55 protein-coding genes and 2 pseudogenes (2 of these 57 running past the window's edge) are annotated in these 55,303 nt (G+C 66.7%); 33 read left to right on the top strand and 24 right to left on the bottom strand.

From position 1 onward, the window contains the following. Positions 1–556 carry the start of an efflux RND transporter permease subunit gene (locus ACO6D5_RS01440; protein WP_485824432.1) on the bottom strand. 2,624 nt of this gene lie to the left of the window's left edge, so 556 of the gene's 3,180 nt are visible here — the first part of the coding sequence; it begins with the start codon at positions 554–556; its stop codon lies beyond the left edge, outside the window. A gap of 35 nt (positions 557–591) precedes the next feature. Further along, a complete protein-coding gene (locus ACO6D5_RS01435; protein WP_485824431.1) occupies positions 592–1,830 on the bottom strand; it encodes an efflux RND transporter periplasmic adaptor subunit in 1,239 nt (412 codons plus the stop codon). A gap of 552 nt (positions 1,831–2,382) precedes the next feature. Here ACO6D5_RS01435 and ACO6D5_RS01430 point away from each other — a divergent pair. Beyond that, positions 2,383–3,381, top strand: a complete 999-nt coding sequence (locus tag ACO6D5_RS01430) for a GlxA family transcriptional regulator (protein WP_485824430.1) — start codon at positions 2,383–2,385, stop codon at positions 3,379–3,381. Between the two features lie 264 nt (positions 3,382–3,645). Here ACO6D5_RS01430 and ACO6D5_RS01425 read toward each other — a convergent pair whose 3' ends face one another. Next, positions 3,646–4,392 carry a lysozyme inhibitor LprI family protein gene (locus ACO6D5_RS01425; protein WP_485824429.1) on the bottom strand — a complete coding sequence of 249 codons (747 nt, stop codon included), beginning with the start codon at positions 4,390–4,392 and terminating at the stop codon, positions 3,646–3,648. Between the two features lie 408 nt (positions 4,393–4,800). Between ACO6D5_RS01425 and ACO6D5_RS01420 the strand changes: the two genes are divergently transcribed. The 4 genes from ACO6D5_RS01420 to ACO6D5_RS01405 are packed head-to-tail and all read left to right on the top strand — an operon-like array spanning position 4,801 to position 6,616. Next, complete coding sequence (locus tag ACO6D5_RS01420; protein ID WP_485824428.1) at positions 4,801–5,427, top strand: LysE family translocator; 627 nt, start codon at positions 4,801–4,803, stop codon at positions 5,425–5,427. Between the two features lie 2 nt (positions 5,428–5,429). Further along, positions 5,430–5,672 carry a hypothetical protein gene (locus ACO6D5_RS01415; protein ID WP_315847406.1) on the top strand — a complete coding sequence of 81 codons (243 nt, stop codon included), beginning with the start codon at positions 5,430–5,432 and terminating at the stop codon, positions 5,670–5,672. Between the two features lie 23 nt (positions 5,673–5,695). Further along, a complete protein-coding gene (locus ACO6D5_RS01410; RefSeq protein ID WP_485824427.1) occupies positions 5,696–6,175 on the top strand; it encodes a hypothetical protein in 480 nt (159 codons plus the stop codon). Between the two features lie 30 nt (positions 6,176–6,205). Continuing rightward, positions 6,206–6,616, top strand: coding sequence for a hypothetical protein (locus ACO6D5_RS01405; protein ID WP_485824426.1), 411 nt, complete (start codon positions 6,206–6,208; stop codon positions 6,614–6,616). A gap of 281 nt (positions 6,617–6,897) precedes the next feature. Here ACO6D5_RS01405 and ACO6D5_RS01400 read toward each other — a convergent pair whose 3' ends face one another. The 3 genes and pseudogenes from ACO6D5_RS01400 to ACO6D5_RS01390 all read right to left on the bottom strand — a co-directional run bounded on the left by ACO6D5_RS01400 (position 6,898) and on the right by ACO6D5_RS01390 (position 9,428). Next, positions 6,898–7,203, bottom strand: coding sequence for a hypothetical protein (locus ACO6D5_RS01400; RefSeq protein ID WP_485824425.1), 306 nt, complete (start codon positions 7,201–7,203; stop codon positions 6,898–6,900). Between the two features lie 1,005 nt (positions 7,204–8,208). Then, positions 8,209–8,480 (bottom strand): annotated as a pseudogene (locus ACO6D5_RS01395) (transposase); the annotation flags it as partial. A gap of 18 nt (positions 8,481–8,498) precedes the next feature. Further along, positions 8,499–9,428, bottom strand: a complete 930-nt coding sequence (locus ACO6D5_RS01390) for a LysR family transcriptional regulator (RefSeq protein WP_485824424.1) — start codon at positions 9,426–9,428, stop codon at positions 8,499–8,501. A 143-nt stretch (positions 9,429–9,571) separates the two neighbouring features. Here ACO6D5_RS01390 and ACO6D5_RS01385 point away from each other — a divergent pair, with 143 nt between their 5' ends. Further along, positions 9,572–9,976 (top strand): RidA family protein, encoded by a 405-nt coding sequence (locus ACO6D5_RS01385; RefSeq protein WP_485824423.1) that lies wholly within the window; start codon positions 9,572–9,574, stop codon positions 9,974–9,976. Positions 9,977–9,985: 9 nt separating this feature from the next. Here ACO6D5_RS01385 and ACO6D5_RS01380 read toward each other — a convergent pair whose 3' ends face one another. Then, the gene (locus ACO6D5_RS01380) at positions 9,986–10,555 is read right to left on the bottom strand and encodes a hypothetical protein (protein WP_485824422.1); all 570 of its coding nucleotides are present in this window, start codon (positions 10,553–10,555) and stop codon (positions 9,986–9,988) included. Between the two features lie 291 nt (positions 10,556–10,846). On the opposite strand from ACO6D5_RS01380, the gene ACO6D5_RS01375 reads away from it, so the two are divergent. After that, the gene (locus ACO6D5_RS01375) at positions 10,847–11,680 is read left to right on the top strand and encodes a DUF4189 domain-containing protein (RefSeq protein ID WP_315846970.1); all 834 of its coding nucleotides are present in this window, start codon (positions 10,847–10,849) and stop codon (positions 11,678–11,680) included. Positions 11,681–11,717: 37 nt separating this feature from the next. On the opposite strand, the gene ACO6D5_RS01370 is transcribed toward ACO6D5_RS01375, so the two are convergent. The 3 genes from ACO6D5_RS01370 to ACO6D5_RS01360 all read right to left on the bottom strand — a co-directional run bounded on the left by ACO6D5_RS01370 (position 11,718) and on the right by ACO6D5_RS01360 (position 14,875). Further along, positions 11,718–12,716: a tripartite tricarboxylate transporter substrate binding protein gene (locus tag ACO6D5_RS01370; RefSeq protein WP_485824421.1), complete on the bottom strand. Its 999-nt coding sequence runs from the start codon at positions 12,714–12,716 to the stop codon at positions 11,718–11,720. Between the two features lie 87 nt (positions 12,717–12,803). Beyond that, positions 12,804–13,856 carry a hydroxyacid dehydrogenase gene (locus ACO6D5_RS01365; protein WP_485824420.1) on the bottom strand — a complete coding sequence of 351 codons (1,053 nt, stop codon included), beginning with the start codon at positions 13,854–13,856 and terminating at the stop codon, positions 12,804–12,806. A 119-nt stretch (positions 13,857–13,975) separates the two neighbouring features. Next, positions 13,976–14,875: a LysR substrate-binding domain-containing protein gene (locus ACO6D5_RS01360; RefSeq protein WP_315846967.1), complete on the bottom strand. Its 900-nt coding sequence runs from the start codon at positions 14,873–14,875 to the stop codon at positions 13,976–13,978. 176 nt (positions 14,876–15,051) lie between these two features. Here ACO6D5_RS01360 and ACO6D5_RS01355 point away from each other — a divergent pair, with 176 nt between their 5' ends. Further along, a complete protein-coding gene (locus ACO6D5_RS01355) occupies positions 15,052–16,215 on the top strand; it encodes an alpha-hydroxy acid oxidase (protein ID WP_485824419.1) in 1,164 nt (387 codons plus the stop codon). Between the two features lie 72 nt (positions 16,216–16,287). Here the strand turns inward: ACO6D5_RS01355 and ACO6D5_RS01350 are convergent, their stop codons facing one another. After that, positions 16,288–17,214 (bottom strand): LysR family transcriptional regulator, encoded by a 927-nt coding sequence (locus tag ACO6D5_RS01350; RefSeq protein ID WP_485824418.1) that lies wholly within the window; start codon positions 17,212–17,214, stop codon positions 16,288–16,290. Between the two features lie 92 nt (positions 17,215–17,306). Between ACO6D5_RS01350 and pcp the strand changes: the two genes are divergently transcribed. From pcp to ACO6D5_RS01265, 17 genes are all read left to right on the top strand, one after another. Beyond that, a complete protein-coding gene (gene pcp, locus ACO6D5_RS01345; protein ID WP_315846964.1) occupies positions 17,307–17,954 on the top strand; it encodes a pyroglutamyl-peptidase I in 648 nt (215 codons plus the stop codon). Between the two features lie 16 nt (positions 17,955–17,970). Beyond that, positions 17,971–18,870 carry an alpha/beta hydrolase gene (locus tag ACO6D5_RS01340; RefSeq protein ID WP_315846963.1) on the top strand — a complete coding sequence of 300 codons (900 nt, stop codon included), beginning with the start codon at positions 17,971–17,973 and terminating at the stop codon, positions 18,868–18,870. A 95-nt stretch (positions 18,871–18,965) separates the two neighbouring features. Then, entirely contained in the window at positions 18,966–19,895 is a 930-nt protein-coding gene (locus ACO6D5_RS01335; RefSeq protein WP_485824417.1) for a TauD/TfdA dioxygenase family protein, read from the top strand. After that, the gene (locus ACO6D5_RS01330) at positions 19,892–20,926 is read left to right on the top strand and encodes a Bug family tripartite tricarboxylate transporter substrate binding protein (RefSeq protein ID WP_485824416.1); all 1,035 of its coding nucleotides are present in this window, start codon (positions 19,892–19,894) and stop codon (positions 20,924–20,926) included. Before ACO6D5_RS01335 ends, ACO6D5_RS01330 begins: the two co-directional genes overlap by 4 nt. A 151-nt stretch (positions 20,927–21,077) precedes the next feature. Next, positions 21,078–21,914, top strand: coding sequence for a transporter substrate-binding domain-containing protein (locus ACO6D5_RS01325; protein ID WP_315846960.1), 837 nt, complete (start codon positions 21,078–21,080; stop codon positions 21,912–21,914). A gap of 46 nt (positions 21,915–21,960) precedes the next feature. Next, positions 21,961–22,833, top strand: a complete 873-nt coding sequence (locus tag ACO6D5_RS01320) for a transporter substrate-binding domain-containing protein (protein WP_315846959.1) — start codon at positions 21,961–21,963, stop codon at positions 22,831–22,833. Then, positions 22,830–24,254, top strand: a complete 1,425-nt coding sequence (locus ACO6D5_RS01315) for an FAD-binding oxidoreductase (protein ID WP_485824415.1) — start codon at positions 22,830–22,832, stop codon at positions 24,252–24,254. The genes ACO6D5_RS01320 and ACO6D5_RS01315 overlap by 4 nt, the downstream gene beginning before the upstream one ends. Beyond that, positions 24,251–25,498, top strand: coding sequence for a pyridoxal phosphate-dependent aminotransferase (locus tag ACO6D5_RS01310; protein ID WP_485824414.1), 1,248 nt, complete (start codon positions 24,251–24,253; stop codon positions 25,496–25,498). Before ACO6D5_RS01315 ends, ACO6D5_RS01310 begins: the two co-directional genes overlap by 4 nt. Then, a complete protein-coding gene (locus ACO6D5_RS01305; RefSeq protein ID WP_088588113.1) occupies positions 25,495–26,232 on the top strand; it encodes an amino acid ABC transporter permease in 738 nt (245 codons plus the stop codon). Before ACO6D5_RS01310 ends, ACO6D5_RS01305 begins: the two co-directional genes overlap by 4 nt. After that, entirely contained in the window at positions 26,222–27,040 is an 819-nt protein-coding gene (locus tag ACO6D5_RS01300; RefSeq protein ID WP_315846956.1) for an amino acid ABC transporter permease, read from the top strand. Before ACO6D5_RS01305 ends, ACO6D5_RS01300 begins: the two co-directional genes overlap by 11 nt. Continuing rightward, positions 27,027–27,857 (top strand): amino acid ABC transporter ATP-binding protein, encoded by an 831-nt coding sequence (locus ACO6D5_RS01295; protein ID WP_485824413.1) that lies wholly within the window; start codon positions 27,027–27,029, stop codon positions 27,855–27,857. Before ACO6D5_RS01300 ends, ACO6D5_RS01295 begins: the two co-directional genes overlap by 14 nt. A 19-nt stretch (positions 27,858–27,876) precedes the next feature. Then, a complete protein-coding gene (locus ACO6D5_RS01290; protein ID WP_485824412.1) occupies positions 27,877–28,503 on the top strand; it encodes a cysteine dioxygenase family protein in 627 nt (208 codons plus the stop codon). Then, a complete protein-coding gene (gene metC, locus ACO6D5_RS01285; protein ID WP_485824411.1) occupies positions 28,500–29,714 on the top strand; it encodes a cystathionine beta-lyase in 1,215 nt (404 codons plus the stop codon). The genes ACO6D5_RS01290 and metC overlap by 4 nt, the downstream gene beginning before the upstream one ends. A gap of 122 nt (positions 29,715–29,836) precedes the next feature. Next, a complete protein-coding gene (locus ACO6D5_RS01280; RefSeq protein ID WP_315846537.1) occupies positions 29,837–30,187 on the top strand; it encodes a VOC family protein in 351 nt (116 codons plus the stop codon). A gap of 9 nt (positions 30,188–30,196) precedes the next feature. After that, entirely contained in the window at positions 30,197–31,126 is a 930-nt protein-coding gene (locus tag ACO6D5_RS01275; protein WP_315846536.1) for a CysB family HTH-type transcriptional regulator, read from the top strand. 111 nt (positions 31,127–31,237) lie between these two features. Further along, positions 31,238–33,445 (top strand): rhodanese-like domain-containing protein, encoded by a 2,208-nt coding sequence (locus ACO6D5_RS01270; protein WP_485824410.1) that lies wholly within the window; start codon positions 31,238–31,240, stop codon positions 33,443–33,445. 117 nt (positions 33,446–33,562) lie between these two features. Further along, on the top strand, positions 33,563–34,450 hold the full coding sequence (locus tag ACO6D5_RS01265; RefSeq protein ID WP_485824409.1) for an aldo/keto reductase family oxidoreductase: 888 nt from the start codon (positions 33,563–33,565) through the stop codon (positions 34,448–34,450). A 24-nt stretch (positions 34,451–34,474) separates the two neighbouring features. On the opposite strand, the gene ACO6D5_RS01260 is transcribed toward ACO6D5_RS01265, so the two are convergent. Next, positions 34,475–35,848 carry a 3-deoxy-D-arabino-heptulosonate 7-phosphate synthase gene (locus tag ACO6D5_RS01260; RefSeq protein ID WP_485824408.1) on the bottom strand — a complete coding sequence of 458 codons (1,374 nt, stop codon included), beginning with the start codon at positions 35,846–35,848 and terminating at the stop codon, positions 34,475–34,477. Positions 35,849–36,024: 176 nt separating this feature from the next. Between ACO6D5_RS01260 and ACO6D5_RS01255 the strand changes: the two genes are divergently transcribed. Together ACO6D5_RS01255 and ACO6D5_RS01250 are read left to right on the top strand one after the other, a co-directional pair. Next, positions 36,025–36,951, top strand: a complete 927-nt coding sequence (locus tag ACO6D5_RS01255; protein WP_485824407.1) for a sulfurtransferase — start codon at positions 36,025–36,027, stop codon at positions 36,949–36,951. After that, complete coding sequence (locus ACO6D5_RS01250; RefSeq protein WP_485824406.1) at positions 36,952–38,127, top strand: YeeE/YedE family protein; 1,176 nt, start codon at positions 36,952–36,954, stop codon at positions 38,125–38,127. On the opposite strand, the gene ACO6D5_RS01245 is transcribed toward ACO6D5_RS01250, so the two are convergent. The 5 genes from ACO6D5_RS01245 to ACO6D5_RS01225 all read right to left on the bottom strand — a co-directional run bounded on the left by ACO6D5_RS01245 (position 38,120) and on the right by ACO6D5_RS01225 (position 42,546). Beyond that, positions 38,120–38,608, bottom strand: a complete 489-nt coding sequence (locus tag ACO6D5_RS01245) for a heme-binding protein (RefSeq protein ID WP_315846530.1) — start codon at positions 38,606–38,608, stop codon at positions 38,120–38,122. The two genes, ACO6D5_RS01250 and ACO6D5_RS01245, sit on opposite strands and share 8 nt — an antisense overlap. A 122-nt stretch (positions 38,609–38,730) precedes the next feature. Next, on the bottom strand, positions 38,731–39,360 hold the full coding sequence (locus ACO6D5_RS01240; RefSeq protein ID WP_315846529.1) for a response regulator transcription factor: 630 nt from the start codon (positions 39,358–39,360) through the stop codon (positions 38,731–38,733). Beyond that, the gene (locus ACO6D5_RS01235; protein ID WP_485824405.1) at positions 39,357–40,793 is read right to left on the bottom strand and encodes a sensor histidine kinase; all 1,437 of its coding nucleotides are present in this window, start codon (positions 40,791–40,793) and stop codon (positions 39,357–39,359) included. Before ACO6D5_RS01235 ends, ACO6D5_RS01240 begins: the two co-directional genes overlap by 4 nt. A 57-nt stretch (positions 40,794–40,850) precedes the next feature. Continuing rightward, positions 40,851–42,008, bottom strand: coding sequence for an HPP family protein (locus ACO6D5_RS01230; RefSeq protein ID WP_315846527.1), 1,158 nt, complete (start codon positions 42,006–42,008; stop codon positions 40,851–40,853). Between the two features lie 91 nt (positions 42,009–42,099). Next, complete coding sequence (locus tag ACO6D5_RS01225) at positions 42,100–42,546, bottom strand: MarR family winged helix-turn-helix transcriptional regulator (RefSeq protein WP_485824404.1); 447 nt, start codon at positions 42,544–42,546, stop codon at positions 42,100–42,102. 104 nt (positions 42,547–42,650) lie between these two features. Between ACO6D5_RS01225 and ACO6D5_RS01220 the strand changes: the two genes are divergently transcribed. Beyond that, on the top strand, positions 42,651–44,453 hold the full coding sequence (locus ACO6D5_RS01220; RefSeq protein WP_485824403.1) for a chloride channel protein: 1,803 nt from the start codon (positions 42,651–42,653) through the stop codon (positions 44,451–44,453). A 5-nt stretch (positions 44,454–44,458) separates the two neighbouring features. Here the strand turns inward: ACO6D5_RS01220 and ACO6D5_RS01215 are convergent, their stop codons facing one another. Then, positions 44,459–45,352: a LysR family transcriptional regulator gene (locus ACO6D5_RS01215; RefSeq protein WP_485824402.1), complete on the bottom strand. Its 894-nt coding sequence runs from the start codon at positions 45,350–45,352 to the stop codon at positions 44,459–44,461. Positions 45,353–45,503: 151 nt separating this feature from the next. Between ACO6D5_RS01215 and argC the strand changes: the two genes are divergently transcribed. After that, the gene (argC, locus tag ACO6D5_RS01210; protein WP_485824401.1) at positions 45,504–46,436 is read left to right on the top strand and encodes an N-acetyl-gamma-glutamyl-phosphate reductase; all 933 of its coding nucleotides are present in this window, start codon (positions 45,504–45,506) and stop codon (positions 46,434–46,436) included. Positions 46,437–46,493: 57 nt separating this feature from the next. Here argC and ACO6D5_RS01205 read toward each other — a convergent pair whose 3' ends face one another. Next, positions 46,494–47,378, bottom strand: a complete 885-nt coding sequence (locus ACO6D5_RS01205) for an MBL fold metallo-hydrolase (protein ID WP_485824400.1) — start codon at positions 47,376–47,378, stop codon at positions 46,494–46,496. A 102-nt stretch (positions 47,379–47,480) separates the two neighbouring features. Beyond that, positions 47,481–48,386 carry a LysR substrate-binding domain-containing protein gene (locus tag ACO6D5_RS01200; RefSeq protein WP_315846521.1) on the bottom strand — a complete coding sequence of 302 codons (906 nt, stop codon included), beginning with the start codon at positions 48,384–48,386 and terminating at the stop codon, positions 47,481–47,483. Between the two features lie 94 nt (positions 48,387–48,480). Here ACO6D5_RS01200 and ACO6D5_RS01195 point away from each other — a divergent pair. The 4 genes and pseudogenes from ACO6D5_RS01195 to ACO6D5_RS01180 form a co-directional block, all read left to right on the top strand. After that, positions 48,481–50,118: pseudogene (locus ACO6D5_RS01195) on the top strand (ATP-dependent acyl-CoA ligase); the annotation flags it as partial. Positions 50,119–50,170: 52 nt separating this feature from the next. Then, positions 50,171–51,484 carry an MFS transporter gene (locus ACO6D5_RS01190; protein WP_315846520.1) on the top strand — a complete coding sequence of 438 codons (1,314 nt, stop codon included), beginning with the start codon at positions 50,171–50,173 and terminating at the stop codon, positions 51,482–51,484. Then, positions 51,481–52,629, top strand: coding sequence for a thiolase family protein (locus ACO6D5_RS01185; protein WP_485824399.1), 1,149 nt, complete (start codon positions 51,481–51,483; stop codon positions 52,627–52,629). Before ACO6D5_RS01190 ends, ACO6D5_RS01185 begins: the two co-directional genes overlap by 4 nt. Beyond that, positions 52,626–52,952: a PhlB family protein gene (locus ACO6D5_RS01180; RefSeq protein WP_485824398.1), complete on the top strand. Its 327-nt coding sequence runs from the start codon at positions 52,626–52,628 to the stop codon at positions 52,950–52,952. The genes ACO6D5_RS01185 and ACO6D5_RS01180 overlap by 4 nt, the downstream gene beginning before the upstream one ends. 4 nt (positions 52,953–52,956) lie before the next feature. Here the strand turns inward: ACO6D5_RS01180 and ACO6D5_RS01175 are convergent, their stop codons facing one another. The 4 genes in view from ACO6D5_RS01175 to ACO6D5_RS01160 are tightly spaced (at most 55 nt apart) and all read right to left on the bottom strand, a layout consistent with a single transcriptional unit that may run on beyond the window. Next, entirely contained in the window at positions 52,957–53,784 is an 828-nt protein-coding gene (locus tag ACO6D5_RS01175) for a TlpA family protein disulfide reductase (protein ID WP_485824397.1), read from the bottom strand. Beyond that, positions 53,781–54,107, bottom strand: a complete 327-nt coding sequence (locus ACO6D5_RS01170; protein WP_315846516.1) for a hypothetical protein — start codon at positions 54,105–54,107, stop codon at positions 53,781–53,783. The genes ACO6D5_RS01175 and ACO6D5_RS01170 overlap by 4 nt, the downstream gene beginning before the upstream one ends. 55 nt (positions 54,108–54,162) lie before the next feature. Beyond that, positions 54,163–54,573, bottom strand: a complete 411-nt coding sequence (locus ACO6D5_RS01165; protein WP_315846515.1) for a Rid family hydrolase — start codon at positions 54,571–54,573, stop codon at positions 54,163–54,165. Positions 54,574–54,620: 47 nt separating this feature from the next. Then, positions 54,621–55,303 carry the 3' portion of an amino acid ABC transporter ATP-binding protein gene (locus ACO6D5_RS01160; RefSeq protein ID WP_485824396.1) on the bottom strand. The gene runs 61 nt beyond the window's last position, so 683 of the gene's 744 nt are visible here — the last part of the coding sequence; the start codon falls outside the window, past its right edge; its stop codon occupies positions 54,621–54,623.

The raw sequence follows: 55,303 nt of genomic DNA, 5'->3' as shown, positions 1-55,303 counted from the left end.
CCACTTCACGGCTGCCGAAAATTCGAGCCTCGCCGACTCCGTCGATACGGCTCAGCTTGTCGCGCAACTGCGTCAGGGCATAGTTTGAAAGATAGGTTTGATCCCGCGAGCCATCTGGAGAAACCAGGTTGATCGCCATCAGGGCACTGGGCGAAGTCTTGCGGGTGGTGACGCCCAGGCGCTGAACCTCTTGCGGCAGGCGAGGCACGGCCGCTGCCACCCGGTTCTGAACGAGCATCTGGGCCGCGTCGAGATCGGTCCCGACCTTGAACGTAATCGATATGGACACCTTCCCGTCCGCCGTGGACTGGCTGGACTGGTAGAGCATGTTCTCTACGCCATTGATTTCCTGCTCGATAGGAGCGGCAACGGTTTCCGCGACGGTTTCCGCCGACGCGCCAGGGTAGGTCGCGGAAACGACCACGGTGGGAGGGATGATGTCCGGATACTGCGCAACGGGAAGTGCAAAATAGGAGATCGCACCCACAATCGTGATGACGATCGCCAGCACCGCGGCGAATATCGGGCGCGTAATGAAGAAGCGCGACAGGCGCATGAGATTTTTCCTTTAGGACAGCCGCCAGCGCATCGTTACGACGCGGACGCGGGCTTGCTGCCGGAAATGAGAGGGGTCGAGTTCCCCATCCCGCTTTGGGAGGCCGCCGGTTCCGGCTTCGTTTGTACTTTTGCGCCGGGAATGGCGTGTTGTTGCCCGGCGACGATCACTCGGTCGTCGGCGGCCAGGCCGCCACGTACGATCCTGAGCCCATCAATGAGCGGGCCGAGTTCGATGGCCCTGACGAGCACGGTGCCTTCGGCGGAAACGGTTAGAACCGTCTTGCGCGTCTGGTCCATCTGGACCGCGGAATCGGGGATCAGCAAGGCAGGCGTGCCGGATCCGCTTGCTAGCCTCATGTTTCCGAACAATCCCGGCGTCAAGAACAATCTCGGATTCTCGATCACGGCACGCATCCGTATGGTCCCCGAGCGGGGGTCGATCCCGTTATCCGTGAAGTCGAGCTTTCCGCGCCAGGCGTAGTCAGGCTCATCCTGAAGACGTATCTCGACCTGGGTTTGGGCTGCGCTTGGTTCCTGTGCACGCATAGCTTTGAGGTACAGGGCTTCCGAAGCGTCGAATGTGAAATAGATCGGATCCAGCGCGTTGATGGTGGTCAGGCGGGTGCCGCTGCCGGCCTCTCCGCTCATGACCAGGTTGCCCGGGTCGACGCGTCGGTCAGAGACTCTGCCCGTAATGGGCGAGCGTACCTGGGTGAATTCCAGCTCAAGTGACTTCAGCGCGACGCGGGCTTGAGCGCCGGCGACGTTTGCCGTTCCCGTCCGCACACGCGCCTGCAACTGATCGATGTCGCTCTTGGAAATCGCGCTGTCGCCCGCCAGTCGATGCGCTCGCGCGAGGTCGGCGCGTGCCAGCGCGAGCTCGCTGGTCGCGCTCGCGAGGCCGGCTTGCGCCTCGGCGTAGGCGGCCTGGTAGGGGCGCGGGTCGATGGAGAAAAGCAATTGGCCCTGCTGGACGATTTCGCCGTCCTTGAAATGCACCCCTACGATTTGGCCCGACACCCTGGGAAGGACTTCCACGCGGCGGCTCGCTTCGAAACGGCCGACATAGTCGTCCCATTCGATAACGGTGCGCTGCATCGGCAATGCGACGGAAACCGTGGGAGGCTCGAAGGTACCGGCCGACAACGACTTCTTGCCGGGCAGTAGAAACAAGGCGCATGCCGTTGCGGTGGTGAGCCCCGCGGCCAGCAGGGCCACGCGCAGGAAGGTCGGTTTTGCTCTCGTGCGGGAGGTAAGGCGTGGACGGGTCATGCGGCTGCACTCCACGCAGGGTTGGACTCTCTATGCTTCATGTTGGATATCGCTATGTAAGAGGACTCGAATGCGCCATGCGTACGTCGGCCACGCTTCTACGGCCTATCCGTTGGCACAAACGCTTTCGTTGGCTCGAGACAATCCGTCCGGCGCGTGAGGGAGTCGCGTCGAGCGATGTGAATCCGGGTTATCCCAGGCTTTCAACGTGTGCAGATTCTCCGGCCGAGGAGCCAATGGCAAAAGGACTAAGTTCCCTCCTTTAGAGTCACAGCGTGCGGATTGGATGTTCTGATTCTTTCGATGCTGGGACGATGCGATGCGTCAGTTAATGCCCGCCATAACGGTGAAATTCTCTTCGTTGAGTGGCGGGAACACGTGATTCGCCATTGCCTCTGGCAGGCTGTGTCTCGTCGTGCCGGGGTGACGGTTTTTGAGGTATATATGTCTTACCCGCCACCATGCTGGGTGTGTACCATCAGATCTCGTCCACGCACCGGCCGGGAGCCAGGATGCGGTGGGGCCTCCTTCCGAGCGTTGTGCAAGAGTGTTATGAACCCAGCATCATCAAGCGCGAGTCCCGCTTCGCGGGACGTCGCTTTCCTCGTATTCCGCGACTTCCAGATCCAGGACGTGACCGGGCCGCTGGCGGCGTTCGAGGTGGCCAGCAGGCTCCTGGGCGACGACGCTTACGGATGCCAGGTCATATCGCTGGCTGGAGGACCCGTTCAAAGTTCGGCGGGCCTGGAAGTCACCACGGGGAAGGCCGGGTTTTCCGCCTACGACACAGTGATCGTGGCGGGAGCAGGCCTTGGCGCCTACCCCGACGACGCATTGCCGGAAACCTGCGACTACTTGAATCACGTCGTCGCCAAGGGCGCTCGCCGCATCGCAAGCGTATGCACTGGGGCCTTCATTCTGGCTGCGAGCGGCCTCTTGGACGGCCGGTGCGCGACGACGCACTGGAAATACGCCGCCCGTCTGCAACGGGAGTACCCCCGGGTGAAAGTGGATGGCGATCGGATCTTCACCCGGGAAGGTGGCATCTGGACGTCGGCCGGCGTCACGACTGGCATCGACATGGCGTTGGCAATGATCGAAGAGGATCATGGCGCCGACTTGTCTCACGCGGTCGCCCAGATGCTGGTCGTCTACCATCGCCGGCCCGGCGGGCAATCCCAATTTTCGGCCATCGCCGATATGGAGCCCGAGTCGGACAGAATTCGTAATGTGCTTACTTATATACGTGAACACTTGCACGAATCATTGTCGACCGAGCTCCTGGCTTCCGTGGCCTGCCTGAGCCCCCGGCAGTTCGGCCGCGCCTTTCTTGCCGAAACGGGGGAGACGCCGGCCAAGGCCGTCGAGCGCCTGAGAGTCGAGGTGGCCAGGCAGCGCGTCGAGCGTGGCGCGGAGCCTATCGAAATCATCGCCCACAAAATCGGTTTCACCGATCCCGAAAGAATGCGCCGGGCATTCATTCGCGTGCTTGGCCATCCGCCGCAGAGCATCCGGCGCATGGCATCCCGGGAAGCGTCTCCGCTTGCCTGACTCTGGTGCCCACCCGGGAGCGGAGCTAATCCTTTAATCCGGCGGCCGTCCGGACTGGCATGCCCAGTAGGTGCCCAGCGATTATTGCCGCGGAAGGCCCCGGTCATCCAGGCGATTAAACCTCGGCCGGCACTTCAGGCAGCGGCCCACGGGCCGCCGCCTGGGCGGCTGCTCTGCGTGTCTTCCTCATCGGCATATCCATGATCTTTAGTCCTCATGATATGCCTCGCACACAACATCACGGATAGGCCCGGGCGCTTACCATCAACCGCCATAGCATTGCGCGTGAGTAAAGTCGACCAAGCGCTTGTCTGAGGCATCTTGTGGCGTGGACGGCTCTACTTGGAAATGTCCGAACATATCGTCGTTGCAGATCCTCACGTTCTTGCGCTGCTTACCTTCCTGCAATACGCAGGAGCCGCCAAAACTGTGATTACTCCCAGCGACGCCAACCGGTAGATCAATCAGCCGGCTACAACCGATGATTCGGCCGTTGTGCTTCTGATACGCCAACGATTGGTTGAACGATTCAACACGGGAGTTGGGATCACGAATCGACACAACATTAACGCATTCGCCACTAACGGTTTGGTTGCCTGGCAGCTTGCAGTCTGAGTACACCTCGCCATCGGCAATACGTTCCTCATTACGCGCTAGCATCGCGATGCGGGTTGTGTATGCCTGCTGCAGGCAGGCGCTGTCTTGACAAATGCCACGAGCGTATTTGATCCAATTGCGCTGTTCTTTAGTCAACTCTTTCTTGCCATAGGCATCGGTTGCGGCTAGTGCTGTTTCATAGGCCCCTTGCAATTTTCCATCCAGCGCAGATGTCTCGGCATCGCTACAGATCAACCTTTCCGTAGTGCCTACGGCCTTGTTGCAATCAAAACTAGCGGCTTGGGCACCCGTCCATAGCGCTGCAAGGCCCAACGTAAAGAGGAGCTTCATCGCAGGTGTATACCGTATCTTCAGTGCGTAAGCGGGTGGGCGTGTTGAATGCGGCTGGGTCATGATCCTATCTTCTCAAGTTGTATGTGGATGATGTCTTGCGTACAGCACAACACATCCCCCTCGTGACACGTCAAATCAGCTTGACCGTGCTAATGCACATCTCTGGTCTTGTGATCTTGTCGCTGGAGCATCAGAAGCATTCTTATTCCAATACCCGGCTCAGTTTTTACCAGATCCAAGCTGACGCCTGGGCCTTTACCGACTAAAGCGGCGGCTCCATCACAATCTTCTCGGATGAGCCATCGCTACTTTAAGCTGGGCCAGTTCGGTGGTTGAAAGTACCGGCCCCATGCTGGCCAGCACCTCGGCAGGCCACGGCGCCGGGCGCTTGCAGCAATACGAAAGCCAGCGCAGAAAGCCACCTGCCATGGTGATGACAATCTCCTTTCGAGTAAAGGGAGATTTAGTGTGCGCCTACGGAGGGGCGCTATCCGACCCGAAGCTGACACCCCCGGACCCGCCGTCGTCTACATCGTGGCCCGTACTTTGGCGCAGGGTCGCGCATGCGGTCTTGCATCTGTACTGGGCGTCGCGCTTGGCAATCTCTCCATTGCATTGGGAGCCGCGCTCGGACTGGCCGCCGTATTTGCCGTGTCATCAGCCGCTTTTACCGCAGTGAAATGGGCCGGCGCTGCCTACCTCGTGTATCTGGGGATCCGGATGTGGAGGACGGCGTTGCCAGTCGCCGACGCAACGCCGCAGCGGCTGGCGCAGCCGTTGCGGCGCGTCTTTCGAGATGGTTGCATGGTCGCGCTGCTGAACCCGAAAACCACCTTGTTCTTCGCCGCCTTCCTGCCGCAGTTCATGGACGCTCACGGCAACCCACTGATGCAGACCGTTGCGCTCGGGGGTGTTTTCGTTGGTATCGCTTGCTGCACCGACGTCCTCTACGTGCTAATGGCAAGTCTCGTCGCTCCGCGCCTAAGACGGGCTGCATGGAGCGGCCGCAGGGGTAACCGGTTCGCGGGAACATCATTTATCGGTTTGGGCGTGCTCACGGCCATGGGCACGCGCCCGGCGCGCTGGAGGCGTTAGCGTTGCTTGAGCGCTTGAACGGCGGCCCCGGGCGCTACGCCGTTACAGAGGCGGCCTTCGACAATCTTGCCATGTCGGTGGAGGGCTTCTGCATCGCCGATCCGATTACCGGCGTGCGCATGCTGGATGAGGCCGATGAGCGTTTCGCGGGGCGCACCATGACCCTGCGGGCCGAGCCCTACCTGCCTGAAGGCGAGATGGACCGGTTCGTCATCCATCCGGTCCTGAAGCCTGCAATATCATAGGTACTCCATCCGAGGAAACTGACATGACATTGCAGCCACAACGCTTCCTGGATCATCTCGCCGCTCATGGCTGGACGGTGCTGCGGACCACGCCCACCCGGACGCCAGCGGCCGCGCCGGGCGAAGCGCACGGCTATGGCGCTTTCCTGGCGACATTCACCGAACTGCACAACGCGAACCAGACACGCTGGTTCCTGAGCGCAGCCGACCATGACTGCACGGCGGACAGCGCCTTTCCCTGGCACACCCTGCGCGATATCAGCCTGGAAGCCGCGCTGGACGACGCCGGCCGGCAGGCGGTCCTGGACTTCTGGCAACAGCACACGCCGATCTACATGAGCGTTGCGGGCGATTACGAATTCCTGGCGATAGAACGCGACTCGGGCCGCATCGTGCACGGCATCGAGCCGGAATTCGAGGACACCCGCGACGTCGCCCCGAATCTCGCGGCCCTGTTCGAAGACATGATTGCGGGCCGCGCTACGGCGGCGCTACTGGCGTAACGTCGTATGCAGCAACCTACGCAGCCCCATATGCCGCCCGATCTGAAGGCGTATACCCACGACGATATTCCTGCTCAGGAGACTTGGCTGGACTGTGCAATCGCTGACGGTGGCCGACTGCGCGTGGTGTTGCTTGCGGCCGATCCGCAGGCGGCGGCGCCGTTGCTGGCGCGAGCCCGCTCGATCGCCCAAGCTTTGGCCGCGCACCGCAACGCGGCGTTGCATTTCCTCTGGCGCGCGGGGCGCGACAGCGGCGACCCCGAAGATCCTCCCGCGGCGTTCCTCGAACACTTCGTGCCATCGGACTTGGTCGTCTCGACCGACGGCGGTTACGTGCTGCACCTGGCGGCGCGCGACGCGAGCTGGTTCATGGATGGCTATTGGCCGTCCGTGCAGTTTGCCGTAGACGATGTGCCCATAGCCTGGGTCTGCGAATCCTGACCCAGGCCGTCGCTTTCCGCCGACGTCTTCCACCCGAAGCGGAAGCTTCAACGTGCGCTCACCAACGGCTGCTGTGCGGCGAGTGCCGCCCGATCGCGCCTCATTGCCGCTTCAACGGCGGATTGCGGCCGGAGATGGAAGCTCCATACGAGGGCAGGAAACAAAGCGTCGCCCAAGTTCAATGACTTTACGGTGGAGAATGCCAAGTTCAACGGCTCGCGTATGGTGAGAGGCGTCGCTAATTGACCGCATACCTTGGCTCAACCGATACACAGGAGTGCTCATTTGAAAGCGTCCTTGTTTGCCCGGAAGTAAGCCCAAAGGTCCTCCATGCCCACCATCTCGAAGACGAACCATCCCGCAGTAAATAGCTGCTGTTGCCTCTTGGATGCGCTGGCGATCATTCCCGTATCGTCGGCGACTTTGGCAGCAGCGAGTTCATTGCCAGCTTCGGCTGATAAGGTTTGCAGCGCGCCTTGAAGCGCCAAAATGGCGCCTCTAAATAGGTCTCGATAGGAAGGATTGCCTACATATCTGTTCAGGCAGTCTTGCAATCGCTCGACACAGTCCGGATAGTCCTTGAGCATGTCGCATAAGGACTGAGGGACAGAGGGAGGAGGCTGAGGGGGCAAGGAATACTCCATTTCACGTGTTCCGCAAACGTCCGATGCTTCGATCATTGTGCCTCACTCAATGCCGCAATTTTCGCTGGGCGTCCGTCCTAACACGCTGTATATGAATGGCGGGCTCTGGCCGTCCGCCGTCGTGGGCGACAGGCAGCTTCCGACCCAAAGCGGCCCTTGTGCCTTGCCTAAAGCTGCCGTTCACCAATGTCCGTAGGACGTCTTGGAGCGTTTGACCTGCGTAAGAGCACCGTTGTCGTGGGCCGTGTAGAGGCAGAGCGCGAAGACCCGGTAATTGCCGTGTCCTGCCCCTTCCTGGGCCGAGATATCCAGACAGGTCGGAATGTTCGTGGTGTGCCGCAGGCACTAACCCGCGCGATATGGAAGCAGGCTCAACATAAGCCCTGATCGCGGTACTCACCCGGTGCGCCCAGCACGGCGCAGAACTTGTGGTTTTCGCCGGAATAGGTGTGCTTGGCGTGGATGGTCAGCGTGGCACCGGCCAACCCGACCTTCTTTGGGTTGCAAGACCAGAAGCCGCTGGAGATTTCGTTGTACGACGCCCTGGCAACGAGGCGCGGCGGTGGCCCGGGCTGCTGCTTTCCGGATGTCGTAGTGGTCAGCCACTCGATCCATACATGGCAGCTCACATGTTCGAAGCCCACGTTCTCCAAGATCACCCGGTAGGAGCCCTGCCCGTCGCGGGAATGCCAACTTCCGCCAGTCAGCGTCCCCAGGAGCTCCGCTTGATCCACGTCAGTCTCCGCAACGGAGGGGGCCATCACCAGGAACGAAAGGCTTAGCAACGCTGCTGCAAGAATTTTCATGGTTCGGATTGCCTGTCGAGAATCGGCGTGAACGGAGTGATGGACGGCGCGGCGGCGGTGTACCCGGCCCCGGCATTTGATGTCAAACCGAACGTCGGCAAGGCCAGGCATGTCTTGAACATTGATGATGCCAATAATCGCACTAATCCAGCCACGATTCTCGACACGGCGGCGTTTTATTGACTGGATGACAAGCATAACCGGCAGGTATTGCTGCAAGTCGCATCCAAGCTCGAAGAGCGGCGAGAGTTTCTGGCTGCCGCTCATAATCTCGGGTCAGCCGTCGGAAGCGGTTGAGCCAGCCGAAGCTGCGTTCGACCACCCAACACGCGGCAGCAGGACAAACCCCTTCTTGGCCTCAGGCAGTTTGACCACGTGTAGATCAATGCCTTGGGCTCGTGCGGCCTTGGCCGGGTGCTGCCCTGAGAGACCTCACGACGTGATGGACCCAGCAGGCGCTGGCACATAGTGCCCCATCAATTCCACCACCCAATCGATGAATAGGCGCAGCTTCGCGCTGACGTGCCGGTTCGGGGGGAAGGCGATGTAGAGCGGCATGGGGTCCAGGCGCCAGTCTTCGAAAATCGGCACCAGTTCGCCGCGCGCCAGGTAGGGCTGGACCATGTATTGCGGCAGCCACAGCACACCCATGCCGGCCAAGCCCGCGGCCAGGTACGCATTGCCGTCGTCCACCGCCAGCACGTAGCGCCCGTGCACGTTGACGCTTTCGTCGCCGCGGTGCATGGCGTAGGGAAAGGCGCGGCCGATGCGCGACCACAGGTAGCCCACGATCCGGTGATGCGTGTCTTCCAATTCCTTCGGGTGGGACGGCAGGCCGGCGCGTTCCAGATAGGCGGGGGCGGCATAGACGCCCAGTTGCAGGTCGGCCACCCGGCGGGCCACCAACGACTGGTTGGTGATTTCACCGCCGCGCACGACGCAATCGACGTTCTCGCCGATGACATCCACGATGCGGTCGCTGACGCCCATGTCCAGCTGGATGTCGGGATATCGGGCGTGGAATGCCGGTAGTGCGGGGATCAGGATCATGCGGGCAAGCGGGCTGGGCACGTCCACGCGCAAGCGGCCCCGGGGGGCGGCCGAGGCGGCGGACAAACCGGTTTCGGCATCGTCCATATCGGCCAGCAATTTGACGACGCGTTCGTAGTAGGCGGCGCCGTCGGCAGTGACGGCGACTCGGCGCGTGGTCCGGTTCAGCAGCTTGACGCGCAGGCGCGCCTCCAGTTGCTGCACCAGCTGCGTGACGCTGGTCTTGCTCATGTGCAGCGTTTCGGCCGCTTTGGTGAAGCTGCCGGCTTCCACCACGCGGGCGAATGCCTGCATCGCATCGAATCGGTCCATGCCGGCTCCAGGGAGGGTGCGGATTGTTTGGATTCTACAAACAGTGATGGACAACGTTGCCCGTTTATCGGGCCCGGACCGTTCTTTACAGTGAAGCCATGGTTAATGACGGGCCGTTTCCGGCCCATTGATGGAGCTTAGTGATGACTACGCGCGACGTCGTTTTTCCCCCCGGCCGCCAGGCGCTTTACGAACGCAACCGGTATTCACCGGCGATCCGGTCCAATGGTTTCCTGTTCGTGTCGGGGCAGGTGGGCAGCCGCGAGGACGGCTCGCCGGAGCCGGACCTTCAAACGCAGGTCCGGCGGGCGTTCGACAATCTGAACGCCATCTTGAAAGCGGCCGGAAGCACGTTCGACGACATCGTCGACGTGACGGTCTTCATGGTCGACCCCGCGTCCCAGTTCGAAACGATCTGGCAGGTGGTGCCGGAATACTGGGGCGAGGCGCCGCATCCGACCCTGACCGCCGTGGGCGTGACGTGGCTGTACGGCTTCGACTTCGAGATCAAGGTCATCGCGAAACTGCCGGAAGCCGCCAAGGGCTGATCCCGCCGCTTACTTCACGACGTAGTTGTTCGCCTCGTTTTCCCCTGCCCACTTTCGCAATGCGGCAATGAATTCGGGGCACACGTTGCCGTCGACGCTGGAATTGACGATGACGCTGTTCTGCATCTGCATCAGCACCTTGCATTCATACACGCGCGACCGGTTCTGGTAGTGGCCGGTCGTGTTCGTCTGGAAGACGGGGGTGGCGGCGGTGGTGTTTGTGGCGGCGATCATGCCGACAACCTGCTGGCTGGAGCCGGTCGTGACCCATTCCGTGTAGGGCGCGGTCTGATAGTCGGACCACTCCAGTTCGACGGTGTTGCCGACCGTGCGCGTCCTGGACGGTTCGCCCAAGGCCGCGATGGCGTCATTGATCGAACGGCCTTCCATGTTCTTGGCGACGTTCACGCTGGGCGAGAACGACAAGCCCGACTTGAACACATTGCCCAGCGAGGGCAGCGCGGAGCTGCCGCCCGTCGGCATCGGCGCGCAGCCGGCAAGGCTGGCCGCGGCGGCAATCAGGCTGGCGGCCAACCAGAGCGGTTTGCGGCGAATCGGGGAGGGCTGGGGCGACTTCATGGCGTGCTGTCGATGCTCCGTGGCGGATCAAGGTGGCTCAACGCGTTTTGTTTCTTTTCGTGACGGGCGGCTGGAAAGCCCGCCGACCCGTCTGGCGGCGCATGCGCCCGAGGCTTACGGTCTGCTTTCAGAAAAGTTCGACATTTTTACCGGAAAACGGGGCCAGTAGCCCTTCGCCGCATGTGAAATTTGTTACGTAATATGCCGGCGGGCGATATTCACAGGGGGACGGACCAGGGGAGCTTCTTGCTAAGATCGTCCCCGCTCTCCACTCGACCCCTGACTCCGACGATGATGTCTGCCCGATTCCTTCCCCTGATCCGTGCCGCGTTCGCCGCTCTCGCTTTGGTCGCGGGCTTGGCCTCTCCCGCGGCACAAGCTGACACCGTCTATGGCGGCGTTGCCACCGACGGCAAGCACTCCAAGATTTACTGGGTGATGCCGGAAAAGACGAAGCAGTGGGCCGATATGGGGGCCATCGCCGAGTGCAAGCGGGCGGGCGGCAAAGAATGCAAGGCGCTGACCACGTTCTGGGACAGCTGCATGGTCTATGCGCGCAATTCGCGTCAGGACCTGTTCCCGGGCAACAGCGTGTCGCCGGAAATGGCGGCCAAGAAGGCCATGCGCCGCTGCACGGCAGGCAGCCCGGACGGCAAGTGCCGGCTGACCACGATGCCGTTGTGCGCGGGCCCGGGCTACAGCGCCGAAGATCTGGCGGCCCCGAAGCGGGCCAAGCCCGCCGACGTGGAAGCGCTGTCGGCCAAGCTGGACAGCCGCGGCTACTGGGGCGCCGTGGCTGAAAACGGCGATGGCGGCGTGCTCTATGCGGACGGCTACCCCACCGAAGACGAGGCGGTCACCACGCTGTTGAAGTGGGAAGACTGCAAGGATTGCCGCAAGCTGCTGACCTATAAGGACAGCTGCGTGGGCATGGCCTGGGTCAAGGGCAGCGAAGGCCGCGGTACCCGATTCACGGCGATGAACACCGATGCGGTGTCGGCGCGCGAGGCGTCGCGCACCACGTGCACGGCCAAGACCGGCGCGCCAGCTTGCATGGCCATGGTGCGCTGCTCGGGCCGCGCCTATATGGACGGTTACCCGGGCGAAGACGTGAAGGCGCAGTAAGCGCTTTCGGCCCACGCCCGGCAAGGCCGCGCCCGGCTTACTTGTCCAGCCAGGGCGCTTCCTTCCACAGCGTCTGGAATTCCGCCTCGCCGGCCGCCAATTCACGCGCGTAGTCGGCGGGCGCCAGATAGCGCAGCGGGGCGAACATCTCTTTGGCTTTCGCCTGGAACTCCGGGTCGTCCACCGTGCGCTTGACCGCGTCGACGAGCTTGCCGCGCACCTCCGCCGGCAGTCCCTTGGGGGCGGCCAGGCCGCGCAAGGACGCCAGTTCAAAGTCATAACCCTGTTCCTTGAAGGTGGGCACGTCGGGCAGCGCCGCCGAACGCGTCTTGCCCATCTGTCCAAGAAAACGCAAGGGCGTGCCGCCTTTCTGGTACTGCAGCGCCTCGCCGACGTTGATGGCGCCGATCATGATTTCGCCGCCCGCCAGCGCGCCGCGCACTTCGCCTGCGCCCTTGTAGGGAATGTGGCTGAGCTTCGTGCTGGACGCCCGTTCGAACCGCAGCATCGCCAGATGGTCGTCCGACCCCGTGCCCGTCGTGCCCACCGTGACCTTGCCGGGGTTCTTCTTGGCGTAGGCCGACAGGTCGGCCAGCGTCTTCAGTTCGTTGTCGTTGCGCACGGTGAAGGCGCCGGGATCGTCGATCAGGTTGCCCAGCAAGTCATAGCTTTGCCACGTGAAGCTGGACTTGCGTTCGATGGGGATGGTCAGCAGGTTGGGCGTGTTGATGAAGCCGATGGTGTAGCCGTCGGGTTGGGCGCGCGCCAGTTCGGTGAAACCGATGGCGCCACCGGCACCCGGGCGGTTCAACACCACGATGCGCGCGTAATTGCCCAGGTATTTCTGCAGGAACGGCGCCATCATGCGCGCCACCAGGTCAGTGCCGCCACCGGGGCCGTAGGACACGATCAGGTTGATGGGTCGCTCCGGGTAGCCGGCTGCCTGGGCACTGCCGCCAAAGAAGGCGGCGCCTGACAGCAGGGCGGCGGACGCGGCCAGTGCGCGCAGCATGCGGCGCTTGTTGGGATGTTGCATGGTTGTCTCCTCGGGGGATGGGTCGGCGGCTTGGTGCCGCGCTGTTTTTTCAGGGGGCAACGCCGTGGTGGCGTTGCGGGCATTGCGTTACTTCAGTCTGGCGATGCGTGCCGCGGCGACGGGCCAGACTTCGGGGTTGAGCAGCTGGGGGGGGCGTTCGCCGCGCAGCATCGCGATCAGTTGGGTCGCGGAAGACTGCGCGACGTTGCGCCGGGCCTCGTGGGTGACGCCCGCGGTGTGGAAGGTCGCCACCACGTTGGGCAGCCCCAGCAACGGCGCATCGCGCGAAGGCGGTTCCTGCTGCCAGACGTCCAGGCCGGCGCCGCGCAGGTGCCCGCCACTCAAGGCGTCATACAGGGCGGCTTCGTCATGGATGCCGCCGCGTGCGGTCGAGAGGAATACGGCGTCCGGCTTCATGGCGGCAAACGCGCGCGCGTCGATCAGGCCGCGCGTGGACGCGTCCAGCGGGCAATGCAGCGACACCACGTCCGATTGCGCCAACAGGTCAGCCAGCCCAACCGGTTCGGCGCCGCGGCTGCGGATGGTGTCGGCGTCTAGCAGCGGGTCATGCGCAATCACTCGCATGCCGAAGCCTTGCGCGATGCGGGCGACCCGCGAACCGATTTGTCCGATGCCCACCAGGCCGATCACCGTGCCACGGACCTCGTGGCCCATCAGGTCTTCGCGGGAAAAGCCGGTGTCGTGGCGCAAGCGTTGATGCGATTCGACGACGCGGCGCTGCACCGCCAGCAGCAGCGCGTACGTGTGTTCGGCGACCGACGCGGCGTTGCCGCCCGCCTGGTTCACGACGGCGATGCCGGCTGCCGTGCAGGCCGGCACGTCGACCGTGTCGTAGCCCGCGCCGCCGGAAGACACGCACACCAGATCCGGGCATTGCGAAATCAAATCCGCGTGCACGAACCATTGCCGGGGCAGTTCATCGCGGGCGGCGGACACGTGATAGGCATGGGCGGTCTTCAGTCCGGCCAGCGTGCGCGCATCGTCGCCGCGCGCCGGCAGCACCGACAAGCCGATGCCGGGCTCTGCACCGATCAGCTGGTCGAACACCGGGTTCAGCCACAGGTCGAGCCGGCACAGGCGTTTGGGGAAGTCTTGTTGAGAGGAACCGAAATCCGGCATTGCGCGTTGTCTCCGTCTAGGCATGGTGTCTTTTGAGGCGACTCTACCCGTGCCAAAACCGGAGATAAAGCGAATAATTTTCGGAGTTAAGGGCGACTTTTAGTAAACAGTTGGTCCGCTCAGACCATTCCGGCGGGCGCATCGAAATCCAGCGTGTCTTGCGCCAGCACGCGCAGGCTTTCCAGCATGGGCCGCGTGTCGTCGCGCCGCCACTGGAAGGTGTAGGGCAGGGGGCGCAGGGGCGCGAGCCCTGGCAGGCGGTGCAGATCGCCGCGCTGGATCAGGATGCGCGCCCAGGCGGTGGGCAGGAAACCCAGCCCCAGACCCTGGCGCAGCATGCCGGCGATGGCGCCCCAGCTGTTGCAGCATTGGGTGCGGCCAGGCGATATGCCTTGTTCGGTCAGCCAGTCGTCCAGCATGCGGATCACGCCCGAGCTTTGCGGCTGCGTGATCAACGTCAGCCCCGGCAGGTCGGCGGGGGTCAGCGCCGCCGGGTCCGGCACCGCGCGGGAAGACGCCACCCATTCGAAGTCCGCGCTGCCGATCAGGTGCGACGCGATGGACGCGCGCGACGACGGGCCGGCGATCACGGCGAAATCCAGATCGCCTTCTTCCAGCCCGCGTTCCACCAGTTCGCCCACGCCGACGTACGGTTCCACCAGCAGGTTGGGGTGCGCGCGCTGGATTTCTTCGATCAGCCGCGGCATCCAGGTGATGGACGTGAGCTCTCCCGCGCCAAACCGGCACCGCCCGGAATACGTCAGGTTGTTGCTGGCCTGCTGCATGAACTGGTCGGCGTTGCGCAGCAGGTCCTTGGCGTGCGGCACCAGTTGTTCGCCCAGGGCGGTCAGCGTGGCGCTGCGCGCACTGCGGCTGAACAGGTCCGCGCCGATGGACGCTTCCAGTTCCCCGATGCGCTTGGACAGCGACGATACGGAGATATTCAGCCGGTTGGCGGCGATGGCGAAGTTTTTGCAGGTGGCAGCCCAGTAAAAGGCTTCAAGTTGCTTAAGCGTCATGGCGGTGGGAGCGGTGGCGGAAGCCGGAATCGAGGGCGAATAAAAGTGTAATAACCAATATCGATAAAGTCACTTTATTCAAAATGGCGCCGCGCCTATAGTCATCCGCCATTCCCACGACAACAGCGCGGCGGCCCCTGCCCAGGCTGGCCGACCGCCGCGAGGAGCACTCAGCCATGTCCGACCCCCTGCGTCATCTGCTCAGCCTGCACGACTTCGAGGCGGCTGCAAAGCAGCGATTGCCCAAGCCGATCTACGCCTATGTGTCCGGGGCGGTGGAAGACGGGCAGTCCGAGCGCGGCAACCGGCAGGCGTTTGCCCAGTATGGCTTTCGGCCCAAGGTGCTGGTGGACGTGTCCCAACGCAGCACGCGGGCGATGGTGCTGGGACGCGAATACTCGGCGCCGGTCGGCGTGGCGCCGATGGGGATTTCGGCGCTGTCCAGCTACCGGGGCGACATCGTGCTGGCCCGTGCGGCGGCAGACGCGGACGTGCCGTGCATCATGAGCGGCTCGTCGTTGATCCGGCTGGAGGAAGTCATGCAAGCCGCGCCGGGCACGTGGTTCCAGGCCTACCTGCCGGGCGACGAGGCGCAGATCGCGGCCTTGATCGACCGCGTGGCGGCGGCCGGGGTGACGACGCTGGTGCTGACGGTGGATACGCCGGTGGCCGCGAACCGCGAGAACAACGTGCGGGCGGGCTTTTCGACGCCGCTGCGGCCCAGTGCGACGCTGGCTTGGCAGGGGCTGACGCATCCGCGCTGGCTGTTCGGCACTTTCTTGCGCACACTATGGCGCCATGGCATGCCGCACTTCGAGAACAACTACGCGACGCGCGGCGCGCCGATCCTGTCGGCCAACGTGCTGCGCGATTTTTCAGACCGGGGCCATCTGAACTGGCAACATGTGGCGGCTATCCGCCGCCGCTGGAAGGGGCAGATGGTGATCAAGGGCATCCTGCATCCTGACGATGCGCGCACGGCGCGCGCGCAGGGCATGGACGGGGTGATCGTGTCGAACCATGGCGGCCGGCAGCTGGACGGCAGCATGTCGCCTTTGCAGGCCTTGCCGGCGGTGGTGGACGCCGCCGGCGGCATGGACGTGATGCTGGACAGCGGCGTGCGGCGCGGCTCGGACGTGCTGAAGGCCATGGCGCTGGGCGCGCGTTGCGTCTTCGTGGGCCGGCCTTTCAACTATGCGGCGGCGGTGGCGGGGCAGCGCGGCGTGGCCCACGCGATCGGCCTGATCGTGGAAGAGGTCCGGCGCAACATGGGGCTGCTGGGCGTGGTGGACGTGAAGGCGGTCAACGCGGATTGCATCGTGCGTCTGCCTGCCGCGTAGGCCGGTCGGCGCCAGCAGCCGGCTTGGCCTGGAGTGCGGACACCTCTATCAAGCGGCGCTGTCCGCCAAGCGTCAATCCGTCAGGTCTTTGACCGCCCGCTCGATCAGTCCCTGCAGCCAGGCCAGGGCGGCATCCGCCGGCGCCCGGCGGCTGCTGACCATGTCGATGCCGAAGGGGCCAGGGTCCACTTCGGGCGGCAATGGCCGCAGGCTGAGCGCTTGCCCGGCCAATCGCAGCGCCGCGCGGCGCGCCAGGGTAGCGATCAGGTCCGTGCCGACCACCGCATGCGGCAAGGCGACGATATGCGCGAACGTACAGGCGACTCGGCGCTTGCGGCCCAGCCGCGCCAGGCCGGCGTCGACCACGCCGCGGGCCGAACCGTCGTCGCTGGGCACGAACAACGCGTGGGGAAGCGCCACATAGCGGTCCAGGGTCAGCTTGCGGCCGCGCAAACCCGGGTGCTGCTTGTCGGCGATGCAAACGAACGATTCGTCATACAAGGGCATGACGCGCATGCGCTTGGGCGGGCTGAGGTGCCCGCCGATGGCAACGTCCACGCTGCCGTTGTCCAGTTGTTCATAGATGGTGGCGCGGTCCAGCCGGGCCACCCGGAGATCGGCCGCGGGCGCCTCGCGCCGCAGCCGGGCAACGATGTGCGGCACCAGCACGACGTCGGCGTAGTCGCTGGCCGCCAGCGTGAAGCGCCGGCCGTCGGCGGCGGCCGGGTCGAAGCCCGCGCCTTGCGCCAGGGCGCGGCGGACCTGATCCAGCGCGCTGCTGATGGCGGGCATCAGCGCGACCGCGTGGTCGGTGGGCTGCATGCCGTCGGCGGTGCGCACGAAAAGCTCGTCATTGAAGACACGGCGCAGGCGGTTGAGGGCGCTGCTGACCGAAGGCTGGGCGCGGTGGATGCGCTGCCCGGCCAGGGTCACGTTGCGCGTTTCGTACAGGGCTTCGAAGGCGACCAGCAGGTTCAGGTCGACGGCAGATAGATTCATGCCATCAATAGTACGAATAACGATTATCGATTTCAACAATTGGTAGGTGCGCTTCTACCATGGCTGGCATGGATATAGAAAAGGAACATGCCATGCCCACCGTGCTCATCACCGGAATCGAACCCTTCGATGGCGAATCGCTGAACCCGTCTTGGGAGGCGGCGCGACGCCTGGACGGCCAGGAGGTGGCCGGCGCCCGCCTGGTGGCGCGCCAATTGCCCTGCGTGATCGGCAAGGTGGTGGGAGTGCTGCGGCAGGCGATCGAAGACGTGCAGCCGGATCTGGTGATCTGCCTGGGCCAGGCGGGCGGGCGTAGCGACGTGACGGTCGAGCGGGTGGCCATCAACGTGGTGGATGCGCGCATTCCAGACAACGACGGCCATCAACCCATCGATGAACCGGTGGTGGCGGGCGGCCCGGCGGCGTACTTCTCATCGCTGCCCATCAAGGCCATTGTGCGAGACCTGCGTGCGGGCGGCGTGCCGGCGTCGGTGTCGCTGACGGCGGGCACGTACAACTGCAACACCATCTTCTATGGCCTGGCCCATTTCATCGCCACGGAGCGGCCCGCGCTGCGCGGCGGTTTCGTGCACGTGCCGTATCTGCCCGAAATGGCGACCCGCCACCCTGGCGCGCCCAGCCTGGCGCTGGACGTTCTGGTGCACGGCGTGAAGATCATGGTGGCGACGTCGCTGGCCGTGACCCAGGACATCAAGGTCGGCGGCGGCGCGCTGCATTGACACGGAGCAATCGACAATGAGCACATTCGCAAGCCCGGACGCCTTCGCGTTGGACGGCGTGACGTTCCAGCATCGGCGGGTCCCGGTGGACGGCCTGGGTTATCACGTGGTGGAAGGGGGCGCAGGCCCGGCGCTGATCCTGCTGGCGGGCTTTCCGCAGAGCTGGTACGCGTGGCGCCGGGTCATGCCGCTCTTGGCGCCACATTTCCGCGTGTTCGCGGTGGACCTGCCCGGGCAGGGCGATTCGGACAAGCCGCTGGATGGCTACGATACGCGCACCGCCGGCGAGCGGCTGCGCGCCTTGTTCCACACCATGGGCCTGACGCGCTACGCGCTGGCGGGCCATGACATCGGCGCCTGGATCGCGTACCCGTATGCGGCGCGTTACGCCGCCGAGGTCGAGCGCCTGGTGCTGCTGGACGCCAACATTCCCGGGGTGACGTTGAAGCCCGCCATCGAGCTCGGGCCAGACAACTGGAAGAGCTGGCATTTCCTGTTCAACAGCGTGCCGGACCTGCCCGAAGCCTTGCTGGCCGGGCGCGAGCGCATCCTGATCGAGTGGTTCTTTTCGCGCAAGACCGCCAACAAGCCAGGGGTCTTCAGCCGCGCGGATATCGACGAGTACGAGCGCGTGTATCAAACCTTGGGCGGCCTGCGGGGCATGCTGGGGTACTACCGCGCGGCGGTGGAAGACGCGGCGCAGAACCGGGCGCTGCGCGATACGCCGCTGACAGTGCCGGTGCTGGCGCTGGGTGGGGACCGGGGCAGCGCACCGGATTTGCACCAGGCCTTGAAGCCCTTGGCGCAAGACCTGCAAGGCGGCGTGCTGGAGGATTGCGGCCACTATCTTCCCGAAGAGCAGCCGCGCGAACTGGCGCGCCGCATGTTGGCGTTCCTGACGCAGGGCCGCGCCTAGCACGCGCCGCGCGCTATTTTCACATTGCGTATCGGTATTTGTTGCACGCATGGGGCGCCCCTATCCTGTTTTCACCAAACAGACAGGGGCAGCCCATGAGCACGCTAACACGCACGCGGCTGGAGATCCGGCCGCTTTCCGTCTTCACCGGCGCCGAGATCCACGGCGTGGACCTGACCCGCCCATTGCGCGACGACGAGGTCGAACAGATCAGGGCGGCGCTGCTGCGCTGGAAGGTGGTCTTCTTCCGCGACCAGCACATCGACCACGCGCAGCATCTGGCTTTTGCGCAGTATTTCGGGCGGCCGACCTCGGCGCATCCGTACGACGCCAATCCGCCTGAAGGCTATCCGCAGATCCGCACGATCTCGTCCAGATCGACGACGGGGCGGCGGGGCGAGCGCTGGCACACGGACGTGACCGGCGTGGTCAATCCACCGGCAGGATCCATTCTGCGCGCGGGGCGCCAGGTGCCGGCTTACGGCGGCGACACGGTCTTCACCAACCTGGTAGCGGCCTATGAGCACTTGTCGCCCGCGTTGCGCGCGCTGGCCGACACGCTGTGGGCACGCCACCAGTTCGGCGGCTACAACGGCGATCTCGACAACCAGACGGTCTACGCGCAACGCGTGCAAGCCAGCCCGCTGGTGTCCGAGCATCCCGTGGTGCGGGTGCTGCCCGAAACGGGCGAGCGTGCCTTGTTCGTGAACCCTGGCTTCACGCGCCGCATCAAGGACGTGAACGAAGAGGAAAGCCGCCACCTGCTGAACCTGTTCTTCGAGGAAATCACCCGGCCCGAGTACACCGCGCGCTTCCGCTGGGAGCCCGGCAGCATCGCGTTCTGGGACAACCGCGCCACCGCGCACCAGGGGCCGGGCGATTTCGCTTATCTGGACGTGGAGCGCGTGCTGTACCGCATCACGCTTGAGGGCGATGTGCCCGTGGGCGTGGACGGCCGGCATTCGAATGCCGTGCTGGGCAAGCCGTTCAGCGCGTTCGGCGTGGACACGGGAGCGGCGGCATGAGTATCAAGCAAACATTGTCCGGCAAGCGGGCGTGGCGCGCCGGCCTGGGCTTGCTGGCGGGCGTGGTGCTGGGGGCAGGGCTGTTGAGCAATTTCGCGGGGTCGGCGCCCGTGCCGGGTGAAGACGCCAACCGCTATCCGAACCGCCCGGTCAAGATCGTCGTCCCGGTCTCGGCCGGCGGCAGCGCGGATAAGCTGGCGCGCACGGTGGCGCAGAAGCTGGGCGAGAAATGGCACCAAAGCGTGGTGGTCGAGAACCAGCCCGGCGCCAGCAGCGCCATCGGCAACGCGGCGGTCGCGCACGCGCGGGGCGATGGCTATACCTTGCTGCTGAGCGGCGATGCCTTGTCGCTGAACGCCCTGCAGCCGGGCAAGCTGCCCTATGACCCCGGCAAGGACCTGCAGGGGGTGACCAAGGCGGTTGTGAATCCGCAAATGCTGGTGGTGCGGCCGGGGCTGGGCGTGAAGACCTTCCAGGAATTCGTCGCGCTGGTCAAGCAGCGGCCGGGGGAGATATCGCTGGCCTTGCCGGGCGGGACCGGCAGCTTGCAGCATTTGGCGGTGGAGCTGCTGAACGAACGTATCGGCGCCAAGACCAATCAGATTCCCTACCCGGGCGGCGGGCCGGCCACGCTGGACGTGCTGGGCGGGCACGTGGACGCCATGCTGATCACGTTGGCCGCGGCCACCGAGAACGTCCGCAACGGCAAGCTGGTGGCCTTGGCCGTCACCACGCCGTACCGGTCCAAGGCGCTGCCGGATGTGCCGACGATCCAGGAGGCCGGACTGGCGGACTACGTGGTGGAAAGCTGGCAAGGGTTCTCGGTGCCGGCCTCGACGCCGCGCGCCATCGTGGACCGCATCAACCGCGACGTGGTGGCGGTGCTGCGTGAACCCGAGACCGCGGCACTGCTGGAAAACCTGGGGTTCACCATTGCGGCGACATCGCCCGAAGCCGTGGACCAGACGGTGCGCGACGACATCGCGACCTATCGCCGCGTGATCGTTTCGGCGCAAGTGAAGCTGAAGTAGCGCGGCTTCGTGTCATATCGTTATAAGCGCGGGCGCGTCTTCCCCTGGGGAAACGTCGCCCCGCATATGGATATCTGAAAGTCTTCTTTGTCTTGCCGGCCCGCGGCACGCAGCATGGACCTCCGTTCACTGCATACGACAAGACGACAACATGGCAATTCGCAAGATACCGGGCGCAGCCCGCACCGCAATCGCGCTGGCGCTGGCTTTGGCCGCCGGCTCCGCCCACGCCGACGCCACCCTGGACAAGATCAAGGAACGGGGCACCGTCACCATCGGCGTGCTGGCCAACGGCGGCGTGTTCGGTTCGCTGGACCCCGCCACACAGCAGCTGGTGGGCTGGAACCCGGAACTGGCGCGTGAGCTGGCCCGCGGCCTGGGGGTGAAGGCGGAGCTGGTGCAGGTGCAGACCGCCACCCGCACGCAGTTCCTGATTTCCGGCAAGGTGGACTTGCTGATCGCATCCATGGAACTGAACCCGGAGCGCGCCGAGATCCTGGGCTATGCCCCCACGCCGTTCTTCCGGGTCGGCGGCGCGGCGGCCACCCTGAAAACCAGCGGCATCACCCAGTGGGAAGACCTGCGCGGCAAGCCCGTGTGCGTGTCGCAAGGCAGCAGCTTCGCCAAGCCCCTGTCGGCCGACTACGGCGCCGTGGTCAAGGGCTACAAGAGCTCATCCGATTCGCTGCTGGCATTGCGCGGCGGCCAGTGCGTGGCGGCCGTGCACGATTCCACGCTGATTCACCCCTTGCTGCGCAGCAATCCGGAATGGGCCGACTACCACGCGCCCATCGCCACCGAGGTGCTGCCGGCCAATTCCGTCGTGTGGACGCGCAAGGGCGAGGCCGACACCATCGCCGCCGTCGACAAGGTGGTTCAGGACTGGCACCGCACCGGCTGGCTGATCGCCACGGAAAAGCGCCTGGGTATCGAGCCGGCGCAGCCGCTGCTGCAGGAACTGAACGCGAAATACAAGCAAGGCAGCTGAGCGCGGGCTGCGAAAGGGACGGAAAGTAGAAATGAGGCACATCAGCATGAAGACAACAGGATGGAAGACGGCCGCCGCAGTTGCGTTGGCGGGTTTGGCCGGATTGGCCAGCAATGCCGCGCAGGCGGACGCCACGTTGGACAAGGTCAAGCAACGCGGCAAGATCGTGATCGGCGTGGACGGGGCCAGTCCGCCGTTCGGCGTCCTGGATCCGGCGACCGGAAAGGTCGGCGGCTTTCAGACCGAACTGGGCGCGGACATTGCAAAGCGCCTGGGCGTGACGCTGGAAACCGTGCCGGTCACGGCGTCCACGCGCGTGCAGTTCCTGCAGGCCGGCAAGGTCGACCTGTTGATCGCCAACATCCAGTGGACGCAAGAGCGCAGCGAAATCCTGAGCTACGCGCCCACGCCCTATAACCTGGTGGGCGGCGCGGCGATGGTGTCGAAGAAAAGCGGCATCAAGCGCTGGGAAGACCTGAAAGGCAAGGTGGCCTGCGTGTCGCAAGGCAGCAACTTCGCCAAGCCCTTGCAGGACACCTATGGCGCGGTGGTCAAGGGCCTGCGCAACATCCCCGAATCGCTGCTGGCGCTCAAGGGCGGCAGCTGCGACGCGTCGGTGCACATCCAGCCGGCGCTGTATGAGACCTTGCACGGCCCGAACGGCAAGGAATGGAATGACTTCGAACTCGCCACTTCCGACCAGTTGATCCCGTCGCCGACGGTCATCTGGACCCGCCGCAACGAAGCCGATACGCGCGCCTTTGTCGACGGCGTGATCCAGGATTGGCTGAAGACGGGTTTGCTGGTCAAGGAGGCCGACCGCCATGGCGTGCCGGCGGACTATCTGAAGCAGGCGACCGCGCAGGCGCAAGCCGGCAAATTCGACAGCGCGCCGCCCGAGGCGCAGGCCAAGCCATGACGGCGGGCGTCGCCGATTCCCTGCTGGCCGCCCTGCGTGCCCGGCTGGGGCAGGACTGGGTGTGGACAGGCGCGGACGCCGCGCCGTATCTGACGGACCAGCGCGGCCGCCTGCACGGGCAGGCACTGGCCGTGGCGCGTCCGGCGGATGCCGAGGAAGTGGCGGCCGTGTTGCGCCTGTGCCGCGCGGCGGGCGTGCCGGTCGTGCCGCAGGGCGGCAACACCGGCTTGATGGGCGGCGCCACACCGGACGCGGGAGGACAGGCGGTATTGCTGTCGCTGGGCCGCCTGAACCGGGTGCTGGCGCTGGATACCGACAACGACACCATCACGGTCCAGGCCGGCTGTGTGCTGGCCGCCGTGCAGGCGGCCGCGCGCCAGGCCCACCGACTGTTCCCCTTGAGCCTGGGCTCGGAAGGCAGTTGCACCATTGGCGGCAACCTGTCCACCAACGCGGGCGGCACGCAAGTGCTGCGCTACGGCAATACCCGGGAACTGACGCTGGGGCTGGAGGTCGTGACCGCCGAAGGCGAGATCTGGGACGGCCTGCGCGGCCTGCGCAAGGACAACACCGGCTATTCGCTGCGCGACCTGTATATCGGCAGCGAGGGCACGCTGGGCGTCATCACCGCGGCCACGCTCAAGCTGTATCCATTGCCGGGCGGGCAGGGCAGTGCTTTCGTCGGCTTTCCGTCCATCGACGCGGCATTGGCGTTCCTGTCGTTGGCGCGTCAGCGTCTGGGCGCGGCGTTGACGGGTTTTGAACTGATCAGCCAGCCCGTGCTGGAGCTGGTGGCCAGCCACGTGCCAGAACAGCCGCAGCCCCTACCGGGCTTGGGCCAGCCCTGGTACGCCTTGCTGGAGGCTTCATCGGAAACGCCCGACGGGGCAGGCGCCGCGTTGCTGCGCCTGGGGCAGGAGGCGCTGGAGTCCGGCCTCTTGGCGGATGCGGTGATCGCGCACAACCTGCAGCAGTCGGCGGCGTTCTGGCGCTTGCGCGACGAGGCGATCGGCCTGGCGCAGGCGCGCGACGGCGGCAACGTCAAGCACGACATCTCGGTGCCGATCTCGCGCGTGCCGGCATTTCTGCGCGGCGCGGCCGATGCGTTGCGCGCGTTGGACCCGGGGCTGCGGCCAATGGCGTTCGGCCATCTGGGCGACGGCAACCTGCACTACAACGTGTCGCACGATCCCTCGCGGCCCGTGCGCCATCTGTTCGAACTGGAAGACCGCATCCACGATCTCGTGCATGCGCAGGCGCACGCGCAGGGCGGGTCGATCAGCGCCGAACATGGCATCGGCCAGGTCAAGCGCGACACGCTGCCCCGATACAAGAGCCCGCTGGAATTGACCCTGATGCGCCGCATCAAGCAGGCGCTGGACCCTTTGAACCTGATGAATCCCGGAAAGGTACTGTCATGACCGAAACCCTCTTTCCCGGCGTGTTGTCCCGCCGTGCCCGCAGCGCCGAGTTGTCACCCATCGCCGCGGCCGGGGCTCGCGCCGCGCGTCTGGCGGCCGAGGGCCGCTCGATCATCGTGCTGACCTCGGGCGAGCCCGATTTCGATACGCCTGCCCCGATCAAGGATGCCGCCAGCGCGGCGCTGGAGCGTGGCCAGACCAAGTACACCCCCACCGCGGGCACGGCGGCGCTGCGCCGCGCCGTGGCGGATGGCTACCGCCAGCGCCACGGGCTGGAGGTCGACGCGTCCAACGTCATCATTTCCAATGGCGGCAAGCAGGTGATCTACCTGGCGCTGAACGCCACCCTGGACGACGGCGACGAGGTCATCGTTCCGGCCCCGTACTGGCCGACGTTCGCCGACGCGGTGCGCATCAACGGCGGCGTGCCGGTGATCGTCGGCACGCGCGCCGAAGACGGCTTCAAGCTGACGCCCGACGCATTGCGCGAGGCGATCACGCCGCGCACCAAGTGGCTGATCCTGAACTCGCCCGGCAACCCGACTGGCGCCGTCTATACCGCCGACGAATTGCGGGCGCTGGCGCAAGTGCTGCGGGCCGCGCCGCAGGTGCTGGTGCTGTGGGACGAGATGTACGAAGAGATCTGGTTCGGCCAGCCGCCCGCGCACCTGTTGCGCGCCGCGCCCGACCTGGCTGGCCGCACGCTGGTCGTCAACGGCGTGTCCAAGGCCTATGCCATGACCGGGTGGCGGATCGGCTGGGGCACCGGCCCAGCGGCCTTGATCCATGCGCTGGAAGCGGTGCAGTCGCAGGTGTCTTCCGGCCCCAGCTCGCTGGGCCAGGCGGCCGCATTGGCGGCCTTGCAAGGCGCGGCGGACGGCTTCGTCGATACCGCCCGCAAGGCCTACGCGCGGCGTGCGCAACGGGTCGTGAACGGCCTGGCCGCGGTGCCCGGCGTACAGGTGCACGCGCCGCAGGGATCGTTCTTCGCCTGGGTCGGCGTGGGCGGGCTGATCGGTGCATCGCGCCCCGACGGCCGGCGCATCGAAGACGATGGCGACGTCGTGGACTGGCTGCTGGAATCCGAGGGCGTGGCGGTGGTGCGTGGCGCGGCGTACGGCCTGTCGCCGTACCTGCGGCTGTCCTTCGCCGCGTCTGACGCCAATATCGACGCAGCGCTGGAACGCATCGGCCGGGCGGTGGCGGCGTTGGCCCTGCCGCAGACGCTGGAGGCCGCCGCATGATCGATTCGGTGTTGCATGCCTGGGTGGCGTTCTTCAAACCGCTGGGCCTGAACTACAGCTTTGTGCAGGACCCGGGCGAACTGTCGGCGTTCGGGCACGGCCTGCTGGTGACGCTGCAACTGTGCGCCTGGACCATTCCGGTCAGCCTGCTGTTCGGCGTGCTGATCGCGGCGGCGTTGACCAGCGGCCGGCCGTGGCTGGCGCGGCCGTTGCAGGCCTTCGTGGAAGTCACCCGCAATACGCCCACGCTGGTGCAGCTGTACTGCGCGTTCCTGGTGCTGAACATGCTGATCACGCAGAAGCTGGGCGGCGGCAATCCGATCACCCCGTTTGCGTGGGTGGTGATCGTGGTGGCCTTGCACAAGGGCGTGTTCCATGCGGAAGCCCTGCGCGCAGGGATCGAGGCCGTGCCGCAGGTGACGATGGAAGCCGCGCGGTCGCTGGCGTTCTCGCGGCGGCAGATCCTGACGCAGGTGCAGCTGCCGCTGGCGGTGCGCTTTGCCTTGCCGGCACTGGTCAACAACCTGGTGGACCTGGTGAAGATGACCGCCATCGCGTCGGCCATCGCGGTGGGCGACGTGACCTATGAGTCCATCATGATCTGGTCGCACCGCGACAACGTGCTGGAGCTGCTGCTGCTGATCCTGCTGTACTTCGGCTTGCTGACCTGGCTGGTCAGCGTGGCGGGCCGCTGGCTGGAAGACCGTTTGAGGATGCCCGGCTATGGCCAATGACCTTGCATTGCAGGCCGGCCGCGCGCAGGCCGCCGGGCGTTTCCTGCCGGCCTTGCTGCGCGACCCGTGGTTCGGGCTGTTGCTGGCGCTGGTGGCGCTGGGCGTCGTGTGGGCCGTGACAGGCACCACGCCTGCCGCCGTGCAGGCGCTGTGGCATTGGTCGCCAGCGTTGCTGCGCGGCCTGGGGATGAACATCCAGATCAGCGTGCTGGCGATGGCCTTGGGCACGGTGGTCGGGCTGGTGGTGGGCGCATTGTCCCTGTCGCCGTCCCGGCTGCTGCGGCGCATCACGCGCGCGTACGTGCTGCTGTTTCGCAATGCGCCCATCCTGGTGCTGGTGTATTTCACGACCTATGTGTTCCCGTTCGAGGTGAACCTGGCGGGGTGGTATCTGCCGTTCCCGGACTGGATCAAAGTCGTGATCGGGCTGGGGCTGCCCGCCAGCGCCAACGTGGCCGAAATCTTCCGCGGCGCGATCCAGTCGATTCCCAGCGCGCAATGGGAGGCCGCGCAGTCGCTGGCGTTCAAGCGCACGCAGATCTTCCGGATGATCGTGTTGCCGCAGTGCGTGCGGCGGATGCTGCCGTCCTGGATGAACCTGATGGCCAGCATCACCATGAGCACGTCGCTGGCCTCGCTGGTGGGCGTGCACGATCTCGTCGACACGGCCACCGTCGCCAGCAACACCGTCGCGCGCAGCGACTTCACCATCCTGGTCTATTTCACGCTATTGGCGCTTTTCTTCGCCTATTGCTATCCCATCGCGCGTTGGACGCGGTATCTGGAACGACGCCATGAGCACTACTGATATTTCCCCGCTGGTCAGCCTGCGGGACGTCCACCTGGCTTTCGGCGATACCGAAGTGCTCAAGGGCATCGACGTGGAGGTCAAGCCGGGGCAGGCGGTGTCCATCATCGGGCCGTCCGGCTCGGGCAAATCGACCATCCTGCGCTGCATCACCGGCCTGCTGCGTCCGCAGCGCGGTTCGATCCAGGTGGGCGGCGTGCGCGTGGACGGCCTGAAGACGGAAACGGACTTCATCGCGCTGCGCAAGCGCGTGGGCTTCGTCTTCCAGCAATACAACCTGTTCCCGCACCTGAGCGTGCTGGAGAATCTGGTGATATCGCCCATCAAGGTGGGCGGGCAGCCGCGGGCGCAGGCCGAGGCGCGCGCCCGCGAGCTGCTGGCCAAGGTGCGCATGGACCACAAGGAACGCGCCTACCCGGGTGAGCTATCGGGCGGCCAGCAGCAGCGGGTGGCCATCGCGCGCGCGCTGACGCTGCAGCCCGAACTGATCCTGTTCGACGAAGTGACCTCCGCGCTGGATCCCGAGATGGTAGGGGAGGTGCTGACCGTGATCCGCGACCTGGTGCAGGACGGCCTGACCTGCATGCTGGTGACGCATGAGATGCGCTTTGCGGAAGAGGTGAGCGACACCGTGTACTTCACCGAGGCGGGCCGCATCGTGGAATCCGGCCCCCCGTCGCGCATCTTCGGTTCGCTGCAAAGCGAACGCACACGCGCCTTCCTGCAGCGTTCGTCCGGCGCCGCCGTGGCCCGTCAATCCTCGCCTGACCCTATCGCAAGCTACCTGACATTCGATCCGCTGCGCCTGGCGGTGTGATCCCCACTGGAGTCTGACCATGAGCACTGAATCCGCAATTTCCAAAGAACGCCGCCAGCAGGTGCAGGCGGCGCTGTCCGATATCCAACGCCTGCTGGGCGACAGCCCTGTGACTCGTGAGGGGCTGGCCGCGGTGACCGCGCGCCTGGAGCAACTGGCGCAGCGCCAGGAGCTGTTTCCCGTGGCCGACTTCCCGCCGCCCGCGGCCGGGCAGGGGGTGGGCGCGTCCACCCGCTACCGCCTGAACCCCGACGATGCGCCCGGCGTGCCGGCGCTGTATCTGAATTCGATCAATCCGGGCAAGACCACGCTGCCGCATAACCATACGACCTGGGCCGCCATCGTGGCGCTGCATGGGCAGGAATTGAATCGCGTGTACCGCCGTAGTGACGACGGCTCGCAGGAAGGGCGCGCCACGCTGGAGCAGGTGCGCGAGGTGGTGGTGCAACCCGGGCAGTCCGTGTCGTTCCTGGCCGACGACATCCATAGCATCCACGTCACCGGCGACACGCCGACGCTGCATTTCCACCTTTACGGGCAGCCGCTGGAAACATTGTCGGGGCGCATCGGCATCGATCTGGCCACCGGCCAGATCCTGAACTACAACGCCACCCAGATGAAGCCCGGCCAAGAGGTGCGCGCATGAGCCTCGACCACGCGCAAGTGCAGACCCGGCTGGTGCATGCCGGATCGCCGGAATTGAAGGGCGGCTCGGGGCCGGTGAACGTGCCGGTGGTGCGCACCAGCACCGTGCGCTTTGCCGATACCGCCACCCATGCCGCCCTGAACAAGCAGCGCGCCGCAGGTGATCGCGTGGCGACGTACGGGCGTCACGGGCTGGATACCCACCAGGCGCTGGAGGAGGCGGTGGCCTCGCTGGAGGGCGGCTACCGGACGGTGCTGGCGCCCTCCGGCCTGTCGGCGATTGCGCTGGTGCTGTTGGCGACGCTGGCGCCGGGCGACCATGCGCTGGTGGCCGACAGCGTTTATTCGCCCGTGCGCAAGGTCGACAAGTCGCTGCTGCAACGCTATGGCATCGAGGTCGAGTACTTCTCGCCCGCGCAGGATGCGCTGGAATCGCGCATCCGGCCCAACACGCGGCTGCTGTATCTGGAATCCCCCAGTTCGCTGCTGTTCGAAGTGCTGGACCTGCCCGCGCTGGCTGCCACGGCGCGGCGCCATGGCGTGCTGGTCGCGGCCGACAATACCTGGAGCGGCGGTCTGTACTACCAGCCGCTGGCGCTGGGCGCGAACATCTCGATCCAGGCGGCCACCAAATACCTGGCCGGACATTCGGACGTGATGATGGGGGTGGTCACCGTGGACAGCGCGGAACTGGCGCAGCAGATCGGCGTGGCGTACGACGCGCTGGGCCTGTCCGTGGGCGCGGACGATGCGTATCTGACCTTGCGCGGCCTGCGCACGCTGGACGTGCGGCTGGCGCGCCATCAGACCAATGCGCTGGCCGTGGCCGAATACCTGGCGCGGCACGCGGACGTGGCGCGCGTGTACTACCCGGCCCTGGCGCAAGACGCGGGCCATGCGCTGTGGCGGCGCGACTTCAGCGGCGCAAGCGGCCTGGTGTCGTTCGCGTTCGGCAACCCGGATCCGGCGGCCGCGTCGCGCTTCATCGATGCGTTGCAGTACTTTTCCATTGGCGCGTCCTGGGGCGGCTATGAAAGCCTGGCGCTGGAGGCCTCGCCCGAGCGTTTGGCCGAACACAGCGTCTGGCAGCAGGGCGCGGGAAAGGCGTCTGTCGTGCGCCTGCATATCGGCCTGGAAAGCCCATTGGACCTGATCGGTGACCTGGATCGCGCTTTCGCCGCCACGCGTGACGCACTGCGCCGCAGCGCCTGAGGCATATGCAAATAAGCCTTGCGCTTTAGGGTTTCTGGCTATGTAGAAGCAATTACAACCTCTTTGTCCGGTTGTACCCCCGGGTACTAGAATTTGCCTTGTTCCATGGCTGGCAGCAGGGCATGACTCCATTTCTTTCGATTGAATCGGTACAGCTTCCGTTCTTGTCGCGCCGGGCGGAAGCGGTCCGGGATTTCTATCACCGCGTGATCGGCCTGGAAGAGGTGGCGGGCGCCGACGGCCAGCGCCTGCTTTTTTCGCTGGGCGGGGCCACGTTGTCCCTGTCGCCCGTGGCCGAAGTCAGCCGCGCCGTCAAGCCCGACTATCTGGCCATCAATACTCCTGCCTACGACGAGATCCTGGCGCGCTTGCGCCAGGCCGGGCACCACCCCGTCTGTTCGCTGCCCGATGCGTTGCCGCGCGTCATGTATGTGAAGGACCCGTCCGGCAATCAACTGGCCTTTCTGGGCTGAAGGCGCGCGATGAATTTCCAGCAACTGCGGTCGGTGCGCGAAGCCGTGCGCCAGGACTTCAACCTGACCGACGTCTCCGAAAGCCTGCACACGTCCCAGCCCGGCGTCAGCCGCCAGATACGCGAGCTGGAGGAAGAGGTGGGTGTCGACATCTTCGTGCGCTCGGGCAAGCGGCTGATCGGTTTGACGCCGCCCGGTGAACTGATCCTGCCGCTGGTGGAGCAGATCCTGCAATGCGCCGACAACATCCGGCACGCGGGCGCGGAATACGCCGACAGCCGCAAGGGCGTGCTGTCGATCGCGGCCACGCATTCGCAGGCGCGCTACGCGTTGCCGCCCGTCATCAAGGAATTCCGGCAGCGCTATCCCGACGTGGTGCTGCATCTGCATCAGGGCTCGCCCAAGCAGGTGTCTGAAATGCTGCTGGAAGGCGAGGCCGACATCGGCGTGGCGACCGAGGCCGTGGCGGACTATCCCGGGCTGGTGAATCTGCCTTGCTACCGATGGAGCCACAGCATCATCGTGCCGCGCGGCCACCCGCTGGCGCGCGAGCATGACGGCGTCAGCCTGTCGCAACTGTCGCGCTATCCGCTCATCACGTATGGGCGCGGCTATACCGGGCGCGCCCATATCGACGAGGCCTTCGCCCGGGCGGGCATCACGCCCGATATCGTGATGACTGCGATGGACGCCGATGTGATCAAGACGTATGTGGAACTGGAGCTGGGCGTGGGCATCGTGGCCGCGGTGGCCTGGGACGCCGAACGCGATACCCGCCTGACCGCCCTCGATGCGCGCCACCTGTTCGAGATCAACCTGACGCGGCTGGCCATCCGCCGCGGTGCATGGCTGCGTGGCTACGCCTTCCATTTCATCGAGATGTTCGTGCCGACGCTGACGCGCGACGTCGTGGACCGCGAGTTGAAGGGCGAGGCCTGACGCCGCGTCGCACCGCAAGCCGCATATCCATAGACGCATTTCTACGTTGCTGCGTCCGGGGCGCGCACGTAGCCTGGACTTCTCTTCATTTCAGGAAGTCCAGGTCATCCCATGAGCACCTCTGCCCAAACGGCCGCGCCGGCCCTCAGCAAGCACACCGAACGCGCACAGGCCGTGCGCGCCTTCATCGCCCAGGTCAGGCAACTGGCGCCCGATGCGGCGCAAGCCACGGCCGCGCAACTGGCCCGGGTGGCGACGCTGCTGGAAGCGCTGGGGCAACGCCGCGACCTGTTTTCCTCCGAAGCGTTTGCCGTCGTGCCGGGCCGCCCGACCTCGATTTATCGTCTGGCCGAGGACATCGACGGCGGCTATGCGCTGTACCTGTCGCTGGGCGACCCGGGCAAGGCGCAGCCGCCGCATGACCATACGACGTGGGCCATCATTGCCGGGGTGAACGGCAACGAGCGCAACGAGGTCTATGCGCGCACGTCCACCCAGGATCCGCTGCGCGATACCTTGACCCATGTGCGGCGCGTGGACGTGGGCCCCGGCAGTTCGATCGTGCTGGGCCCGGGCGACGTGCACACCATCGAACTGGTCGGTGACGAGCCCGGCGCGCATCTGCATTTCTATGGGCTGGCGCTGGACCGGCTGCACGGCCGCGTGGTGTTCGAAAGCACCGCGGGCGGCACGTACCGGACGTTTTCGCCGCCCGCAGCCATCTACCATGCACGCCTGTCGCCGCAGGAACTGCAGGACGAACTGCGCGGCGAGGCCGAGATCGCCGTGCTGGACGTGCGGGAAGCCGGCCGCTATGCCCGCCGCCACCTGCTGCATGCCGTGCCGGCGCCCCTGTGGCGCCTGGAACTGCTGGCCGACCGGCTGGTGCCGCGCCGCGACACCCGCATCGTGCTGGTGGACGACGACGAGACTCAGGCGCATCAGGCCGCGGCCAAACTGACCCGCCTGGGGTGGACCGACGTGTCGGTGCTGGCCGGCGGGACGGATGGCTGGGAGCGCGCCGGCCTGGAACTGTTCTCGGGCACGAACGTGCCCAGCAAGGCGTTCGGCGAGGTCATCGAACATGAGAAGCATACGCCCTGGATCGACGTCGAGGAACTGCACGAGCGCGTGGCGCGCGGCGACGATATCGTCGTGGTCGACAGCCGCACGCCTGAAGAATTCCACAACTTCACGCTGCCGTTCTCGCACAGCCTGCCGGGGGCGGAACTGGTCTACCGCATCCGCGAACTGGCGCCCGATCCCAAGACCTTCGTGGTGGTCAATTGCGCGGGCCGAACCCGCAGCATCGTCGGGGCGCAGACGCTGATCGACGCCGGCATCCCGAACCGCGTCGCCTCCTTGCGCAATGGCACGATGGAATGGCTGCTGTCGGGCCGGGAACTGGCTTATGGCCGCCACGCGGCCTTGCCGGAGCCGGGCGTAGCCGCGCTGGCCGCCGCGCGCGAACAAGCCCGCGACGTGGCGCAACGCGCCGGCATCGGGTACATCGACGCGGCGACGCTCGCCGCGTTCGAGGCGGAACAGGCGACGCGCACGCTCTACAAGTTCGACGTGCGCACCCGCGAGGAATACGAGACCGGGCATCTGGAAAGCTGGCGCTGGGCGCCGGGCGGCCAACTGGTGCAGGCCACCGACGAGTACCTGGCGACACGCCGCGCGCGCGTCGTGCTGGCGGATTGGGACGGCGTGCGCGCGCTGACCACCGGCGCCTGGCTGGCGCAATTGGGCGCGGTCGAGGTCTATCTGTATCAGCCGCCCACGCTGGCGCCCGTGCAAAGCGGCCCCGAGCCGCGCCGGGTACTGCGTCATCGGCCGGACGCCCCGGGCCTGCGCGCAGCGGCGCTGCGGACTGCGCTGGATGCGGACGAGGCCATCGTGTTCGACGTGGACTCGCGTGTGGCCTATGAGCGCGGCCATGTGCCCGGCGCGCGTTTCGCGGCGCCGGACCGCCTGGCGGAGTTCCTGTCGCCGGACGATCAACGTACCGTTGTCGTGACGTCGTCCGACGGCGTGCTGGCCAGCACCGTGGCGGCCGAACTGGCCTGGCGCGGCAAGCGCCCGGTGCAGTACTTGCTGGGTGGCACGCGGGCCTGGAAGGGGCAGGGCCTGGCGCTTGCAACGGGGGCGCAGGGCGTGTTGACCGGCGACGACGACCAGAGCATCAGCCCGTATCTGTTCGATGACCTGTCGGCCCGGGACCAGGGGTTCCGCGAGTACCTGGATTGGGAGCTGGGGCTGGTGGCGCAACTGGAACGGGACGGCGGCGGCGGCATCCGGCTGATCGCGGCGGGGTAGGCAGGCGGGGGGCGGACGGCAGGGCCTTGATGCACGCTGTGCGTCAGGGCCATTTTTGCCTGATTATCCACGGCTGCGGAAAGGGCTAATCTGTGCGTTTCGCCCAGGAGATCCGACATGCCGCCGCTACACCAAGAAGCCAAAGACCAAGACACCTACGCGCTGGGAAGCCGCCAGGTCAAGCGCCTGGGCTATGGCGCGATGCAACTGGCCGGACCGGGGGTCTTCGGGCCACCGCGCAACCGCGAAGCGGCGTTGGCCGTGCTGCGAGAGGCCGTGGCCAATGGCGTCAACCATATCGACACCAGCGACTTCTACGGGCCCCACGTCACCAATCAGATCATCCGCGAGGCGCTGTCGCCCTATGCGGACGATCTGGTGCTGGTCACCAAGATCGGGGCCCGCCGGGGCGCGGACGCGTCTTGGATACGCGCCGATGGCGCCGCAGACCTGGAAAGCGCCGTCGAGGACAATCTGCGCAATCTGGGGCTGGATGTGCTGGACGTCGTGAACCTGCGCATCATGTTCGGCGTGCACGGGCCGGAGGAAGGTTCGATCGCGGCGCCCCTGGCGGCGCTCGTGAAGCTTCAGCAGCGCGGCCTGGTCCGGCACATTGGCCTGAGCAACGTGACCGCCGCGCAGGTCCAGGAAGGGCGCGGGCTATGCGACATCGTCTGCGTGCAGAATCAGTACAACCTGGCGCACCGTCATGACGATGCGCTGATCGATGCGCTGGCGCAGGATGGCATCGCCTATGTGCCGTATTTTCCACTGGGCGGCTTCAGCCCGCTGCAATCCGCCACGCTGACCGACGTGGCGCAACGCGTGGGGGCGACACCGATGCAAGTGGCGATTGCATGGCTGCTGCAGCGTGCGCCCAACATTCTGGTCATCCCGGGCACGTCGTCGGTGGCCCATCTGCGCGAGAACCTGGCCGCGGCGAAGCTGGCGCTGCCGGGCGCGGAGATCCGTGCGTTGGACGGGATCGCGAAGGGCGGGGACTAAGGGTCTGGCGCAAGGCCGGCGCCGCTAGACCGCCGCCAACAGGTCATCCACGTGGACCATCAATTCGCGTACCTGGCGCAGCATCGGGTACTGGTGCAGCACCGGCGTCCATTGGGGCGATTCCAGCAATTGCGCCCATACCGGTTCCAGCGCGTCGGGTTCGGGCTGCTGCTTGTCCGTCAATTGGCACGCATACGCCACGCTGGCCGGCGCGGACAGCAGTTGCATCCGGCTGGCGGCGCTGAGCAGGCGCGGCGCGGTGTCGGCGGGCGCATCGCAGCAATAAAGCACCGTGCGAGCCAGATCGGGCGAATCGGCCGGCAGCGCCCTGAGCGATGCGCCGCGCAGGTGCACGACCCCTTGCCGGGTCTGGAACGGATAGACGGCGTGCTCGTCGGCATGTGCAAGCAGGCGCAAACCCCGCTGCAGGCGGGGCAGGTCCGCGGTCGCCGCGTCGATGGACGCCTTCGCTTCAAGCAGCAGGCAGACGTCCCAAACGGGCGTGGCGGCGTCCGTGTGCGTTTGGCGCAGCAGCACGGCGTCCCACTCGCTCTTGGCGCGTTCGGCGCTGGCGGGTATCGATGCCGGCACCAGCATCGAGGTCACCACGCGGAAGGGCGGCGGGCCGCTTTGGGCGTCGTTCAGCCGTCGGGACAAGGCGTCCAGTGCCGCTTTGGCCAAGGCTTCGACGGCCGCGCCTCGGCGCTGTGCGGCGGAACCTTGCGCGGCCGCGGTTTGGCTGCCGGAGCGTGGCCCGTGGCGATCCCATAAGGATTGGTATAGCCGCACCTGCCCATCCGGCGTCAAGGCGTCCAGGCGCTGCAAACGCGCCAGGGCAGGGGCGTCCAGCAGGCGGGCCAACGCGCGTTCGACGGCGGGGTCCTCGGTTTTCTCCTGCATGGCCCGAAGCCGCTGCGCGGCCTCGGACAGCGTCGTCCACGACGCGCCGGCCGCTGCGGCCTGCAATGTGGCCAACGCGTCCCGGTCCTGGCCCGGCGTCATGCGCTGCAGCTTGGCGGGGTGCGCGATGCCGTTGACGGCGGCATGGATCTGGCGGCGGTCCTGTTCGGCGGTGGTGGAAAGATGCGCGAATTCGCGCACTTGCGGCGCGCGGTGCCGCAGCACGATGGCCTGGAAGGCGGGGTCGCCGCCGTCTGCGCGCACGGCTTCATGGATCAATCTTGCCAGGGCCTGGATGAATCCCCGTTTTGTCGCTGCGTCGGGGGGTGTCCCGGCGGCCAGCGCCTGGCGGGCTTGTTCCAAGGTGATGGCGAGCGCGGTCGACGAACCGCCGTTGCGCATTGTCGCGACCTCGTCAAGCGTCTCCGGAACGCGGTAGCGGCGCGGCACGGCGCGAAGAAGGTCTTCAAGCAACGGCGAGCAGGGCGGCAGGGGCATTGGCGCAAGTCGAGGATCGGAGCAATGTCGTGCAGTGTCGCATGTCGTTGATTCGACCTGACTGTAAGCTGAATAAGTAATCAGAATATGAAAACAATGTCGTTCGCCTGCGGCGGGCAAGCCGATATCGTCCGGATTCAAACGGCTCGCCCAGTAGCCGAATTCAGGAGAATCCGATGTCCCCACGCAAGCTGCTGGTCGGCACCTTTGCCGCGCTGGCCACTTTCATCGCCTTTCCGGCGACGGCGCAACATGCCAAGTACCTGGTCACGACCGAGTGGCTGGAAAAGAACCTGAACGATCCGAAGGTTCGGGTCGTGGAGGTGAGCGTGAACCCGGGCCTGTACGAACGCGGCCATATCCCGGGCGCGGCGAATGTCAGTTGGCATACCGATCTGGTCGACACCGTGAACCGCGACATCGCGCCGCCCAAGCAATTCCAGGCGTTGCTGGCGCGCTCCGGCATCAACGCCGACACGACGACCATCCTGTACGGCGACAACAACAATTGGTTTGCGGCCTGGGGCGCGTGGATCTTCGACATCTACGGCATCGACAACGTGAAGATCCTGGACGGCGGACGCAAGAAATGGGAGGCCGAGGGCCGGCCCCTGTCCAACAGCGCCAAGATCCAGGCGGCCGGCACGGCGCAGATCAAGCCGCCCAACGCGGCGTTGCGCGCCCATCTGCAGGACGTCCTGGCCGTGGCCCGCAAGGATAAGGACGGCGTGCTGGTCGACATCCGCTCGGCCGACGAATACAACGGCAAGATCTTTGCGCCCCATGGCGTGCCGGAACTGGCGGTGCGCGCCGGCCACGTGCCGGGCGCGGTGAACGTGACCTGGAGCAAGCTCGTGGCCGAAGACGGCACGTTCAAGTCGGCGGACGAACTGAAAGCGATCTATCAGGCCGCCGGCGTGGATGGCACCAAGCCCATCATCACGTATTGCCGCATCGGCGAACGGTCCAGCCATTCGTGGTTTGCGCTGCGCAAGCTGCTGGGCTATGACGTGCGCAACTATGACGGCTCGTGGACCGAATACGGCAACAGCGTCGGGTCGCCCATCAGCAACCCGTCGGGCACGGTGTGGGGCAAGACCTGAGTGAGCACCCTACGTTTGGTGTCGGCCGCCACGGTGTTGGCGGCCGTTTTCGTGGCGGCCTGGCTGCTGGCGCCCTTGCCCGAGGGCGGGCGCAACCTGTCCTTGTCCGTCTTGTTGGGCGCGGCGTTCGGCATCGTGCTGCAACGCTCGCGCTTCTGCTTCTATTGCATCGCGCGGGACTTCATCGATAAAAGAGAGACGTCTGGCATGTTCGCGGTGCTGGTTGCGCTGGGCGTGGGCACGTTGGGCTATCACGCGGTGTTCGGCGCATTCCTGCCCGTGCCTTCGCCTGCGCGGCTGCCGCCGGGCGCGCACATCGGCCCGGTCAGCCTGGCGCTGGTGGCGGGGGCCTTCGTCTTTGGCGTGGGCATGCGCGTATCCGGTTCTTGCATCAGCGCGCATTTCTACCGGCTGGGCGAAGGCGCGCTGGCCTCTCCGTTTGCCTTGCTGGGCGCGGGCGTGGGCTTCGTGCTGGGATTCGCGACGTGGAACGCGCTGTATCTGGCGTTGATCCAGGAGGCGCCGGTGGTGTGGCTGCCGCAGCGGCTGGGCTATGGCGGCACGCTGCTGCTGCAGGGCGCGCTGCTGGCGGCGATTGGCTGGGCGGTGTTCCGCCGCGGCGGGGCGCAGCCGCGTCAGGCTGATGCGGGCGCGTCGCCCTGGCAGTCGGTGTTGCGCGAGCGCTGGCCGCCCGCGGTGGGCGGCATCCTGGTGGGTTTCATCGGCGTCATTGCCTATCTGCGCATTGCGCCCTTGGGCGTGACGGCCGAACTGGGCAGCTTGGCGCGCACGGCGGCGGCGGGCACGGGGTGGCTGCCGGATCGACTGGAAGGGCTGGACACCTTTGCGGGTTGCGCCACCGTGGTCAAGCGCATGCTGCTGTCGAACAACGGCGTGTTCGTGGTGGCGCTGGTGGCGGGGGCGTGGGCGGCGGCCTTGGCGGCCGGCGCGTTCCGGCCCAGGTTGCCGTCCGTGAAAGACATCGCCCGCAATTTTGCGGGCGGGGTGCTGATGGGCTGGGGCGGCATGACGGCGCTGGGTTGCACCGTGGGCACGCTGCTGTCCGGGGTGATGGCCGGGGCGCTGTCCGGCTGGGTCTTCGGCGCGGCCTGCTTCGCGGGAATCTGGGCGGGCTTGCGCGTCGTCCGGGCGCCAGCCCAGCCACGCATTACTTGAACATCGCGGCGTTTTCTTCCAGCACGGCGTCGGCGCACTGGGCATCCAGGTTGCCGCCGGGGGCGCCGGCCACGCCGATCGCGCCGATGACTGCGGTGCCGGCCTTGACCGGCACGCCGCCGCCCAACAGCAGGAAGCCGGGGATGTCGGTCAGATTGGCCGCGCCCGGGTTCTTCTGCGCGTTTTCCATCATGGTCAGCGTCGGGGTCTTGGCGGAGACGGCGGTAAAGGCCTTGGCGCGGCTGGCTTCAATGGTGTGCGGGCCGGCGTTGTCGGCGCGGGCAAAGGCCTTGAGCAGGCCGGCGCGGTCCACGACCGAGGCGCTCACGTTGTAGCCCTTGGCCTGGCAGGCGGCGACGGTGGCGGTGGCGAGCTTCTGCGCATCGGCCATCGACAGATTGCTTTCGCTCAGCACGGCGGCGTGGGCGGCGCCGGCAAAAGCCAGGGTGGAGAGCAAGGTGGCAAGCGTGTAGCGGTTCATGGTCTGCGTCCTTTTCGGGAACATTCGGTAGGAGCAGTCAGTGTGGCCAAAACGCGCGGCGGGCGGTATACGCCCGAATACGCGGGCCTCTCCGTAGCGCTACGGAGGGCGCCCGGTCGCGGCTAGTCCAGCAAGGTGGCGTATTGGCGGATCAGCTGCGCCAGCGAATCGGCTTCCAGCTTGGCGAAGACGTTGGCGCGGTAGGTTTCCACGGTGCGTGGCGACAGGTCGAACTCGCGCGCGATCTCTTTGTTGCTCATGCCTTGCACGATGCGTTCCAGCACCTCGTGTTCGCGTCCCGACAGGCGCGCCAGGCGTTCGGCGGCGGCTTGGGTCACGGCCAGTCGTTCGCGGCTGGCGATGTGGGTGCGCACGGCGGCCTGCACCGCGTCCAGGAACACGTCGTCATCCACCGGCTTTTGCAGGAATTCCATGGCGCCGCCCTTGAAGGCGCGGCGGCACAGGTCCACGTTGGCGTGGCCCGTCAGCATGACCACGGGCAAGTCCGATTGTTCGGCCAGGCGGCTCAGCACGTCCAGCCCGCTGATGCCGGGCATGCGGATGTCCAGCACGACGCAGCCGATGGCGCTGGGGGGCAATTGCGCCAGGAACGCCAGCGGGTCGCCGAAACCGGTGCTGCGCAGGCCGACGCTGCGCAGCAGCAGCGCGAGCCCGTCGCGCACGGCGTCGTCGTCGTCGACCAGATAGACCTGGGGGGATAAGGCGTGGGTGTGGGCGTCTGGGGGGGTCATGAGCGGGCTCCCGAGCGTGGCAGGGTCACGGTGAAGCAGGCGCCGGCGGGGGCAAGGTTGCGGGCGGCGACGCGGCCGTCCATGGACCCGGCCAGCGTGTCGCACAAGGCCAGCCCCAGGCCCATGCCTTGGGGGCGCGTGGTGTAGAAGGGCGCGAACAACCGCGGCAGCGCATCGGCCGCGATGCCGGGGCCGGTATCGCTGACGGTGAAGAGATACGCATCGCCGTCGGCGCGGCCTTCGATCTGGATGTGGCGCGGGCCGTCGGCGTCGGCCAGCGCGTCCGCCGCGTTCTGGACCAGGTTGTGCAGGATCTGCTCCAGCGCCACGCGGTCGCCCAGCGGCCGGGCGCCGGGGCTGGCGTTGTGCCAGGTGATGCGTATGCCCTGGCGGGCCAGATCCGGTTCACGCAGGAACCGCAGCGACGCCACCAGCGCGTCCGGGTCCAGCGCTTCGCGCCGCGCGGGCGAACTGGGCTGCACCAGCGCGCGCATGCGGCTGATGATATCCGCGGCGCGTTTGGCCTGTTCCGAACTGGCCAGCAGGGCATGGCGCACGGCGGGGCGTTCTTCTTCGTCGTCCAGCAGGCGTCCGGCGGCACGGGTGTGCGCCAGGATGGCGGTCAGGGGCTGATTCAATTCATGGGCGATGCCGGCGGCCATTTCGCCCAGCGTGCTCAAGCGCGCCATCGCCGCCAGCCGCGCCTGCTCCTGTTGCCGGCGCGCGTCGGCGCGTGAACGTTGCCAGGCCGCGGCGCCGGCCACCAGCAAGGCGCTGGCCACGGTCCATGCCAGCCAGGCCGTCCACGGCCAGGCAGCCGGCGTCCACGTGCGCGCGCTGCGCATCTGGAAAGGCTGGCTGGCCGCGCCCAACGGCTTTTGCAGCGTCATCGTCAAGCCCGGCGGGTCGTCCGGCTGCTTGTCCAGCAACGGCAGCGCCGTCTGGTCCAGGGTCAGGCTCAGGTTGGCCAAGCCGGGCGGAAAGTCGGCGGCGGGCACCAGCTGGCGCGCGTCCAGCAGCAGGCTCCAGCTGGATGGCGAGATCAACCAATACCGGGCGGGGTCCACGGGCAAGGCGACGGGCCGTCCCAACTGGCGCGCGCGCTCGACGGCGGCGGACAGGCCGGCCGGCGCGGCCAGGCTGCCGGCCCAAGCGCCGTCGGCCAGATAGCCCAGCCCCAGCAACTGCGGCAAGGCGGGCTGCAGGCTGGGGTAGAGGCGCTCCGGGGCGGGCGGGTGCGACAGTGCGGCCAGCGTGGCCAGCACGGCTTCGTGCTGGACCGTCTTCTGGCTCAACATGCGCTGGGCGATGCTGGTGCTCTGGAAGAAACGGTCGTATTGGTCGACGTATTCCTGGCGGGCGATCCAGGCGGCGCCCAGGCAGAACAGGATGAGCCAGCAGAGGAGGGCGCGCGTGCGCGATAGGGGATTCACGCCTGAAATTATGCCTTGCGGCCAGTGCGGACAGGAATCCGTAGGGCTACGGAGGGTTTACGCGACGCGCTTGCCGGAGCCGGCGTCCGCCTGCGAACTGGCCGATACCGCCATCTGGTACAGCGCGGCCACCAGGTCGGATTGAGTGATCAGCCCGTGCAAGGTGCGCGAGGCATCCAGCACGGGCACGCAGTGCAGGCTGTCGGACATGGGGCGAGCCAATTCGATCACGGGCAGTCCGGGTGTGGCGAAGGGAACTTCGCTGCGCATGCTGTCGGCCACCAGCAGATCCTGGGCGGGCACCCCATCCACCGTGGCAGTCGCAAGCCGGCTCTTGCGTGCCAGCACGTCAGCCTGCGCAAGCATGCCGGCGTAGCGCCCGGCGGAATCCAGCACGGGCAGCGCCTGCAGCCGGTGCTTGTCGAACAGCCGGATCGCGTAGTCCAGCGGATCCTGTTCCTGCACGGTGACGACGTCGCGCGACATGATGTCCGCGCAGGACACGTCACCGAAGCGGCGCAGGCTGGCGCGCAGTTCGGCCGCCAGCACGATGTCTTCCAGGTCTTCCTTGCTGATGTCCAGCAGTTCGCCGCGCTGGGACAGGGCTTCGTCCAGGTCGGCGCGGCTAAAGCCCAGCCGGGCGCTGGGGGCGGCGTCGCGGGTGTGATGGCCGGGGGCCGGATCGGCGTGGCGCCGGGGGTAGTTGCGCTTGAGCGCGCCATTGAAGGCCACGGCGATGCACAGCAGGATCAGGGAATTCAGCCCCACCGGCCATAGCGCGAAGCCATAGCCCAGGCTGGCGACCGACGGGCCGCCCAACACGGCGGTCAACGCCACCGCGCCGCTGGGAGGATGCAGGCACCGCAGGCTGAACATGGCGCCGATGGCCAGCGCCACCGCCACGGCGGCGGCCAGGCCGGGCACGGGAATCAGCTGCGCGCAGAACACCCCGATCACGGCCGAGACCAGGTTGCCGGCCAGGATGGACCAGGGCTGGGCCAGCGGGCTGGCAGGCGCGGCGAACAGCAGCACGGCTGATGCCCCCATCGGGGCGATGAACCAGGGGTTGGCGCTGCCCAGCGCGTGGCGGCCCACCCATTCCGTGCAAAACAGCCCCACCAGCGCGCCCAGGACGCCATACAGCTTCTCGCGCCGGTTGACGCCCACGGGCGCTGGCGCGAACGAGCTCAGCCAGCGCTTGATTGCCACACCCAAAACGATCTCCTCGCGTGTTTCGAATATATCGGGGGACGACAATTTATCACGCGCAGGCGGATGACCCGCGATCCACGCCGGCGCACCGGGATCAGTCGGCGTCGTCGCCGATGCGCGTCAGCAAGCGAGCCAGCAGGGGCCGCATCGCGCGCAATTCTTCCAGGTGCGACGCGGACAGGCTTTCCAGCACGCGCTCGGCTTTTGGGGTCAGCACGACCTCGACGCGTCGGCCGTCCTCGAGATCGGCCTTGCGGCTGACCAGATCCAGGCGGGCCAGCCGGCCCACCAACTCAGCCGCGGTGTGCGGGCGGATCAACAGCCGGTCGGCGATTTCGCCCACATACAGCCCGCGCCGTCCGGCCGGGCTCTTGCGGGTGCCCTTGATGGCCAGCAGGGTCTGGTGCTGTTGCGGGGTGAGCGCCAATTCAGCGGCGGCGCCTTCGCTGAAGGCGGCGAAGGTGCGCAGCGCGTAACGGAAGTCGGCCAGCAGTTCGTAATCGGCGGGCGACAGCGGAGTGGGGGACGGAGACGTTTTCACGAGCCGATTCTAATATATGTCGTGATACGATATAAATGACCAAACGCAAGGTCCGTCGCTTTTCTTGCCGCTTTCCCTCTGTTTCCCGAACTTTCCTATCGACAATGCCAACCTGTCCCGCACCCACTCCGGTCGCGCCATCGCAAACGCCTGCCGTCGCGGCCACCCGCCTGGGCGATTTCACCACTGACCGCCGCGTCGTCCTGTTGATGGCGCTGGCCATTCCCGTGGGGCTGGCCAGCGTGGCCGCCGCCTGGGCCTTGCTGCGACTGATCTCCCTGTGCACCAACCTGGCCTACCACGGCCGATTCTCGTTCGCCGACCTGCCGATCACGACCGGGGCGTTGGGCTGGGGCTCGGTTTTCATTCCGGTCGCGGGCTGCCTGATCATCGGGCTGATGGCGCGCTACGGGTCCGAGAAGATCCGCGGGCATGGCATTCCGGAAGCCATGGAAGCGATCCTGATCGGCAAGAGCCGGATCCAGCCCAAGGTGGCGATCCTGAAGCCGGTGTCGTCCGCGGTGTCGATCGGCACCGGCGGGCCGTTCGGCGCGGAAGGGCCCATCATCATGACCGGCGGCGCCATCGGGTCCTTGCTGGCGCAGACCATCCACCTGGACGACGCCGAACGCAAGACGTTGCTGGTGGCGGGCGCCGCCGCCGGTATGACGGCCATCTTTGCGACGCCGCTGGCCGCCGTGCTGCTGGCGGTTGAACTGCTGCTGTTCGAATGGAAGCCGCGCAGCTTCCTGCCCGTGGCGATGGCCGCGCTGGTGGCGGCCGCCACCCGCGCCTTCGTGCTGGACGCCGGACCGGTCTTCGCCTATGCGGGCGCCTTGTCGTTCACCCCCTGGCACCTCATGGCCTGCGCGGCGGTGGGCGTGCTGGCGGGATTGGGCTCGGGCGTGCTGACGACGCTGGTGTACGCGGCCGAAGACCTGTTCGAAAAGCTGCCGTTGCACTGGATGTGGTGGCCGGCCATCGGCGGCCTGGCGATCGGCATCGGCGGCATGATCGACCCCGCCGCGTTGGGCGTGGGCTACGACAACATCCGCCACCTGCTGGCGGGCGACCTGGCTTTCCAGGCAGTGTTGCTGCTGCTGGCGGTAAAGGTGGCGATCTGGTCCATCGCCTTGGGGTCGGGTACCTCGGGCGGGGTGCTGGCGCCGTTGCTGATCTTCGGCGGCGCGCTGGGCGCGTTGGCCACGCCCTGGCTGCCACAGGCGGACCCGGGCTTCTGGGCCTTGCTGGGCATGGCCGCCATGATGGGCGGCACTATGCGCGCGCCGCTCACCGCCACGCTGTTCGCGGTGGAGCTGACCGGCGACACGGCGGCGTTGCTGCCGGTGCTGGCCGCTTGCGTTTTCGCGTATGGCGTGACGGTCCTGCTGTTGAAGCGGTCGATCCTGACGGAGAAGATCGCGCGCCGCGGCCATCACATCAGCCGCGAATACCATGTGGATCCGTTCGACCTGGTGCGCGTGTCGGCGATCATGACCCAGGGGGTCGATACGCTGCCGCACACCACAACGGTGGCGCAGGCCGTCGCGCATTTCACGACGCTGCAACCCGTGCACACCAGCTACCCGGTGGTGGACGCGCAAGGCGTCGTTGTAGGCGAGGTCACGCGCGCCGACTCGCTGGCGTGGGCGCTGGATGCGCTGGACGGTTCGCGCACCTTGACGCAGGCGCTGGCCGGACGCGAGCAGGTGATCGGCTATCCCGACGAGCTGGCGAGCCGGATCGCGGACCGCATGGCGCTGTCAGGCGTCGGACGCGTGCCGATCGTGGACCGGACGACGGGCCGCTTGCTGGGCATTGTGGGCCGCAAGGACCTGTTCCGGTCGCGCGCGCGCCGCCTACGCGATGAAAGCGAGCGCACCGCGTACTTGCGCCGCGCGGCGTGAGCGGCTCATCCGCCGCTTGCCGCGCGCAGTTCCCACAGTACGTCCAACACGTGGCGGGTGGCCTGTTCTACCTTTTCCGCGCGATGCGCGATGCCCAGCGGGCGCCATAGCGCAGGCCGCAGCGGGCGCATGATGATGCGCGGGTCCGGTTGCGGGGCGGTCGCTTCGTGCGGCAGCAGCGTGGCACCGTAGCCGGCGGCCACCAGGCTCTTGATGGCGTCGTTGTAGTTCAGCTGGATGCGGGCGCGCGGGTTCAACCCGGCGCCGGCGAACCATTCGCCGGTCTGGCGCGACAGCCGCGTGGTGGCGTCGTTCAGGATCAACGGACGGCCTGCCAGCCAGGCCGGCGTGACGCGAGCCGGCGCCGGCCAGCCAGCGGGCAGGAACGCCATGACCGGGTCGCGGCGCCAGGGCTTGAGCACCAGCCCGTCGATGGGTGGCTGCGGCAACGCCACCAGCCCCACGTCCAGTGTGCCGTCATGCAGGCGCTGCAAGGTTTCCTGAGAGGTCAGCACGGCCACCTGAACGTCGATGCCGGGGTGGTCGCGGCCCAGCCTTTCCAGCGCTTGCGGCAGCAGATGGGCGATGGCGCCGGTGGAGGCGCCCAGGCGCACGCGGCCGGACAGGCCCTGTACCTGGCGCTGTACGTCGTCCAGGGCCTGGTCGGCTTCGGCCAGCAGCCGGCGCGCGCGGTCCAGCAGGGTCTCGCCGATGGTGGTGGGCCGCACTTGTCCGCGCTTGCGGGTCAGGAGCGGCGCGCCGATGCGGGCCTCGAGGTCGGCCACGTGCAGGCTGACGGTAGGGGGCGCCAGGTGCAAGGCGCGGGCGGCATCCGCGAAAGACCCCAGGTCGGCAATCGCCACCAGAGTGCGCAGGCGGTCCAGGCTGATTTCGCGCATGGCTTTATCGTTCAGGAAAGATGAATCCAATGGTCATGATATTCGACTTTTCTTATGTTGCCTGCAGATCGATGATACGCACTTGCCCCGCGGCGAATCCCCGCGGCGGCGCCATCCACAACCCCACCTCCCGATCGGGACGGAGCACGTCATGACCCATCCTCTTGTCTTTATCGACGGCGACCAAGGCACGACCGGCCTGCAGATCCACGAACGCCTGAACGGCCGCGCCGACCTGCGCCTGCTGACGCTGCCCGAGGCCGAGCGCAAGGATCCGCAACGCCGCGCCGAAGCCATCAATGCCTGCGACGTGGCCATCCTGTGCCTGCCCGACGAGCCGGCCCGCCAGGCGGCGGCGTCCGTCGTGAACCCGAAGGTCCGCGTGATCGACGCCAGCTCGGCGCATCGCACCACGCCCGGCTGGGTGTACGGCTTTCCCGAGATGGACGCGGGGCAGGCGGGCCTGATCGCCCACGCCACGCGCGTCAGCAATCCGGGCTGCTACCCGACGGGCGCCATCGCCTTGCTGCGCCCCTTGATCCAGGCCGGCCTCGTGCCTGCCGACTACCCGGCCGTGGTGCACGCGGTGTCGGGCTATTCGGGCGGCGGCCGCGCCAGCGTGGACGCCTATGAGGGGCCGGATGGCGCGAAAGGCCCGGCGTTCCAGTTGTACGGCCTGGGTCTGGCGCATAAGCACACGCCAGAGATCGAAGCGCACGCCGGCCTGACGCAACGTCCCGTGTTCGTGCCGGCCTACGGCGCGTTCCGCCAGGGCATCGTGCTGACGATTCCGCTGCAACTGCGCTTGCTGCCGGCGGGCGTGACCAGCCAGCAATTGCAGGACTGCCTGCAGACCCGCTACGCCGGCACGGCGCATGTGCAGGTGGTGGACCGCCAGGAAGCCGCGGCGCACACGCATCTGGATCCGCAGGCGCTCAACGGCACCAATGACCTGCGGCTGGCGGTCTATGGCAACGAGCTGCACGGCCAGGTGCTCTTGACCGCGGTGTTCGACAACCTGGGCAAGGGCGCCTCCGGCGCGGCGGTGCAGAACCTGGATCTGATGCTGGCGGCAATGGGGTAGCGCTTAACAAAGCAGGAGCAGGCGGCAAAGGGCTCCCTTAGCCGCCCGCAGCGCCTGTCACCATTTCATTTCGCCCTTGGCGACTTTGGCGCTGATGTCCAGCGACGCGGCGGCGCCCGCCTCGGGGTACTGCGCCTTCATGGCGGCGATCAGTGCGGCGCTGTCGGCGGCCTTCGCGGCTTGCGTGTCGAAGGCGCGGATATAGCCTTGCGTGTAGCGGACGGATTCCAGGTTGAGCGGTGCGCCCGGCGCGTAGTGGCCCGGGATGACGGTGACGGGAGCCAGTTGCTCGATGCGCGCCAGGGTGGCCAGCCAATCTTGATGCGATTGCGGCGTCTGCGTGTCGGCCATCCACACGTGCAGGTTGCCGAACACCACGACTCCGCCCACCACGGCCTTGAGCGACGGGATCCACACGAAGGTGCGATCCGGCTGCGGGCCGTCCAGTCCGGTGATCTCCAGCGTCTGCCCTTCCAGCGTCAGCGTGCGGCCTTGCAGCACTTGCGGGATGACCGCCCTGGACGGCGCATCGGCGCCCAGCTTCGGCCCCCAGAACGCGATCTTGGCCTCTACGGTTTCCTTGATGTGCCGCACAGTCGGTTCGGTGGCCACGACGCGCGCGTCGGGGAAGGCCGCCAGCACGGTCTCCAGGCCGAAGTAGAAGTCGGGGTCGCCGTGGCTGATGTAGATGGTGGTCAGCGTCTTGCCGCTGGCGCGCACCATGTCGACCACCTTTGCGGCTTGCGATTTGCCGAATTGCGCGTCGATCAGGATGGCGTCGCGTTGGCCGCTGACCAGCACCGAAGACACCTGGAAGATGGCGTCGTCGCCAGGGTTGAAATGGGTCAGCGTCAGGCCGGTGCCGGCGGCGTGAACCGGGGCGATCAGCGCGGCAAGCGCGGCGGTCTGCAGCAAACGGCGCAGGGCGGAAAAGACAGACATGGCGGGCTCCTGGTGGGAAGTAAGAAGGGAGCCAGTCTAGTTGCAGGAAGCGCGCGTATCTACGCCCTGTTATGCCAGGGTCTGTTGCGTTAATCGATCAAATCAGGCCGGGCTGCGGTCAGCCAGCGTTTCTTCGACCAGACGGCGCAGCCACGTCGTGCCCGGGTCGCTTTCAAAGCGCGCGTGCCAGTGCACCGTGACGCACAGCGGCGGCAGGGTCAGCGGCAAGGGGCGGATCTCGAACGCGTTGTCCCGGTTGAACCAGATGGCCGCCCGATAGGGCAGCGTGACCGTGAGGTCGGTACGGCGCACGATTTCGGCGGCGGCCGAAAAGTGCGGCAGCGTCAGGTAGGGCTGGCGGTGCAGTCCGGCTTCGCCCAGCACGTCGTCCAGCAGGCGGTGCGCGCTGGCGCGCGAGGCCACCAGGATATGGTCCAGGCGCTTGAACTGTCCGCGCGTCAGGCCGGCAGACAGCACCGGATGGCCGCGCCGCCCCATGCAGGCATAACGCTCGCTGAACAGGTCTGCGTGGCGGGTGTGGCGGCCCAGGCCGGCCAGGTTGCCGATGGCCAGGTCGACCTCGCCGTCCTTTAACGCCTGGGGCAATTGCTCCAACGGGATTTCCAGCACCTCGACCTGCAGGCGCGGGGCCAACGCATGCACGCGTTCCATCAACAGCGGCAGGAAGACCATTTCGCCAATGTCGGACATGGACAGCCGGAAGCGCCGGGTGCTGGTGGCGGGGTCGAAGCGCTGCCGCAGGCTGACGGCTTCGGCAAAGCTGTTCATGCCGCGTTCGATCGGGCCGGCCAGCGCAAAGGCGATGGGCGTGGGCTGCATGCCGGTGGCGGTGCGCACGAACAAGGGGTCGTCGAAACGCTCGCGCAACCGGGCCAGCGCGTAGCTGACCGCGGGCTGCGTCAGGTTCAGCCGCTGCGCCGCGCGGGTCACGCTGCGTTCATGCAGCACGGTCAGGAAAACCCGCATGAGATTCAGGTCGAAGTCCACGCACGCCCTTGATATCAGTCTGATTTATAAGATAAATAATACCCATAAATTTGACACATAAATAGTTGATTCCTAGACTAATTCCACAGAGCCGCGCCATGCCAGGCAGCGGCCGCACAACCGGGGAAGCGTCGCCATGCATGCGTTGACATTGCCGTCGTTGTTGGTGGAGCAGGGCGCCCGTCTGGGCGATCGCCTGTGGGTGCAGGCGCCGGGCGGGGCCTTGCGCTTCGGCGATGCGCCGGCCCACGCTGCTGACTGGGCCGCGCGTCTGGCCTCGGCAGGCGTCGGGCGTGGCGACCGCGTGGGCCTGATGGCCGGCAACCGGCACGAGTTCCTCTCCGTCGTCCTGGGCTGCGGCTGGCTGGGCGCGGTGGTGGTGCCCATCAACACCGCCTCGCGCGGCATGCAGCTGCGGCACATCCTGGCCAATAGCGGTTGCGTCCTGCTGGTGGCGGATGCGGCGTCCTGTCCGGCCCTGTCGGCGCTGGCCGCCATGCCCGCCACAGAACCGGCAGAGGCGCTGCGCCTGCGGGCGATCTGGCTGCTGGACGAGGCCTCGCCGGTCGATGGGCTGCCCGCGCCGGCCAGTCCGCCGCCTCCGGCCCCATCCGATGCGTCCCTGCCGCCCGCCGCCGACATCCGGCCCGGCGACATGCTGGCCATCCTGTACACCTCGGGTACCTCGGGGCTTTCCAAGGGGGTCTGTTGCCCGCATGCGCAGTTCTACTGGTGGGGCAGGATCGCGGCACGGAATCTGGAAATCACTGATGCGGACGTGCTCTACACCAGCCTGCCGCTATTCCATACCAACGCGCTGAACGCCTGTTTCCAGGCGCTGGTGACGGGCGCATCCATCGTGTGCGACGAGCGTTTTTCCGCCAGCCGCTATTTCGACCGCCTGGAGGCCAGCGGCGCCACGGTGACCTATCTGCTGGGCGCGATGGTGCCCATGCTGCTGGCGCATGAACCCGCCGCGTCGGAACGGCGGCACCGCACGCGTATCGCCTTGGCGCCAGGCGTGCCGGAGCGCTTCCATGGCGCCTTCACCGAACGCACCGGCATCGCGTTGCTGGAAGGCTACGGGTCGACCGAAACCAATTTCGCGCTGGGTGGAACCCTGGCCGAGCAACGGGCGGGCACGATGGGCCGGGTGGCGCCGGAGTTCGAAGCCATGGTGGCCGACGAACACGACGCGCCGGTGCCCGATGGCGAACCCGGAGAATTGCTGCTGCGCGCGACCCCGCCTTTTGCGGTGGCGACCGGCTACTTCGGCATGGACGACAAGACGGTCGAAGCCTGGCGCAACCTGTGGTTCCACACGGGCGACCGCGTGGTCCGCGACGCTGATGGCTACTTCCGTTTCCTGGACCGCATGAAAGACGCGATCCGCCGCCGCGGCGAAAACATCTCCTCCTACGAAGTGGAGCAGGTGCTGCTGGCGCATCCCGCCGTGGCCGTCGTGGCGGTCTACGCGGTGCGTTCCGACCTGGCCGAGGACGAGGTGATGGCGGCCTTGGTCTACAAGCCCGGCCAGTCTTTGACGCACGCGGCCCTGCTGGATTTCTGCCAGCCCCGCATGCCGTATTTCGCGGTGCCGCGCTACCTGCGCGTGCTGGACGAACTGCCGCGCACCGAAAACGGCAAGGTCCGCAAGTTCCGCTTGCGGGAAGAAGGCATCACCGGCGACACCTGGGACCGGGACGCCGCGGGTTATCGCGTGGCGCGATAGCGTGAACCGGCGCTCGCGCGCCATTGAACATTCAAGAATCCAAGGGGCGGCAATGACGATGGCATACAAGGGGGCGGCGTTGTCCGCTGCCGACGAGGCGAAAAGAAAGCGGACCCGGCGCGTGGTGATGGCCTCCGTCGCGGGCAACGCGATGGAGTGGTACGACTTTTTCATCTACGGCACGGCTGCGGCGCTGGTCTTCGGCGAGCTGTTCTTCCCCAAGGGCACCGACCCGCTGCTGGGCACGATGGGCGCCTTCGCGGGCTTCGCCGTGGGCTTCCTGGCGCGGCCGCTGGGCGGGGTGATCTTCGGCCACATCGGCGACCGCTACGGCCGCAAGCTCGCGCTGGAATGGACGCTGGGGCTGATGGGGGCGGCCACGTTCCTGATCGGCTTGCTGCCGACTTACGAGCAGGTCGGCTTCTGGGCCCCCGTGGCGATGGTGGTGCTGCGCATGCTGCAAGGCGCCGCCGCCGGGGGCGAGTGGGGCGGCGGCGTGCTGCTCATCAGCGAGGCGGTGGGCGGCAAGCGGCGCGGCTACTTCTCGTCGTTCAGCCAGTTGGGCGTGGCGGGCGGCTTCGTGTTGTCGTCGGCCGTCTTCATGCTGGCCCAGCAACTGCCGCAGGAGTCGTTCATGAGCTGGGGCTGGCGCCTGCCTTTCCTGCTGAGCGTGCTGATCTTCGGGGTGGGCCTCTACATCCGCAAGCACATCCCTGAAAGTGAAGAGTTCGTGCAGGCCAAGAAGACGGCCAAGCGCGGCATGCCGGCCGTGGAAGTCTTCCGCCGCTATCCGCGCCAGGTGCTGACCGCCATGGGCCTGCGCGTGGCCGAGAACGGCGGCTCGTACATCTTCCTGGCGTTTGCGCTGGCCTACGGCAAATTCCTGGGCATTCCCAATGACGTCATGCTGGGCGGCGTGCTGGCGTCGATGTTCGTCGAACTGGGCTCCCTGGTGTGGTTCGGGCATTTGTCGGACCGCATCGGGCGCCGCGCGGTGTACCTGATCGGCTCGGCCGGCCTGGTGCTGGTGGCGTTTCCGTTCTTCTGGCTGGTGCAGACGAAGGAACCCGTATGGATCTTCCTGGCCTTCTTCCTGGGCAACACGGTCTGCCATGCCGCCATGATCGGCACGCAGCCCGCGTACTTCGCGGAACTCTTCCCGGCCGAAGTCCGCTACACGGGCCTGGCGCTGGGGCACGAGCTGGCGTCCGTGTTCGCAGGCGGCTTGTCGCCGCTGATCGCCATGGCGCTGCTGCGCAAGTATGAATCGGCCACGCCGGTCGCGTGGTTCCTGGTGGGCATGGCCGCCATCACGGTGATCACCTTGCTGCTGACGCGCGAACCGCCTCGCGAGGACACGGAATGAGCGTGGACCGCCGCCCTGGCATCGTCAGCGTGGGGGAAACGCCGGCGTTACGGCATCCCGACGCGTCATGCAGCACCGCCGGGTTGATGGCCCGGGCCATCGGCGACGCCCTGCGCGGCGCCGGGTTGACGCCTGCCGACGTGGACGGGCTGGGCGTGGCGTCGTTCACGCTTCGGCCGGACCGCGCCATCGATCTGGCCTGGCGGCTGGGCCTGCGGCTGAACTGGTGCATGCAGGACGAAATGGGCGGGGCCAGCGCCATCAACCTGCTGCGCCAGGCGTGGCTCGCGCTGGAAGCCGGGCAGGCCGCCAACATCGTGCTCGTGTCGGGCGACCACTTCACCGGCGCCGATTTCGCCGGGCTGGTGCGCGGCTACAACCGCAGCGCGCAGGATTACCTGAGCCCCTTGGGCTGCGAAGGGCCGAACCCCTTGTTCGCGATGCTGACGCAGCGGCAGATGGCGCGCACCGGCTTGCGGCGCGAAGACTATGGCGCGTTGTGCGTGGCGCAACGGCAATGGGCGGCGGATAACCCGAACGCGGCCTACCGCCAGCCGTTAACCCTGACCCAATACCTGGACGCGCCCGTGGTGGCGCCGCCGCTGGGCCGGCTGGACTGCGTGCCCGTCGTCAGCGGGGCCAGCGCGCTGGTGCTCTGCGCGCGGCCGCAGGGCGTCAGCGTGCGATTGGTCGCCAGCGACGCCCGCTACAACGACGATCAACAGGAAGGCGATGGGCTGGTGACCGGAGTCGCGGCCTTTGCACCGGACTTGTGGCGTCGGGCGGGTTTGGGGCCTGAAGACATGGACGTGATCAGCGTGTACGACGACTACCCGGCGATGGCATTGGCGCAATTGTGCGATCTGGGGGTTGCGCGTGCGGATGACCTGCCGGGTTTCATTGCCCGCCGGATCGCGACCAGGGCATTGCCCGTCAATACGGCTGGCGGCCAGCTGTCTGCGGGGCAAGCGGGCACGGCGGGCGGCATGCATGGGCTGGTCGAGGTATCGCGGCAGTTGCTGGGCCAGGCGGGGGCGCGCCAGTTGCGCGGACTGCGCCACGGCGTGGTGACCGGCTATGGCATGGTGCAACTGCGCTACGGCATGTGCGCCAACGCGGCGGTGCTGACAGCGGAGGGCGCATGAGCGTGAACGTCTTTCAATGCCACGCCTGCGGCCACCGGGTGTATCCCGCAAGGCTGTGGTGTCCGGCGTGCGGGCAGGACCAGGACCCCGCGCGGCAAGTCGCCGTGGACGATGCCGAAGTGCTGGCGTGGACCACGATGCCGACCCGGCCGGGCGAGGCGGCGCCAGCCGTTGTCGCGACCGTGCGCGCCTTGCCCGACGGCCCGGTGATGGTGGTGCGCCTGGAGGCGACGCCTACCCATGCCGGCCAGCGGCTGCATCTTTTTGAGCGGACAATGCAGGGGTTGGCGTTGCCGTGGGCAAGCGCGGCGCCACACGGATGATGCGTTAGCCGCCTTCCGCCTTCTGGATGGCCTCCAGGCGTTGCGCCAGCGACGCCGTGGACAGTTCGCCCACGCGCAGGTCGACCAAACGGCCCTGCGCATCCAGGAACAGCGTGGCGGGCAGGCCGCGGTTGCTGAACTTGCGCGAGGCCTCGCCAGCCGGATCCAGCAACACATTGCGCAGCGAGGGCGCATGCTGCGTCAGGAACTGCGCGACGTCGGGCGGAGTCTCGGCCTGGTTCAGAAAGACGAAATTCACGTCGGGATGGGCTGCTTGCGCCTGGGCGAAGGCCGGCATTTCCCGCCGGCAAGGCGGGCACCAACTGGCCCACAGATTGATGACGGTGGGCTTGCCATGGAACGCGGACAAGGCGGCGGGAGCCCCATCGAGGCGTTGCACGGCCAAGGCGGCCAGCTCGGGTTGCGCCTGCGGCGTGGGGGCAAGCCATCGGCCGCCGCCGACCCAGACGACGCTTGCCAGCGCCACGGCGCCCAGCAAGGCGGCGCGGGGCGCGTGGCGCCGGACGACGGCGAACAAGGCGTAACTCCAAGCGGCGGCAAGGCCCGCAAGCCCCGCCCAGCCGCCGTCGCGCAGATCCAATATCTTGATCGGGTCGGGCAGATAATGCTCGCGGTACTGCCAGACGAAACCCAGCCGGGCCACCAGCAGGCCGACCAGCAGCGCGCGCCACAAGGCCGTGCCCAGGTCGTGGGCCTGGTCGCGGTGGCGGTTCAACAGCCGCGCCGCCAGCAGGCCGACGACCGCGGCGACGAGCAGTACGGCGAATTCCGAGGGAATGACCAGCGGGCCGATGCGGAGGGCGGGCGTCATGCGCCGGCCTTCGCGGCAGGGGGCGGCTTCAGGCGAAAGCTGACGCCGCGGCTCGTGATCGCCAGGCCTTCAAGGGGCGCACTGCCGGGCAGCGGCAAGGGGCCCTCGGCGCGGAATCCGTGGCCGTCGATGTCCCGCTGCAAGCGGTCGGACGCTACGGTCGTTGCGTCCGTGGCAGCCTCTTCCAAGGCGCGGAACAGGGGCGCGTAAGGGGCGAATAGCGGGGTGGGCGCAAAGCTGCCTGACATCAGCGCGTTGGCGCCGGTCTGCACGTCCGCCACGCCGATGATCTGGCCCTTGCGGTCCTTGATGTTGAATTGCATGCTGAGCTCCCGAGGTAACGGGAAAGCCTAGCATGCCGCGTCAGCGGGCCGCCATTCAGCCGGGGATGACGGCCGTCACGTCGATCTCGACCAGCCATTCGGGCCGGGCCAGCGCCGACACCACGATGCCGGTGGAGACGGGGAACACGCCCTTGAGCCAGCGGCCCATGACGCGGTAGACGGTTTCGCGGTAGCGCACATCGACAAGATAAACCGTCAGCTTGCAGATGTGCGAGAGCTCGCTGCCGCATTCTTCCAGCAGCATGGCCACGTTGGCCATGGCCTTTTCGGCCTGCGCGGCCACGTCGCCGACGCCGACCGATTCGCGGGAATCCAGGTCCTGGCCGATCTGTCCTCGCAGGAACACCAGCTTGCCTGCCACGACGGCCTGGCAAAGGTCGTTGTCCAGCTGCTGCTCGGGATAGGTGTCGCGGGTATTGAACTTGCGGATGCGGGTGTGCGCCATGATGCGTGTCTTGTCGTAAGGCCGGCGCGCCGAGGCGCCGGGCCGGGTCAATGGGGAAGGATCTTGGAAAGGAAGCGCTGGGCCTGCGGGCTGGCGGCGTCGCGGAAGAAGCGGTCGGTGGGGCTGTCTTCGATGATGGCGCCGTCCTCCATGAAGACCACGCGGTTGGCCACGCGCCGGGCAAAGCCCATTTCGTGCGTCACGACCATCATCGTCATGCCTTCTTCGGCCAGCTCCACCATGACGTCCAGCACCTCGTTGACCATTTCGGGGTCGAGTGCCGACGTCGGTTCGTCGAACAGCATGGCCATCGGGTCCATGGACAGCGCCCGGGCGATGGCCACGCGTTGCTGCTGCCCGCCGGACAGTTGGCCGGGATGCTTGTGGGCATGGGCCGACAGGCCAACCCGCTCCAGCAGCGCGCCGGCCTTGGCCCGCGCGGTGGCGCTGTCGCGTCCCAGCACGATCTCTTGCGCCAGGGTCAGGTTGCGCGTGAGGTCCAGGTGCGGGAACAGCTCGAAATGCTGGAACACCATGCCGACCTTGGTGCGCAGCTTGGGCAGGTCGCGCGTGGCGGTGACGGAGTCGCCGTCAATCAGGATGTCGCCTTTCTGGATGGGTTCCAGCGCGTTGACCGTCTTGATCAGGGTGGACTTTCCCGAGCCGGACGGCCCGCAGACCACCACGATCTCGCCCTTGTCCACCCGGGTGGAACATTGCTTGAGCACGT

The sequence above is a fragment of the Achromobacter sp. genome (assembly GCF_057314935.1).
The sequence above is the reverse complement of the archived record's forward strand: the minus strand, read 5'-3'. Positions and strand labels throughout refer to the sequence as shown.

Coding starts and splice junctions, on each gene's coding strand:
- ACO6D5_RS01435 (WP_485824431.1), bottom strand. CDS start 1,830: ATGACCCGTCCACGCCTTACCTCCCGCACGAGAGCAAAACCGACCTTC.
- ACO6D5_RS01430 (WP_485824430.1), top strand. CDS start 2,383: ATGAACCCAGCATCATCAAGCGCGAGTCCCGCTTCGCGGGACGTCGCT.
- ACO6D5_RS01425 (WP_485824429.1), bottom strand. CDS start 4,392: ATGACCCAGCCGCATTCAACACGCCCACCCGCTTACGCACTGAAGATA.
- ACO6D5_RS01410 (WP_485824427.1), top strand. CDS start 5,696: ATGACATTGCAGCCACAACGCTTCCTGGATCATCTCGCCGCTCATGGC.
- ACO6D5_RS01405 (WP_485824426.1), top strand. CDS start 6,206: ATGCCGCCCGATCTGAAGGCGTATACCCACGACGATATTCCTGCTCAG.
- ACO6D5_RS01400 (WP_485824425.1), bottom strand. CDS start 7,203: ATGCTCAAGGACTATCCGGACTGTGTCGAGCGATTGCAAGACTGCCTG.
- ACO6D5_RS01390 (WP_485824424.1), bottom strand. CDS start 9,428: ATGGACCGATTCGATGCGATGCAGGCATTCGCCCGCGTGGTGGAAGCC.
- ACO6D5_RS01385 (WP_485824423.1), top strand. CDS start 9,572: ATGACTACGCGCGACGTCGTTTTTCCCCCCGGCCGCCAGGCGCTTTAC.
- ACO6D5_RS01380 (WP_485824422.1), bottom strand. CDS start 10,555: ATGAAGTCGCCCCAGCCCTCCCCGATTCGCCGCAAACCGCTCTGGTTG.
- ACO6D5_RS01375 (WP_315846970.1), top strand. CDS start 10,847: ATGATGTCTGCCCGATTCCTTCCCCTGATCCGTGCCGCGTTCGCCGCT.
- ACO6D5_RS01370 (WP_485824421.1), bottom strand. CDS start 12,716: ATGCAACATCCCAACAAGCGCCGCATGCTGCGCGCACTGGCCGCGTCC.
- ACO6D5_RS01365 (WP_485824420.1), bottom strand. CDS start 13,856: ATGCCGGATTTCGGTTCCTCTCAACAAGACTTCCCCAAACGCCTGTGC.
- ACO6D5_RS01360 (WP_315846967.1), bottom strand. CDS start 14,875: ATGACGCTTAAGCAACTTGAAGCCTTTTACTGGGCTGCCACCTGCAAA.
- ACO6D5_RS01355 (WP_485824419.1), top strand. CDS start 15,052: ATGTCCGACCCCCTGCGTCATCTGCTCAGCCTGCACGACTTCGAGGCG.
- ACO6D5_RS01350 (WP_485824418.1), bottom strand. CDS start 17,214: ATGAATCTATCTGCCGTCGACCTGAACCTGCTGGTCGCCTTCGAAGCC.
- pcp (WP_315846964.1), top strand. CDS start 17,307: ATGCCCACCGTGCTCATCACCGGAATCGAACCCTTCGATGGCGAATCG.
- ACO6D5_RS01340 (WP_315846963.1), top strand. CDS start 17,971: ATGAGCACATTCGCAAGCCCGGACGCCTTCGCGTTGGACGGCGTGACG.
- ACO6D5_RS01335 (WP_485824417.1), top strand. CDS start 18,966: ATGAGCACGCTAACACGCACGCGGCTGGAGATCCGGCCGCTTTCCGTC.
- ACO6D5_RS01330 (WP_485824416.1), top strand. CDS start 19,892: ATGAGTATCAAGCAAACATTGTCCGGCAAGCGGGCGTGGCGCGCCGGC.
- ACO6D5_RS01325 (WP_315846960.1), top strand. CDS start 21,078: ATGGCAATTCGCAAGATACCGGGCGCAGCCCGCACCGCAATCGCGCTG.
- ACO6D5_RS01320 (WP_315846959.1), top strand. CDS start 21,961: ATGAAGACAACAGGATGGAAGACGGCCGCCGCAGTTGCGTTGGCGGGT.
- ACO6D5_RS01315 (WP_485824415.1), top strand. CDS start 22,830: ATGACGGCGGGCGTCGCCGATTCCCTGCTGGCCGCCCTGCGTGCCCGG.
- ACO6D5_RS01310 (WP_485824414.1), top strand. CDS start 24,251: ATGACCGAAACCCTCTTTCCCGGCGTGTTGTCCCGCCGTGCCCGCAGC.
- ACO6D5_RS01305 (WP_088588113.1), top strand. CDS start 25,495: ATGATCGATTCGGTGTTGCATGCCTGGGTGGCGTTCTTCAAACCGCTG.
- ACO6D5_RS01300 (WP_315846956.1), top strand. CDS start 26,222: ATGGCCAATGACCTTGCATTGCAGGCCGGCCGCGCGCAGGCCGCCGGG.
- ACO6D5_RS01295 (WP_485824413.1), top strand. CDS start 27,027: ATGAGCACTACTGATATTTCCCCGCTGGTCAGCCTGCGGGACGTCCAC.
- ACO6D5_RS01290 (WP_485824412.1), top strand. CDS start 27,877: ATGAGCACTGAATCCGCAATTTCCAAAGAACGCCGCCAGCAGGTGCAG.
- metC (WP_485824411.1), top strand. CDS start 28,500: ATGAGCCTCGACCACGCGCAAGTGCAGACCCGGCTGGTGCATGCCGGA.
- ACO6D5_RS01280 (WP_315846537.1), top strand. CDS start 29,837: ATGACTCCATTTCTTTCGATTGAATCGGTACAGCTTCCGTTCTTGTCG.
- ACO6D5_RS01275 (WP_315846536.1), top strand. CDS start 30,197: ATGAATTTCCAGCAACTGCGGTCGGTGCGCGAAGCCGTGCGCCAGGAC.
- ACO6D5_RS01270 (WP_485824410.1), top strand. CDS start 31,238: ATGAGCACCTCTGCCCAAACGGCCGCGCCGGCCCTCAGCAAGCACACC.
- ACO6D5_RS01265 (WP_485824409.1), top strand. CDS start 33,563: ATGCCGCCGCTACACCAAGAAGCCAAAGACCAAGACACCTACGCGCTG.
- ACO6D5_RS01260 (WP_485824408.1), bottom strand. CDS start 35,848: ATGCCCCTGCCGCCCTGCTCGCCGTTGCTTGAAGACCTTCTTCGCGCC.
- ACO6D5_RS01255 (WP_485824407.1), top strand. CDS start 36,025: ATGTCCCCACGCAAGCTGCTGGTCGGCACCTTTGCCGCGCTGGCCACT.
- ACO6D5_RS01245 (WP_315846530.1), bottom strand. CDS start 38,608: ATGAACCGCTACACGCTTGCCACCTTGCTCTCCACCCTGGCTTTTGCC.
- ACO6D5_RS01240 (WP_315846529.1), bottom strand. CDS start 39,360: ATGACCCCCCCAGACGCCCACACCCACGCCTTATCCCCCCAGGTCTAT.
- ACO6D5_RS01220 (WP_485824403.1), top strand. CDS start 42,651: ATGCCAACCTGTCCCGCACCCACTCCGGTCGCGCCATCGCAAACGCCT.
- ACO6D5_RS01215 (WP_485824402.1), bottom strand. CDS start 45,352: ATGCGCGAAATCAGCCTGGACCGCCTGCGCACTCTGGTGGCGATTGCC.
- argC (WP_485824401.1), top strand. CDS start 45,504: ATGACCCATCCTCTTGTCTTTATCGACGGCGACCAAGGCACGACCGGC.
- ACO6D5_RS01205 (WP_485824400.1), bottom strand. CDS start 47,378: ATGTCTGTCTTTTCCGCCCTGCGCCGTTTGCTGCAGACCGCCGCGCTT.
- ACO6D5_RS01190 (WP_315846520.1), top strand. CDS start 50,171: ATGACGATGGCATACAAGGGGGCGGCGTTGTCCGCTGCCGACGAGGCG.
- ACO6D5_RS01185 (WP_485824399.1), top strand. CDS start 51,481: ATGAGCGTGGACCGCCGCCCTGGCATCGTCAGCGTGGGGGAAACGCCG.
- ACO6D5_RS01180 (WP_485824398.1), top strand. CDS start 52,626: ATGAGCGTGAACGTCTTTCAATGCCACGCCTGCGGCCACCGGGTGTAT.
- ACO6D5_RS01175 (WP_485824397.1), bottom strand. CDS start 53,784: ATGACGCCCGCCCTCCGCATCGGCCCGCTGGTCATTCCCTCGGAATTC.
- ACO6D5_RS01170 (WP_315846516.1), bottom strand. CDS start 54,107: ATGCAATTCAACATCAAGGACCGCAAGGGCCAGATCATCGGCGTGGCG.
- ACO6D5_RS01165 (WP_315846515.1), bottom strand. CDS start 54,573: ATGGCGCACACCCGCATCCGCAAGTTCAATACCCGCGACACCTATCCC.